The 57,434-nt window shown below is 71.9% G+C and carries 52 protein-coding genes and 1 pseudogene (2 of these 53 cut by a window edge); 37 read left to right on the forward strand and 16 right to left on the reverse strand.

The annotated features are described in order from the left end of the window. The 6 genes from GTY67_RS30965 to GTY67_RS30990 all read left to right on the forward strand — a co-directional run. Positions 1-230 carry the end of an LLM class flavin-dependent oxidoreductase gene (locus GTY67_RS30965; RefSeq protein ID WP_161281221.1) on the forward strand. The gene continues 844 nt to the left of window position 1, outside the view, so only the last 230 of its 1,074 coding nucleotides appear in the window; its start codon lies off the left edge, out of view; its stop codon occupies positions 228-230. 143 nt (positions 231-373) lie between these two features. After that, a complete protein-coding gene (locus tag GTY67_RS30970; protein WP_161281222.1) occupies positions 374-1,168 on the forward strand; it encodes a VOC family protein in 795 nt (264 codons plus the stop codon). Positions 1,169-1,282: 114 nt separating this feature from the next. Beyond that, complete coding sequence (locus GTY67_RS30975) at positions 1,283-1,537, forward strand: WhiB family transcriptional regulator (protein WP_093689715.1); 255 nt, start codon at positions 1,283-1,285, stop codon at positions 1,535-1,537. A 56-nt stretch (positions 1,538-1,593) separates the two neighbouring features. Then, on the forward strand, positions 1,594-1,923 hold the full coding sequence (locus GTY67_RS30980) for a hypothetical protein (protein WP_093689713.1): 330 nt from the start codon (positions 1,594-1,596) through the stop codon (positions 1,921-1,923). 21 nt (positions 1,924-1,944) lie between these two features. Beyond that, positions 1,945-2,256, forward strand: coding sequence for a hypothetical protein (locus GTY67_RS30985; protein ID WP_093689711.1), 312 nt, complete (start codon positions 1,945-1,947; stop codon positions 2,254-2,256). Further along, positions 2,253-3,179 (forward strand): hypothetical protein, encoded by a 927-nt coding sequence (locus GTY67_RS30990; RefSeq protein ID WP_161281223.1) that lies wholly within the window; start codon positions 2,253-2,255, stop codon positions 3,177-3,179. The genes GTY67_RS30985 and GTY67_RS30990 overlap by 4 nt, the downstream gene beginning before the upstream one ends. Positions 3,180-3,349: 170 nt before the next feature. Here GTY67_RS30990 and GTY67_RS30995 read toward each other — a convergent pair whose 3' ends face one another. The 5 genes from GTY67_RS30995 to GTY67_RS31015 form a co-directional block, all read right to left on the reverse strand. Beyond that, positions 3,350-4,324: an acyl-ACP desaturase gene (locus tag GTY67_RS30995; RefSeq protein ID WP_093689707.1), complete on the reverse strand. Its 975-nt coding sequence runs from the start codon at positions 4,322-4,324 to the stop codon at positions 3,350-3,352. Between the two features lie 170 nt (positions 4,325-4,494). Continuing rightward, positions 4,495-6,780, reverse strand: coding sequence for an excinuclease ABC subunit UvrA (locus GTY67_RS31000; RefSeq protein ID WP_161281224.1), 2,286 nt, complete (start codon positions 6,778-6,780; stop codon positions 4,495-4,497). Positions 6,781-6,847: 67 nt separating this feature from the next. Then, entirely contained in the window at positions 6,848-8,479 is a 1,632-nt protein-coding gene (locus GTY67_RS31005) for an ABC-F family ATP-binding cassette domain-containing protein (protein ID WP_161281225.1), read from the reverse strand. 253 nt (positions 8,480-8,732) lie between these two features. Beyond that, the gene (locus tag GTY67_RS31010; protein WP_161281226.1) at positions 8,733-9,149 is read right to left on the reverse strand and encodes an SsgA family sporulation/cell division regulator; all 417 of its coding nucleotides are present in this window, start codon (positions 9,147-9,149) and stop codon (positions 8,733-8,735) included. 216 nt (positions 9,150-9,365) lie between these two features. Further along, complete coding sequence (locus GTY67_RS31015; protein WP_161281227.1) at positions 9,366-9,668, reverse strand: YciI family protein; 303 nt, start codon at positions 9,666-9,668, stop codon at positions 9,366-9,368. A gap of 53 nt (positions 9,669-9,721) precedes the next feature. Between GTY67_RS31015 and GTY67_RS31020 the strand changes: the two genes are divergently transcribed. Together GTY67_RS31020 and GTY67_RS34710 are read left to right on the forward strand one after the other, a co-directional pair. Then, the gene (locus tag GTY67_RS31020) at positions 9,722-10,414 is read left to right on the forward strand and encodes an endonuclease V (protein ID WP_161281228.1); all 693 of its coding nucleotides are present in this window, start codon (positions 9,722-9,724) and stop codon (positions 10,412-10,414) included. Positions 10,415-10,492: 78 nt separating this feature from the next. After that, positions 10,493-10,636, forward strand: a complete 144-nt coding sequence (locus GTY67_RS34710; protein WP_202462405.1) for a hypothetical protein — start codon at positions 10,493-10,495, stop codon at positions 10,634-10,636. A gap of 9 nt (positions 10,637-10,645) precedes the next feature. On the opposite strand, the gene GTY67_RS31025 is transcribed toward GTY67_RS34710, so the two are convergent. Further along, on the reverse strand, positions 10,646-11,836 hold the full coding sequence (locus tag GTY67_RS31025; protein WP_161281229.1) for a saccharopine dehydrogenase NADP-binding domain-containing protein: 1,191 nt from the start codon (positions 11,834-11,836) through the stop codon (positions 10,646-10,648). A gap of 232 nt (positions 11,837-12,068) precedes the next feature. Between GTY67_RS31025 and GTY67_RS31030 the strand changes: the two genes are divergently transcribed. Genes GTY67_RS31030 through GTY67_RS31045 form a run of 4 tightly spaced genes read left to right on the forward strand, consistent with a single transcriptional unit; the run spans position 12,069 to position 17,828 of the window. Continuing rightward, positions 12,069-13,202, forward strand: a complete 1,134-nt coding sequence (locus GTY67_RS31030) for a CaiB/BaiF CoA-transferase family protein (RefSeq protein WP_161281230.1) — start codon at positions 12,069-12,071, stop codon at positions 13,200-13,202. Between the two features lie 8 nt (positions 13,203-13,210). After that, the gene (locus GTY67_RS31035) at positions 13,211-14,353 is read left to right on the forward strand and encodes an acyl-CoA dehydrogenase family protein (protein WP_161281231.1); all 1,143 of its coding nucleotides are present in this window, start codon (positions 13,211-13,213) and stop codon (positions 14,351-14,353) included. 45 nt (positions 14,354-14,398) lie between these two features. Next, a complete protein-coding gene (locus GTY67_RS31040; protein ID WP_093689689.1) occupies positions 14,399-15,613 on the forward strand; it encodes an acetyl-CoA C-acetyltransferase in 1,215 nt (404 codons plus the stop codon). Between the two features lie 40 nt (positions 15,614-15,653). Beyond that, positions 15,654-17,828, forward strand: coding sequence for a 3-hydroxyacyl-CoA dehydrogenase NAD-binding domain-containing protein (locus GTY67_RS31045; protein WP_161281232.1), 2,175 nt, complete (start codon positions 15,654-15,656; stop codon positions 17,826-17,828). A 30-nt stretch (positions 17,829-17,858) separates the two neighbouring features. On the opposite strand, the gene GTY67_RS31050 is transcribed toward GTY67_RS31045, so the two are convergent. Next, complete coding sequence (locus tag GTY67_RS31050) at positions 17,859-18,590, reverse strand: MerR family transcriptional regulator (protein WP_093689685.1); 732 nt, start codon at positions 18,588-18,590, stop codon at positions 17,859-17,861. 186 nt (positions 18,591-18,776) lie between these two features. Here GTY67_RS31050 and GTY67_RS31055 point away from each other — a divergent pair, with 186 nt between their 5' ends. Next, positions 18,777-19,652 carry an oxygenase MpaB family protein gene (locus tag GTY67_RS31055; RefSeq protein ID WP_161281233.1) on the forward strand — a complete coding sequence of 292 codons (876 nt, stop codon included), beginning with the start codon at positions 18,777-18,779 and terminating at the stop codon, positions 19,650-19,652. A gap of 43 nt (positions 19,653-19,695) precedes the next feature. On the opposite strand, the gene GTY67_RS31060 is transcribed toward GTY67_RS31055, so the two are convergent. After that, positions 19,696-21,228 carry a M1 family metallopeptidase gene (locus GTY67_RS31060; RefSeq protein WP_161281234.1) on the reverse strand — a complete coding sequence of 511 codons (1,533 nt, stop codon included), beginning with the start codon at positions 21,226-21,228 and terminating at the stop codon, positions 19,696-19,698. 304 nt (positions 21,229-21,532) lie between these two features. On the opposite strand from GTY67_RS31060, the gene GTY67_RS31065 reads away from it, so the two are divergent. Together GTY67_RS31065 and GTY67_RS31070 are read left to right on the forward strand one after the other, a co-directional pair. After that, the gene (locus GTY67_RS31065) at positions 21,533-22,921 is read left to right on the forward strand and encodes a M14 family metallocarboxypeptidase (protein WP_161281235.1); all 1,389 of its coding nucleotides are present in this window, start codon (positions 21,533-21,535) and stop codon (positions 22,919-22,921) included. Positions 22,922-22,994: 73 nt separating this feature from the next. Beyond that, on the forward strand, positions 22,995-24,740 hold the full coding sequence (locus tag GTY67_RS31070) for a BCCT family transporter (RefSeq protein ID WP_093689676.1): 1,746 nt from the start codon (positions 22,995-22,997) through the stop codon (positions 24,738-24,740). Between the two features lie 34 nt (positions 24,741-24,774). Here GTY67_RS31070 and GTY67_RS31075 read toward each other — a convergent pair whose 3' ends face one another. Further along, positions 24,775-25,707 (reverse strand): FAD-dependent oxidoreductase, encoded by a 933-nt coding sequence (locus GTY67_RS31075; protein ID WP_161281236.1) that lies wholly within the window; start codon positions 25,705-25,707, stop codon positions 24,775-24,777. 132 nt (positions 25,708-25,839) lie between these two features. On the opposite strand from GTY67_RS31075, the gene GTY67_RS31080 reads away from it, so the two are divergent. Then, positions 25,840-27,477, forward strand: coding sequence for an ABC-F family ATP-binding cassette domain-containing protein (locus tag GTY67_RS31080; RefSeq protein ID WP_161281237.1), 1,638 nt, complete (start codon positions 25,840-25,842; stop codon positions 27,475-27,477). 59 nt (positions 27,478-27,536) lie between these two features. Here GTY67_RS31080 and GTY67_RS31085 read toward each other — a convergent pair whose 3' ends face one another. Both GTY67_RS31085 and GTY67_RS31090 read right to left on the reverse strand, forming a co-directional pair. Then, a complete protein-coding gene (locus GTY67_RS31085) occupies positions 27,537-29,978 on the reverse strand; it encodes a Tex family protein (protein WP_161281238.1) in 2,442 nt (813 codons plus the stop codon). Positions 29,979-30,165: 187 nt separating this feature from the next. Continuing rightward, positions 30,166-31,032, reverse strand: a complete 867-nt coding sequence (locus GTY67_RS31090) for a hypothetical protein (protein WP_161281239.1) — start codon at positions 31,030-31,032, stop codon at positions 30,166-30,168. A 124-nt stretch (positions 31,033-31,156) separates the two neighbouring features. Between GTY67_RS31090 and GTY67_RS31095 the strand changes: the two genes are divergently transcribed. Together GTY67_RS31095 and GTY67_RS31100 are read left to right on the forward strand one after the other, a co-directional pair. Continuing rightward, entirely contained in the window at positions 31,157-32,128 is a 972-nt protein-coding gene (locus GTY67_RS31095) for a GlxA family transcriptional regulator (RefSeq protein WP_202462406.1), read from the forward strand. Positions 32,129-32,154: 26 nt separating this feature from the next. Beyond that, complete coding sequence (locus GTY67_RS31100; RefSeq protein ID WP_161281241.1) at positions 32,155-32,790, forward strand: DJ-1/PfpI family protein; 636 nt, start codon at positions 32,155-32,157, stop codon at positions 32,788-32,790. 18 nt (positions 32,791-32,808) lie between these two features. Here GTY67_RS31100 and GTY67_RS31105 read toward each other — a convergent pair whose 3' ends face one another. Then, complete coding sequence (locus tag GTY67_RS31105) at positions 32,809-33,573, reverse strand: enoyl-CoA hydratase-related protein (RefSeq protein ID WP_093689662.1); 765 nt, start codon at positions 33,571-33,573, stop codon at positions 32,809-32,811. Positions 33,574-33,654: 81 nt separating this feature from the next. Here GTY67_RS31105 and GTY67_RS31110 point away from each other — a divergent pair, with 81 nt between their 5' ends. Both GTY67_RS31110 and GTY67_RS31115 read left to right on the forward strand, forming a co-directional pair. Beyond that, positions 33,655-34,332 carry a DUF308 domain-containing protein gene (locus tag GTY67_RS31110; RefSeq protein WP_202462407.1) on the forward strand — a complete coding sequence of 226 codons (678 nt, stop codon included), beginning with the start codon at positions 33,655-33,657 and terminating at the stop codon, positions 34,330-34,332. 146 nt (positions 34,333-34,478) lie between these two features. Next, positions 34,479-34,934 carry an ATP-binding protein gene (locus GTY67_RS31115; protein WP_161281242.1) on the forward strand — a complete coding sequence of 152 codons (456 nt, stop codon included), beginning with the start codon at positions 34,479-34,481 and terminating at the stop codon, positions 34,932-34,934. A gap of 27 nt (positions 34,935-34,961) precedes the next feature. On the opposite strand, the gene idi is transcribed toward GTY67_RS31115, so the two are convergent. The 4 genes and pseudogenes from idi to galE all read right to left on the reverse strand — a co-directional run bounded on the left by idi (position 34,962) and on the right by galE (position 39,121). Then, positions 34,962-35,555, reverse strand: coding sequence for an isopentenyl-diphosphate Delta-isomerase (idi, locus tag GTY67_RS31120; protein WP_161281243.1), 594 nt, complete (start codon positions 35,553-35,555; stop codon positions 34,962-34,964). A 147-nt stretch (positions 35,556-35,702) separates the two neighbouring features. Beyond that, positions 35,703-36,779 (reverse strand): annotated as a pseudogene (locus tag GTY67_RS31125) (methyltransferase domain-containing protein). A gap of 266 nt (positions 36,780-37,045) precedes the next feature. Continuing rightward, positions 37,046-37,987, reverse strand: coding sequence for a cation diffusion facilitator family transporter (locus GTY67_RS31130; RefSeq protein WP_093689658.1), 942 nt, complete (start codon positions 37,985-37,987; stop codon positions 37,046-37,048). Positions 37,988-38,143: 156 nt separating this feature from the next. Beyond that, the gene (galE, locus tag GTY67_RS31135; RefSeq protein ID WP_093689656.1) at positions 38,144-39,121 is read right to left on the reverse strand and encodes a UDP-glucose 4-epimerase GalE; all 978 of its coding nucleotides are present in this window, start codon (positions 39,119-39,121) and stop codon (positions 38,144-38,146) included. 316 nt (positions 39,122-39,437) lie between these two features. Here galE and GTY67_RS31140 point away from each other — a divergent pair, with 316 nt between their 5' ends. From GTY67_RS31140 to GTY67_RS34715, 17 genes are all read left to right on the forward strand, one after another. Continuing rightward, positions 39,438-41,192 (forward strand): DUF5941 domain-containing protein, encoded by a 1,755-nt coding sequence (locus tag GTY67_RS31140; RefSeq protein WP_093689654.1) that lies wholly within the window; start codon positions 39,438-39,440, stop codon positions 41,190-41,192. Then, positions 41,189-41,926, forward strand: coding sequence for a phosphocholine cytidylyltransferase family protein (locus tag GTY67_RS31145; RefSeq protein ID WP_093689652.1), 738 nt, complete (start codon positions 41,189-41,191; stop codon positions 41,924-41,926). The genes GTY67_RS31140 and GTY67_RS31145 overlap by 4 nt, the downstream gene beginning before the upstream one ends. Further along, positions 41,914-42,975 carry an iron-containing alcohol dehydrogenase family protein gene (locus GTY67_RS31150; protein WP_093689650.1) on the forward strand — a complete coding sequence of 354 codons (1,062 nt, stop codon included), beginning with the start codon at positions 41,914-41,916 and terminating at the stop codon, positions 42,973-42,975. The genes GTY67_RS31145 and GTY67_RS31150 overlap by 13 nt, the downstream gene beginning before the upstream one ends. After that, on the forward strand, positions 42,953-43,732 hold the full coding sequence (locus tag GTY67_RS31155; protein WP_109162575.1) for a CDP-alcohol phosphatidyltransferase family protein: 780 nt from the start codon (positions 42,953-42,955) through the stop codon (positions 43,730-43,732). Before GTY67_RS31150 ends, GTY67_RS31155 begins: the two co-directional genes overlap by 23 nt. A gap of 8 nt (positions 43,733-43,740) precedes the next feature. Then, positions 43,741-44,613 carry a glycosyltransferase gene (locus tag GTY67_RS31160; protein WP_176727458.1) on the forward strand — a complete coding sequence of 291 codons (873 nt, stop codon included), beginning with the start codon at positions 43,741-43,743 and terminating at the stop codon, positions 44,611-44,613. A 101-nt stretch (positions 44,614-44,714) separates the two neighbouring features. After that, complete coding sequence (locus tag GTY67_RS31165) at positions 44,715-45,644, forward strand: ABC transporter permease (RefSeq protein ID WP_093689644.1); 930 nt, start codon at positions 44,715-44,717, stop codon at positions 45,642-45,644. Then, positions 45,637-46,422, forward strand: coding sequence for an ABC transporter ATP-binding protein (locus GTY67_RS31170; protein ID WP_161281244.1), 786 nt, complete (start codon positions 45,637-45,639; stop codon positions 46,420-46,422). Before GTY67_RS31165 ends, GTY67_RS31170 begins: the two co-directional genes overlap by 8 nt. Positions 46,423-46,854: 432 nt before the next feature. After that, complete coding sequence (gene hpnC, locus GTY67_RS31175; protein WP_161281245.1) at positions 46,855-47,766, forward strand: squalene synthase HpnC; 912 nt, start codon at positions 46,855-46,857, stop codon at positions 47,764-47,766. A 29-nt stretch (positions 47,767-47,795) separates the two neighbouring features. Further along, positions 47,796-48,716 carry a presqualene diphosphate synthase HpnD gene (gene hpnD / locus GTY67_RS31180; protein WP_176727453.1) on the forward strand — a complete coding sequence of 307 codons (921 nt, stop codon included), beginning with the start codon at positions 47,796-47,798 and terminating at the stop codon, positions 48,714-48,716. 118 nt (positions 48,717-48,834) lie between these two features. Beyond that, positions 48,835-50,220, forward strand: a complete 1,386-nt coding sequence (gene hpnE, locus GTY67_RS31185) for a hydroxysqualene dehydroxylase HpnE (RefSeq protein WP_161281246.1) — start codon at positions 48,835-48,837, stop codon at positions 50,218-50,220. After that, positions 50,217-51,320 carry a polyprenyl synthetase family protein gene (locus GTY67_RS31190; RefSeq protein ID WP_093689636.1) on the forward strand — a complete coding sequence of 368 codons (1,104 nt, stop codon included), beginning with the start codon at positions 50,217-50,219 and terminating at the stop codon, positions 51,318-51,320. Before hpnE ends, GTY67_RS31190 begins: the two co-directional genes overlap by 4 nt. Positions 51,321-51,428: 108 nt before the next feature. Beyond that, complete coding sequence (shc, locus tag GTY67_RS31195; protein WP_161281247.1) at positions 51,429-53,429, forward strand: squalene--hopene cyclase; 2,001 nt, start codon at positions 51,429-51,431, stop codon at positions 53,427-53,429. Then, positions 53,429-54,076, forward strand: coding sequence for a 1-hydroxy-2-methyl-2-butenyl 4-diphosphate reductase (locus GTY67_RS31200; RefSeq protein WP_093689632.1), 648 nt, complete (start codon positions 53,429-53,431; stop codon positions 54,074-54,076). Before shc ends, GTY67_RS31200 begins: the two co-directional genes overlap by 1 nt. Positions 54,077-54,081: 5 nt before the next feature. Further along, positions 54,082-55,101, forward strand: a complete 1,020-nt coding sequence (gene hpnH / locus GTY67_RS31205) for an adenosyl-hopene transferase HpnH (RefSeq protein WP_031123551.1) — start codon at positions 54,082-54,084, stop codon at positions 55,099-55,101. Positions 55,102-55,183: 82 nt separating this feature from the next. Continuing rightward, entirely contained in the window at positions 55,184-56,581 is a 1,398-nt protein-coding gene (locus tag GTY67_RS31210) for an aspartate aminotransferase family protein (RefSeq protein WP_161281248.1), read from the forward strand. Between the two features lie 59 nt (positions 56,582-56,640). Continuing rightward, positions 56,641-57,249, forward strand: a complete 609-nt coding sequence (locus GTY67_RS31215; RefSeq protein ID WP_161281249.1) for an XRE family transcriptional regulator — start codon at positions 56,641-56,643, stop codon at positions 57,247-57,249. A 43-nt stretch (positions 57,250-57,292) separates the two neighbouring features. Continuing rightward, positions 57,293-57,434, forward strand: the 5' portion of a protein-coding gene (locus GTY67_RS34715; RefSeq protein WP_176727452.1) for a DUF6126 family protein. It continues 35 nt past the right edge of the window; the window shows 142 of its 177 coding nt (coding positions 1-142); it begins with the start codon at positions 57,293-57,295; its stop codon lies beyond the right edge, outside the window.

A 57,434-nucleotide genomic window follows, 5' to 3' on the forward strand; every position in this document is an offset into this window, starting at 1 on the left:
CGGCCCGCGCCCGCGAGCTGGAGACCCACCCCAATCTGTGGCCCGGCATGAGCCTCTTCCGCCCGGGACCCGGCACCGCCGTCGTCGGCTCGGCGGCCCAGGTGACCGAGCGGCTGAAGGAGTACGAGGAGCTGGGCGTCGACACCTTCATCCTCTCCGGCAACCCGCTCCTGGAGGAGGCCTACCGCGTCGCCGAGAAGATCCTCCCGGCCCTGGGGGTACGCCGCTGACCTGGGCGGAGGCGGGGACGCGGCCCCGGTCGGCCCCGCGCGGACTGCGGTTGCCGGCGGCCGGTGCAAGACTCGACGGGACAGGGAAAAGTCCTCGCGCCACCGTGTGCGCGCGGCCACGGGATCCGCCGAAGGAGCACGTCATGCTCAACCCCACCTTCCCCGACGGAGCACCCAACTGGGTCGATCTCGGCACGCCCGACCTCGACGGGGCCGGCGCCTTCTACGGCGGCCTCTTCGGCTGGGAGGTGGTCCCCGGCGGCCCCGAGGTCGGGGGGTACGGGATGTTCACCCTGGACGGCAACACCGTCGGCGGTGTCATGACGGTCCCCGAGGAGCAGTCCGCCAGCGCCTGGTCCCTCTACTTCCGGACGCCCGACGCCGACGACACCGCCGAGCTGGTCACCCGGGCCGGCGGCCGCTCCGCCTTCGAGCCGATGGACGTCCTCGACCACGGCAGGATGGGCGGCTTCCTCGACCCGGCCGGAGCCTATTTCGGCGTCTGGCAGCCCCGGCAGAACCCCGGCCTCGGCGTCATCCAGCAGCCGGGCTCGCTCCTGTGGGCCGAGCTGTACACCCCGGACGTCCCGGCGGTGGCCAGGTTCTTCGGCGAGGTCTTCGGCTGGAAGACCGACGCGCTGAAGGTGGAGGGCACCGACTACGTCTACACCACGGTCCACCCCGCGGGCACCGGTCCGGAGCTGTCGTTCGGCGGGCTGGTCACCATGGGCGACGTCCCGGCCGAGGCCGCGCGCGGCCCGCACTGGATGCCGTACTTCGCGGTCGAGGACGTGGAGGCCACGGTGGCCGCAGCCAAGACGCTCGGCGGCGCGGAGGCGCTGCCGGCGATGGAGGTGCCCGGCGTCGGCACCATGGCCAACGTCACCGACCCCTTCGGCGCGGTGTTCGCGGTGATGAAGCCCCGGCCGAGGCAGTGACGGCGCGTACCCAGGGCGGAACCGGGGCAGATCCAGGCCGGGACCCGACCGCCGCGCCCGGTGATTGATGAATCGTTGATCAGTCGTTTATCGCGGCCGGGCACCGTATCTCCCATGCTGATCAATACGGTGACCGAGGACGCGCTCGACTGGCAGGAGACCGCGTTGTGCGCGCAGGCCGGACCCGAGTTCTTCTTCCCGGCCCCGGGCAGTTCGACGCGCGAGGCCAAGCAGCTCTGCGGAGCCTGCGAGGGGCGCGTGGCCTGCCTGGAGTACGCACTCGCCAACGACGAGCGGTTCGGCGTCTGGGGCGGGCTCTCCGAGAAGGAGCGCGAACGGCTGCGCCGGGAAGAGCGCAACCAGGGCTGAACCGCCCCTGACCGCCGCGCGGGAAAGAGCGCGACCACGGCCCAACCGCCCCGCCCGTGCCAGAACTCCGCTGTCCGCCACAGCTGCTGAGCCGCACCCTGCTGCACCGGCTGGTGGCCGGCCTTCCCGAGGAACTGGTCGCCGAGCTGGGGCGCGGCCTGCCGGAGCTGCTGCCCCGACTGCTCCGCGCCCTGCCGCCCTCCCGCCGCGCCGCCGTCCACGCGGCGGCCATTGCGGGCCGGGGCGAGGGCGCCGAAGTCACCGTCGACACCGCGCTGTTGGACGCCCTGCCCCGTGCCCATGTGGCCGAGGTCGCGCGCCGTCTGGCCGACCGCGCCCGCACCTGCGGCGCCGACCGCGCCACCGTCCTGCGCGCCGAGTCCTAACAGGGGGAGTTGGAGCGGACGGTGGCGGACGAGAAGCTGCCGCTGTACGCGCGCGGGGCGGCGCTCGGCCGGCTCGCCGCTCTCCCCGGCCGGGGAGCCGATGCCGTACGGGCCTCGGGGGACGCCCCGGACGTGGTCCTCGCGGAAGCGGCGCTGGCCGCCCTCGCGCACACCGACCGGCCCGCCGACACACTGCCCGACCTGCTGGCCCACGCCGGGGACGACCGGGCCCGCGTCGCGCTGTACGCGGCGGGAAGGGCCGCCGCCCACGCCCGCCCTTCCCGGCTCCGCGAGCTGCTCGCCGCCCGCACCGCCCCGGCACGGGCAAGGTGACCAGCCGCAAGCAGACGGTCCGGCTGGCCGCGACCCTGCTGCCCCTGCCCGACGCGGCGGCCCTCCTCGCCGACGCGTACGCAGAGCCCGGTCAGCACCCGGATGTGCGGGCGGCCTGCGTGGCCTCCGGTACGGGCCTGCTCGGCGACGAGCGGATGTGGCAGGTGATGGGTGACGCGGCGACGGGCGAGGGCGTGCTGCCCACCGCCGTACTTCGGACGCATCCGAACGAGCTGGACCCCGGCCACCGGCCGCGCTACGCCAAGCTGGTTCAGAAGGTGTGCGGTTCCGACGACGACGAACTGGTCGCCCTCGGACACCGCGCGCTCGTCCCCTGGCTGCCCTGGGCGCCCGGAGCGGCGACGGTCCTGGTCGAGGCGCTCACCGGCATGGACCGGCGCGGAACCTGGAGTTCCGCCGCCGACGCCCTCGCCACCGCCGCCCCGGCCACACCGCAGGCGGCGACGGCACTGAAGCGCGCGCTGGCACTGCTGGCGACCGGGGAGACGGCCGACGACGCCGGGGCCGAGCGGGACCGGCCACGCCGTCAGCGCCTCGTCCGGCTGACCGAGGCGCTGACGGCATGGCCCGAGGTGTACGACGCGCGGGGCAGGGCCGTGCTCGGCGAGGCCGGGCGGGTCCTCGCGGACCACGTGATCTCGTACCGCAGGCGGTGTCCCTGCACGCGGGGGCACTGGAGCCGGAGAGCGCGGACGCCGACGCGCTGCACGCAGCCCTGGCGGAGCTGGCCGCACTGCACACCGGCCGCCCCGCCCTCGCCGCCCGGACCGCGGGCACCGTCGGACAGCGCGTCGAGGAGGCCGGAGGAGCGGGTTCCGGCGCCCTGGACACCCTGCTGGTCGTCGTCGCGCGCCTGGCCGGGACCGGAGGCGCGGCCGAGGGCCGGTTCGCCGCCGAACTGACGGTCGCCTGCGGCCGACGCACCGCGTGGACCGGACCGTGGCGCACCCAGCTGCGGATGCTGCGCCAGCACCCCTGCGACGACGTACGCGACGTGGCGTACGCGGAGGTCACGGCGGTGGAGTGAGAGGCGCGGGGCGACGGGCGGCCGGGTTCGGACGCGGGGCGAACGTCAGGCGCGGCCGCGCGCGATCATCCGCGCCTTGCGGGCGGCGAGCTTCTCGTCGAACTTCGACGCCTCGCTGTCCAGCCCGCCCATGTACAGGCCGAGCTCCTCCTGCGCCTTCATGCCCTCCGGGCCGAGCCCGTCGATGTCCATGACCTTCAGATAGCGCAGCACCGGCTGGATCACGTCGTCGTGGTGGATGCGCATGTTGTAGATCTCGCCGATCGCCATCTGCGCGGCGGCCCGCTCGAAGCCGGGCATGCCGTGGCCGGGCATCCGGAAGTTGACGACGACGTCGCGCACGGCCTGCATGGTCAGGTCCGGGGCCAGCTCGAAGGCGGCGCCCAGGAGGTTGCGGTAGAAGACCATGTGCAGGTTCTCGTCGGTCGCGATCCGGGCCAGCATCCGGTCGCAGACCGGGTCGCCGGACTGGTGGCCGGTGTTGCGGTGCGAGACGCGGGTGGCCAGCTCCTGGAAGGCGACGTACGCGACGGAGTGCAGCATCGAGTGCCGGTTGTCCGACTCGAAGCCCTCCGCCATGTGCGCCATGCGGAACTGCTCCAGCTTGTCCGGGTCGACGGCGCGCGAGGTGAGCAGGTAGTCGCGCATCACGATGCCGTGGCGGCCCTCCTCGGCGGTCCAGCGGTGCACCCAGGTGCCCCAGGCGCCGTCGCGGCCGAAGAGGGAGGCGATCTCGTGGTGGTAGCTGGGGAGGTTGTCCTCGGTGAGGAGGTTCACCACGAGCGCGATCTTGCCGATGTCGGTGACCTTGGACTGGTCCGCCGCCCACGCCTCGCCGTCCTCGAAGATGCCGGGGAAGTTCCGGCCGTCGGAGAAGGGGACGTACTCGTGGGGCATCCAGTCCTTGGCGACCTTGAGATGGCGGTTGAGTTCCTTCTCCACCACCTCTTCCAGCGCGTACAGCAGTTGGGCGTCGGTCCACGCCTTCGAACTGCCGAGGTGGGGAGAGGTGATCGTCACGGGGAGCTCCTGGGGACGGGAGAATTACCTACGGCTTCGTAGGTTACGTGACCGTAGGTTAAGGCGACGGTAAGGGCAAAGCCAAGCCCGTCCCCGCGGGCACCCGATTACGTACCGTTATGCGTGCAGCTCACCCCGGACTTCGGCGTACGTCAACGGGTCTTCGCAGGTCAGCGGGGTTCCTCGGGCAGGCCGAGATCCCGGCGCAGATACCGGGCGGTAACCGAGGTGCGGTCCGCCAGCAGCTCCTGGGGTGTCCCCTCGAAGACCAGCTCGCCGCCCTTCTTCCCGCCGTCCGGGCCGAGGTCGATCACCCGGTCCGCCCGTTTCACCACCTCCAGGTTGTGCTCCACGCAGATCACCGTGTTCCCCGCGTCGACCAGCCGGTCCAGCAGATCCACCAGCGCCCCCGTGTCGGCCAGGTGCAGCCCGGTCGTCGGCTCGTCCAGGACGTAGACGCTGGAGGTGCGGTGCAGCTGGGTGGCGAGCTTGATCCGCTGGCGCTCACCGCCCGAGAGGGTGCTCAGCGGCTGCCCGAGCGTCAGGTAGGTGAGGCCGACCTCGTCCAGGGTCCGCAGCTTCCGCAGCAGTACGCGGTCCTCGAAGAGCCCGACCGCCTGCGCCGCCGTCATCTCCAGCACGTCCACGATGGACCGGCCGCCGACCCGGTGCTTCAGTACGTCGTCGTGGAACCGCCGGCCCTCGCACTCCTGGCAGGTCGTGGTCACCGGGTCCATGAACGCCAGATCGGTGGAGATCACCCCGCGGCCCGAGCAACCCGGGCAGGCGCCCGCCGAGTTGAAGCTGAACAGCCCCGCGTCGACGCCGTTCTCCCGGGCGAAGACCTTGCGGATGGTGTCCAGCGCACCGATGTACGAGGCCGGGGTGGAGCGGGAGGAGGCGGTGATCGCGCTCTGGTCGATGACCACCGCCTGCGGGTGGGCCGCCGTGAACACCTCCGAGACCAGCGTCGACTTGCCCGAACCGGCCACCCCCGTCACCACGGTCAGCACCCCGGTGGGGAACGACACGTCCAGCCCCTTGAGGTTGTGCAGATCGGCGCCCCGGACCGGGAGATGACCGGTGGGGGAGCGGAACTCACTCTTGACGGTGGTCCGTTGACGCAGGCAGCGTCCGGTGAGCGTGTCCGCCTCGCGCAGCCGGTCGAACGGCCCCTCGAAGACCACGTGACCGCCCTCCGACCCGGCACGCGGCCCCATGTCGACGATGTGGTCGGCGACCGCCATCACATCCGGGTCGTGCTCCACCACCAGCACCGTGTTGCCCTTGTCGCGCAGCCGCACCAGCAGATCACCGAGCCGCCCGACGTCCCGCGGGTGCAGCCCGATGCTCGGTTCGTCGAAGACGAAGGTCAGCCCGGTCAGCGAACTCCCCAGGTGGCGCACCATCTTGAGCCGCTGCCCCTCGCCGCCCGAGAGCGTGGTCGTCTCCCGGTCCAGGCTGAGATAGCCGAGCCCGATCCCCACGAGCCGTTCCAGCCGCTCACGGGCCGCCGCCGCGATCGGGCCGCCCACCGGATCGTCGATGCGCGCCAGTACGCCGACGAGATCGGCGACCTCCATCCGGCCGTAGTCGGCGGGGGAGAGCCCGTCGATCCGGGTGGCGAGCGCCGCCGCGTTCAGCCGCGCCCCGCCGCAGGAGGCGCAGACCTTCTCGACGGTGAACCGGTCGGCCGCCGCACGCCGCTTGTCCGACAGCGACGCCGTGTCGCGCTTGAGGTAGAGCCGCTCGAACCGCGCCACCACCCCCTCGAACTGCATAGCCGCCGAGCCTGTGCGCATATCGACCCGGACGGTGAACCCGGAGCCGTACAGCAGCAGTTGGCGTTCCTCATCGCCGTACTCGGACAGCGGCAGGTCGTTGTCGAACCGCCCCGACCCGCCGTACAGGCTCCACTCCCAGCTGCCCACCGAGAGGCCGGGCAGCAGCAGCGCCCCCTCGTTCAGCGACTTCGACCAGTCCACCGCCCGGTCCAGATCGAGGCGGACCGTACGCCCCACCCCGTCGCACTCCGGGCACATCCCCGTCGGGTCGTTGAAGGAGTACGCGGTCGCCCCGCCCGCGCTCGGGGTGCCGTACCGCGAGAACAGCACCCGGATCACCGACCAGATGTCCGTCGCCGTGCCCACGGTCGACCGGACGTTGCCGCCGAGCGGCCTCTGGTCGATGACGACGGCCACGGACAGGTCCTCCATGGACTCGGCCCGTGGCCGCTCGTACTTCGGCAGCCGGTTCCGCAGGAACGAGGTGAAGGTCTCGTTCAGCTGCCGCTGGGACTCCACGGCGATCGTGTCGAAGACGACCGACGACTTCCCCGAACCGGAGACCCCGGTGAAGACGGTGATCCGGCCCTTGGGCAGGGCGAGGGAGACATCGCGCAGATTGTTCTCGTGCGCTCCGGTGATGACGATGCGGCGCTCGGTGCTGTGATCCATACCGGCGACGCTAGGCCGGATACCCGACAGCTTCTGTCGCCTTTTCCGGAGGATCTTCGGCGGTCGCTCACCGCCCCGCCCGCACCTCCTCCGCCGAGGTGTCCCGCAGCTCCCCGTCCAGCCGCAGCCACCGGGTGATCCCGATCGACTCCAGGAACGGCACGTCGTGGCCGGCCACGATCAGCGCCCCCTCGTACGCGTCGAGGGCCTCGGTCAGCCGTCGTACGCTCGCCAGGTCGAGGCTGTTCGTCGGCTCGTCCAGCAACAGCAGCCGGGGCGCCGGGTCCGCCAGCAGCAGCGTCGCCAGCGTGGCCCGGAACCGCTCCCCGCCCGACAGCGTCCCGGCCGGGTGGTCGGCGGCGCCCCCCTTGAAGAGGAAGCGCGCCAGCCGGGCCCGGACGCCGTTGTCGGTGAGGCCGGGCGCCGACCGCTTCACGTTGTCCGCCACCGACAGCGCGTCGTCCAGCGTGTCCAGCCGCTGCGGGAGGAAGCCCAGCGGCACCAGCGTCGTCGCCTCGCCGGAGACCGGGACGAGCTCGCCCGCGATCGTCCGCAGCAACGCCGTCTTGCCCGCCCCGTTGCGCCCGGTCAGCGCGATCCGCTCGGGCCCGCGCACCGTGAACTCCCCGCGCAGCGGCGCCCCGTAGGGCGGCGCCAGGTCGCGCAGGAGCAGCACCTCACTCCCCGGATGCACCCGGGTCCTCGGCAACTCGATGCGGATCTCCTCGTCCTCGCGCACCGCCGACTCCGCCTCGTCGAGACGCTCTTGGGCCTCCGCCAGCCGCTCGGTGTGCAGGATGCGGTGCTTGCCGGCCGACTCCTGGGCGGACCGCTTGCGCTGGCCCATCACCACCTTCGGCTCCCGCTTGGTGTCCCACATCTTCTGCCCGTACCGCCTGCGCCGGGCCAACTTCATGTGGGCCTCGGCCAGTTCGCGCTTCTGCCGCTGGACATCCGACTCGGCGGCCCGCACCATGCGCTGCGCCGCCTCCTGTTCGACCGCGAGCGCCTCCTCGTACGCCGAGAGGTTCCCGCCGTACCAGGTGACCGATCCGTCCCGCAGATCCGCGATCCGGTCGACCCGCTCCAGCAGCTCCCGGTCGTGACTCACCACGAGGAGCGCCCCGCTCCAGGCGTCGACGGCGTCGTAGAGCCGCTTGCGGGCCACCGCGTCCAGGTTGTTCGTCGGTTCGTCCAGCAGCAGCACCCCGGGGCGGGCCAGCAGCAGGGCCGCGAGGCGCAGCAGCACACACTCGCCGCCGGACATCTCCCCGACGGTGCGGTCCAGGCCGATAGGGCCGAGGCCGAGCCCGTCGAGGGTGGCGCGGGCGCGCTGCTCCACGTCCCAGTCGTCGCCGATCACGGTGAAGAGCTCCTCGCGTACGTCACCGGCCGCGACGGCGTCGATCGCCGCCCGCCGGTCCGCGATGCCCAGCACCTGATCGACCCGCAGGGCGGTGTCCAGGGTGACGGTCTGCGGCAGATACCCGATGCCGCCACGGATCCTGATCTCGCCCTCCAGCGGGACGAGTTCACCGGCGATCAGACGCAACAGGGTGGATTTGCCGCATCCGTTGAGCCCGATGAGCCCGGTGCGGCCGGGGCCCACGGTGAGGTCGAAGCCGGAGAAGACCTCGGTGCCGTCGGGCCAGGAGAAGGAGAGGGAGGTACAGCTGATGTGGGTGTCGGACGTAGACATACGGATCTCCCGTGTACGTCGGGGAATGAGCGCGGGACGGCTGACGAGCTGAGATCGCACACGGGCGCCATCGGCCACGACGAGGCGTGGCGGCACTGCACGGTGCGGGGGACCTCAGATCAGCAACGTCCCTCTCCGATCCGACGACAACAGGAACATCACCAAGGTAGAACCGGGGCGCACGGCCCGGCAACACGTTTTCGCCCGGGAGCCCGTGCGGTCATTCCCGTTCAGGGGAGCGGCGGCCCGCCGCTCAGCAGGCGCCGCCCAGCAGATCGGTCAGACTCCGGTCCAGCTCCAGATAGCGGTACTCGTCGCCCACCGGCACCAGCTCCTGTGCCCGCTCCAGGAAGTGGCGCAGCTCAGCCGTGCGTACGTGGACCATGGCGATGCCCTCGGCGGCGTGGAACTCCAGCACCGTCCGCTCGTACCCGAACGGCCTGACCCGGACATCGCCCTCGCCCGTAGGGGTGTCGACGCCCGCAGTCAGCAGCTCGCGGGAGAACTCCCAGGACACCTCGGTCCCCTCCAGGGTCGCCGGGGCCGGGAACGCCATCCGCACGGCGAAGGGGTCCTTGCGGTCGTAACTCAGTGTGGCCGGCAGGGTTTCCATCCGCGGGGCGGACGCGACCATGCGGGCCTGCACGGACTGCTCGATAACGCTGGACAAGACCTGCTCCCTCTCGCGGCTGGGTGAACGGTTCCCGGCATTGGAGTAGACGACGGAACGCATCGATCCGTGCACCGGCGGGTGGCGTGAGCTGCGTCACCGCCCACGCCCCGCCCTCCTCCGCGCTCTCCTGCACCGCTGCCCTCCTGCCCGGTTCTCGGCGGCGCACCCTGGAGCGCGCGCGTTCCCGGTGGGAGGGAGCGTGGTCCGTCCAACCTACTGGCTGGGCAACTCCTGCTTGTACGGGGCGAGTTCCGGTGCCGTTCTGGTCGCGATGAACTCGGTGATCCGGTAGGCGCAGACCCCGTGCTCGGCGAAGGGGTCGGCCGCGGCGATCGCCTCGATCCGCTCCCGGTCCTCCCCGACGGCGAGGACCACCCCGCCGTCCCGGGGGTTCTTGCGGCCCGAGGCGATGAAGACGCCCGCCGCGTACTGCTCGTCCAGCCAGGCGATGTGCTCCCGCATCAGCGCGTCCGCGCGCTCGACCGGGGCCGTGTAGGTCAATTCGAGTACGAACATGATCGCCAGGCTACGGGACCGGGGGTGCCCCGGAACCGCCTAAGCTGCTGGTCATGACGACACCGCCCCCTCCCGCCCATGAGACCCCCGCAGACGAAGCCGAGGGCCGGGCGATCCAGGACCGCCTGCGCGGCCTGGTGGTGCTGGACGAGCCGGGCCCGGCGCCCGGGACCGGTCTGGTGACCGGCGTCGACGTGGCGTACGACGACGAGAAGGACGTCGTCGTCGCGGCGGCCGTCGTCCTGGACGCCGAGACGCTGGAGACCGTGGACGAGGCCACCGCGGTCGGCAAGATCACTTTCCCCTACGTCCCCGGGCTGCTGGCCTTCCGCGAGATCCCCACCGTGCTGGAGGCCCTGGAGTCGCTGACCGTCGACCCCGGCGTCGTCATCTGCGACGGGTACGGGCTCGCCCACCCGCGCCGCTTCGGCCTCGCCAGCCATCTGGGCGTGCTCACCGGGCTGCCCGTGATCGGCGTCGGCAAGAACCCCTTCACCTTCACCTACGAGGCCCCCGGCCCCCGGCGCGGCGACTCCTCCCCGCTGGTGGACGGTGACGAGGTGGTGGGCCGGGCGCTGCGCACCCAGGAGAACACCAACCCGGTCTTCGTCTCCGTCGGCCACCGGATCAGCCTCGACAACGCCTGCGCCCACACCCTGCGCCTGGCCCGCCGCTTCCGCCAGCCGGAGAGCACCCGCCGGGCGGACGCCCTGTGCCGGCAGACCCTGCGCGAAGCGACCGCCTGAGACGAGCCGCTGTCCGCAGGATTCGACTGAGTATCCGTACGGATGGCGTAAAGCGATCTTGCTGGGCAGGCTGAACGTATGAACACCTCTCGTACAGCCGTCCGCCCCATGCCCCTCGACCCCGCCCAGCGACGCATCGCCCTCGGTATGGCCCTCGGCGGGGTCGTCGGCCTCGTCTGGCTGGGCGCGATGCTCTACACGCTGGTCAGCTGGATCTTCTGACAGCCCTGTTCAGCGGACCGCCGCCACCCGGAAGCGCAGCCCCGCCGCCGTCAGCCGCTCCAGCAGGGCATCGCCCATCGCCGTCGCCGTGGTGACCTGGCCGGAGGTCTCCGGGAGCTTGTCCAGAGCGAGGCACAGGGCCGACTCGGCGAGGATCTTGGCCGTCTCGTCGTAGCCCGGATCGCCGCCGGACACCTCGGTGAAGACCCGCCGCCCGCCGCCCTCCCCGACGAACCGGACGCTGAACCAGCTCCGCTTGCGGCGCTCCGCGTCCGGCCCCTGCCCCGCCTCGTACCGCCCCATCAGCCAGTCGCGTACGGGCCCCACCTGCGCGGCGGCGACCAGCGCGCCCACGGCCGCCGGGCCGCCGAGCGCCATCGGCAGGGTCTTGACCGAGGCGAAGTGGCGGTAGCGGAAGTCGGGGCCGTACCGCTCCAGCGCCCGCGCCGAGCGGCCCACGACCGCCGGGTCCACGGTCGGCAGCGGCAGCGCCCAGGTGCCGGTGGCCCCGCTGAAGTGCGGGGAGCCCGTAGGCGTGCGGACCCGGCGGCCCACCTGGCGGGGCTCGTGCAGGCGGCGCTCCCGGGCGGCGAGCAGCATCTGCGGGCCTCGGCCCATCGCGGTGAGCGCCGAGGCGAACGTACCGCCGGAGAACACGGCGTTGCTGCGGACGAAGCCGTCGACGGTCAGCGGCACGCCCTCCGGCAGCTGCTTGACCGTGAAGTACGCCCCCAGGTCATGGGGTACGGAGTCGAAGCCGCAGGCGTGCACGATGCGGGCCCCCGTCTCCCGGGCCCGCGCGTCGTGGCGCACATACATCCGGTCGATGAACTCCGCCTCGCCGGTGAGGTCCAGGTAGTCCGTCCCGGCCTCGGCGCAGGCGGCGACGAGCTTCTCGCCGTACAGGATGTACGGCCCCACGGTGGTGGCCACCACCCGGGTGGAGGTGGCGAGTTCGCGCAGGGCGTCCTCGTCGTCGGCGTCGGTCTCCAGCAGCGGCAGCCCGGCGCAGCGCGGTTCGATCGCGGTGAGCCGTTCGCGGAGCCGTTCCAGCTTGGTGCGGCTGCGGCCGGCCAGCCCCCAGCGCAGTCCTTCGGGGGCGTGCGCCGCCAGGTACTCGGCGGTGAGCACCCCCACGAAGCCGGTGGCACCGAAAAGGACGACATCCAGGGGGCGTGCCGCCCCATTCTGCCTGTTCACGAGTACCTCCGGGGGCGCGGGGACGGGTGGAGACGTGGCAGGCAGGCTAGCGGAGGGGGGCGTGGGGTGTGCGGCCGGGCGGGGCGCGGACGTGGATCGCCCGGGAGGGATGCGAGAGGATCGGGGAGGAAGAACTAAGCGCTTGCTCGGCCCAGGGGGTTGTGGAGAGCGGGGCGCGTTCTTAGCATCATTGATGTTACATCGGTTGTGTCACACCCCTGGGGGCTCAAGGATGGCAAGGACCGGGCACGGCCCGCTGACAGGCGTCCGTGTCGTCGAGTTGGCGGGGATCGGCCCCGGGCCGTTCGCGGCGATGCTCCTGGCGGACCTCGGAGCCGATGTCGTACGCGTCGACCGGCCCGGCGGCCCCGGCCTCGGCATCGACCCCGCGTACGACATCACCAACCGCAACAAGCGCTCCGTCCTCGTCGACCTCAAGGCCGAAGGCGGCGCCGAGCGGGTCCTGGACCTGGCCGAACGCGCCGACATCCTGATCGAGGGGAACCGCCCCGGCGTCGCCGAACGGCTCGGCGTCGGGCCCGACGCCTGCCTCGCCCGCAACCCGAAGCTGGTCTACGGGCGGATGACGGGCTGGGGCCAGGACGGGCCGCTGGCGCAGCGGGCCGGGCACGACATCGCCTACCTCGCCCTCAGCGGCACCCTCTCCATGATCGGCAAGCCGGACGAGCCGCCCGTGGTCCCCGCCAACCTGGTCGGCGACTACGCGGGCGGCTCGCTCTACCTCGTCGTCGGGGTCCTCGCCGCCCTCCAGCACGCCCGCACCCCCGGCGGCGCCGGGCAGGTGGTGGACGCGGCGATCGTCGACGGCGCCGCCCACCTCGCCTCGATGATCCACGGCATGCTGGCCGCCGGGAGCTGGCAGGACCGGCGCGGCGCCAACCTGCTGGACGGCGGCTGCCCCTTCTACGGCACCTACGCCACCTCCGACGGCGGCCACATGGCGGTCGGCCCGCTGGAGGGGCAGTTCTACGCCGAGTTCATCGGCCTCCTCGGCCTGGCGGACGCCTTCCCCGACCGGTGGGAGCTGGCCCGCTGGGACGAGCTGCGCGCCGCCGTCACCGAACGCTTCCTCACCCGTACGCGGGCGGAGTGGACCGAGGTGTTCGACGGCACCGACGCCTGCGTCGCCCCCGTCCTCTCCCTCCGCGAGGCGCCGCACCACCCGCACCTCGCCGCCCGCTCCACCTACGTGGACCGCAGCGGCATCACCCAGCCCGCCCCCGCGCCGCGCTTCTCCGCCACGCCCGTCTCCGTACGCAGCGGGCCCGCACAGCCGGGCGCCGACACGGACGCGGTCGCTGACGACTGGGGCGTACCGGGGCTCCGGACCGACCCTCACGACTAGGAGACCCCGTGCAACGCCAGATCTTCACCGAGGAGCACGACGCGTTCCGCGAGACCGTCCGGGCCTTCCTGGCCAAGGAGGTGCTCCCGTACTACGAGCAGTGGGAGCAGGACGGCATCGTCTCGCGCGACGCCTGGCTGGCCGCCGGGCGCGCCGGGCTGCTCGGCCTCGCCGTCCCCGAGGAGTACGGGGGCGGCGGCTCCACCGACTTCCGCTACAGCGCCGTCCTCGCCGAGGAGTTCACCCGGGCCGGGGCGCCGGGCCTCGCGATCGGCCTGCACAACGACATCATCGGCCCCTACCTCACCGGCCTGGCCACCGAGGAGCAGAAGCGCCGCTGGCTGCCCGGCTTCTGCTCCGGCGAGACCATCACCGCCATCGCGATGACCGAGCCGGGCGCCGGCTCCGACCTCCAGGCGATCCGCACCACCGCCGAGGACAAGGGCGGCCACTGGCTGCTCAACGGCTCGAAGACCTTCATCTCCAACGGCATCCTCGCCGACCTGGTGATCGTCGTCGCCAAGACCACGCCGGACGGCGGGGCGAAGGGGCTCTCGCTGATCGTCGTGGAGCGGGGTGCCGAAGGGTTCGAGCGGGGCCGCAACCTCGACAAGATCGGCCAGAAGTCGCAGGACACCGCCGAGTTGTTCTTCAACGACGTCCGTGTCCCCAAGGAGAACCTCCTCGGTGAGCTGGACGGCGCGTTCATCCATCTGATGACCAACCTGGCCCAGGAGCGCATGGGCATAGCGGTCGCCGGGATCGCCGCCGCCGAACACCTGCTGGAGATCACCACGCGGTACGTCAAGGAGCGCGAGGCGTTCGGCCGTCCGCTCTCCAAGCTCCAGCACATCCGGTTCGAGATCGCGGAGATGGCCACCGAGTGCGCCGTCACCCGGACCTTCCTGGACCGGTGCATCGTCGACCACTCCGACGGGACGCTGGACGCCGTCCACGCCTCGATGGCCAAGTGGTGGGCCACCGAACTCCAAAAGCGCGTCGCCGACCGCTGCCTCCAACTCCACGGCGGCTACGGCTACATGAGCGAGTACAAGGTCGCCAAGGCGTTCACCGACGGCCGTATCCAGACCATCTACGGCGGCACCACCGAGATCATGAAGGAGATCATCGGCCGCTCGCTGCTCGCCTGACCACCTCGTCGCTCTCCTCTCAACCACCCTCGAAAGGCAGCTGTCTTGAGTACCGAAGCATTCGTCTACGACGCGATCCGCACCCCGCGCGGCCGCGGCAAGGCCAACGGCGCCCTGCACGGCACCAAGCCGATCGACCTGGTCGTCGGCCTCATCCACGAGATCCGGGGCCGCTTCCCGGACCTGGACCCTGCCGCCATCGACGACATCGTCCTCGGCGTGGTCAGCCCGCTCGGCGACCAGGGCTCCGACATCGCCCGGATCGCCGCCATCGCCGCCGGGCTCCCCGACTCCGTCGCCGGGGTCCAGGAGAACCGCTTCTGTGCCTCGGGCCTGGAAGCGGTCAACCTGGCCGCCGCGAAGGTCCGTTCGGGCTGGGAGGACCTCGTCCTCGCCGGTGGCGTCGAGTCGATGTCCCGGGTGCCGATGGGCTCCGACGGCGGGGCCTGGGCGATGGACCCGATGACCAGCTTCGAGACCGGCTTCGCCCCGCAGGGCATCGGCGCCGACCTCATCGCCACCATCGAGGGCTTCAGCCGCCGCGATGTCGACGAGTACGCCGCCCTCTCCCAGGAGCGCGCGGCGGCGGCCTGGAAGGACGGCCGCTTCGCCCGCTCCGTCGTCCCGGTCAAGGACCGCAACGGCCTGCTCGTCCTGGACCACGACGAGCACATGCGCCCCGGCACCACCGCCGACTCCCTCGCCGGCCTCAAGCCGTCCTTCGCCGCCATCGGTGACATGGGCGGCTTCGACGCGGTGGCGCTCCAGAAGTACCACTGGGTCGAGAAGATCGACCACGTCCACCACGCGGGCAATTCCTCGGGCATCGTCGACGGCGCCGCCCTCGTCGCCATCGGCTCCCAGGAGGTCGGCGAGCGCTACGGACTCACCCCCCGCGCCCGCATCGTCTCCGCGGCGGTCTCCGGCTCCGAGCCCACCATCATGCTCACCGGCCCCGCCCCCGCCACCCGCAAGGCGCTCGCCAAGGCCGGGCTCACCATCGACGACATCGACCTGGTCGAGATCAACGAGGCCTTCGCCGGGGTCGTCCTGCGCTTCGTCAAGGACATGGGCCTGAGCCTGGACAAGGTCAACGTCAACGGCGGCGCCATCGCGCTCGGCCACCCCCTCGGCGCGACCGGAGCGATGATCCTCGGCACCGTGATCGACGAACTGGAGCGCCGCGACCAGCGGTTCGGCCTGGTCACCCTCTGCGTCGGCGGCGGCATGGGCGTCGCGACGATCGTCGAACGCATCTGACCTGTTCCCGGCCCCACCTGCTTACGGAGAAAACACCGACATGACGACCGAGAGCACCACCATCCGCTGGGAACAGGACGAGACCGGCGTCGTCACCCTCGTCCTCGACGACCCGAACCAGTCCGCCAACACCATGAACCAGGCCTTCAAGGACTCCATCGCGGCCATCGCCGACCGCGCAGAGGCCGAGAAGGACTCCATCCGGGGCATCATCTACACCTCCGCCAAGAAGACCTTCTTCGCGGGCGGCGACCTCAAGGACATGATCAAGGTCGGTCCCGAGAACGCCCAGGCCGCCTTCGACACCGGCACCGCGATCAAGCGCTCGCTCCGCCGTATCGAGACCCTCGGCAAGCCCGTCGTCGCCGCCATCAACGGGGCGGCCCTCGGCGGCGGTTACGAGATCGCGCTCGCCTCCCACCACCGCGTCGCCCTCGACGCCCCCGGCTCCCGCATCGGCCTGCCCGAGGTCACCCTCGGCCTGCTCCCTGCGGGCGGCGGCGTCACCCGTACCGTACGGCTCATGGGCATCGCGGACGCGCTGCTCAAGGTGCTCCTCCAGGGCACCCAGTACACCCCGCAGCGCGCCCTGGAGAACGGCCTCGTCCACGAAGTCGCCGCCACCCGCGAGGAGATGATCGAGAAGGCCCGCGCCTTCATCGACGCCAACCCCGAGTCGCAGCAGCCGTGGGACGTCAAGGGCTACCGCATCCCCGGCGGCACCCCCTCCAACCCGAAGTTCGCGGCCAACCTCCCCGCGTTCCCCGCCAACTTGAAGAAGCAGCTCGCGGGCGCGCCCATGCCCGCGCCGCGCAACATCCTGGCGGCGGCCGTCGAGGGCTCCCAGGTCGACTTCGAGACCGCCCTGACCATCGAGGCCCGGTACTTCACCGAGCTGGTCACCGGCCAGGTCTCCAAGAACATGATCCAGGCGTTCTTCTTCGACCTCCAGGCCGTCAACTCCGGTGCCAACCGCCCCAAGGACATCCCCGAGCGCCCGCTCCGCAAGGTGGCCGTGCTCGGTGCCGGGATGATGGGCGCGGGCATCGCCTACTCCTGCGCCAAGGCCGGGATCGAGGTCGTCCTCAAGGACGTCTCCACCGAGGCGGCCGCCAAGGGCAAGGCGTACAGCGAGAAGCTGCTCGCCAAGGCGCTCTCCCGGGGCCGTACGACGGAGGCGAAGCGCGACGAACTGCTGGCCCGGATCACCCCCACCGGCGACGCGGCCGACCTCGCGGGCTGCGACGCGGTGATCGAGGCCGTCTTCGAGGACACCGCGCTCAAGCACAAGGTGTTCCAGGAGATCCAGGACGTCATCGAGCCCGACGCCCTGCTCTGCTCCAACACCTCCACCCTCCCCATCACGGTCCTCGCCGAGGGGGTGTCCCGCCCGGCCGACTTCATCGGCCTGCACTTCTTCTCGCCGGTCGACAAGATGCCGCTGGTCGAGATCATCAAGGGCGAGCGGACCGGCGACGAGGCGCTGGCCCGCGCCTTCGACCTCGTACGACGCATCAAGAAGACGCCGATCGTCGTCAACGACTCGCGCGGCTTCTTCACCTCGCGCGTCATCGGCCAGTTCATCAACGAGGGCGTCGCCATGGTCGGCGAGGGTGTGGAGCCCGCCTCGATCGAACAGGCCGCCGCCCAGTCCGGCTACCCGGCCAAGGTGCTCTCCCTGATGGACGAGCTGACCCTGACCCTGCCCCGCAAGATCCGCAACGAGACCAAGCGCGCGGTCGAGGAGGCCGGCGGCACCTGGCCCGGCCACCCCTCGGACGAGGTCATCGACCGGATGGTCGACGAGTTCGGGCGCCCCGGGCGCAGCGGGGGAGCGGGCTTCTACGACTACGACGACGAGGGCAAGCGCGCAGGCCTCTGGCCCGGCCTGCGCGAGCACTTCACCAAGGCCGACGCGAACGTGCCCTTCGAGGACATGAAGGAGCGGATGCTCTTCTCCGAGGCCCTGGACAGTGTCCGCTGCCTGGAGGAGAACGTCCTCATCTCCGTCGCCGACGCCAACATCGGCTCCATCATGGGCATCGGCTTCCCGCCGTGGACCGGCGGCGTGCTCCAGTACATCAACGGGTACGAGGGCGGCCTGCCCGGATTCGTCGCCCGCGCCCGGGAGTTGGCCGAGCGGTACGGCGACCGGTTCCTGCCGCCCGCGCTGCTCGTGGAGAAGGCGGAGAAGGGCGAGACCTTCCACGACTGAGCCTGATCCGGGCCGCGTTCACCGCCCATGTCACTCGGTGGTGAACGCGGCCCGCAGCTCCTCCTTCAGCGACCGCTGGAAGGCCGTCACCAGGGCCTGCACGACGATCGGTTGCATGTGCGCGGAGAGCGACTTCATGGCCGCCACATGCTCCGGATCGCCCTCACGCTCCCGGTAGGGGTTCCACACCTCGTCCCGGAAGAGCCGCGTCATCTCCTGGGCGGCGGAGCGGGTGTGCTCCAGCAGCACGGTCCGCGCCGCAAGGATCGTCTCGTGAGCGATCGGCACGTCCAGCAGCTCCACCCCGAGCCGAAGCAGCCCGAGATCCACCCGGTACGCCCCGCCGTCCCCCTCCGGCCGCACCAGCACCCCCATCGCCGCCAGCCGCTCCACATCCGGCTCCGCCAGCGCCCGCCCCGCCCGCTTCTCCAGCTCGGCCCGCGTCATGTCCTCCGCCGTGTCCGGCGCCCAGGACGCGACCAGCGCGCGGTGGATCGCCAGATCGTGCGCGCTCAGGTCGGGCGGCAGCTGCTCCAGATAGCGTTCGATGGCGGCGAGCGTCATGCCCTGGTGCTGGAGCTCCTCGATCAGCGCGAGCCGCGAGAGATGATCGGCCCCGTAGTGCCCGACCCGGCGCGGCCCGATGACCGGGGGCGGCAGCAGCCCCCGGGTGCTGTAGAACCGCACGGTACGCACGGTGACCCCGGCGCGCGCCGCCAGCTCGTCCACCGTGAGCGTGGGCTCGTCGGTCCCCGTCGCCATCTCTGCTCCCCGCCGTCGAACCCTCGTATCGGACAGTGCCGCTGTCTCACCACTACTGCGAAAGTCTCCGGCACCGGGGGCGTGCCGTCCACCCCGGTCCGCATGCACCCTCTTTCCGCTCGCATACTGGGGATACGGAGGACGGGCAGCACACCGCAGGCCCGCCAGGAGTGCCGGGAGCACCCGATGCGCAGCGCGAAGGACGTCGAGGAGCCCCTGCCGCCCCCGCCCGGCGGGGTCCTGTGGAGCCTGTCCGGGGACATCCGGGCGCTGCTCATGCTGCCCGCCGCCCTCACCCTCCAGGTCGCCCACCCGGCCGTCGGTGCGGGCGTCGACGAGCACTCCGTCTTCCGTACCGATCCCTGGGGGCGCGGCGAACGCTCCCTGCGCTCGCTCCAGCTCTGGGTGTACGGCGGGGCGGAGGCCGCCGAGGAGGGCCGCAGGCTGCGGAAGCTCCACCGTACGATCCAGGGCACCGACACCCGGGGCCGCGCCTACCACGCGCTGACGCCCGCCAATTACGCCTGGGTGCACGCCACCGGTTTTCCCGTCTACCGGCACGCCGCGCGTTATCTCGTCCGGCCGATGACGCCCGCCCAGGAACGTGCCCTGTACGCGGAGTGGCTCCAGGTCGGCCGGATCCTCGGCATCCACGACCGGGACATGCCCCAGACCATCGAGGAGTTCTGGCCGTACTGGGAGAAGATGCTCGCCGGGGAGATCGAGGCGACGGTCGTCGTGCGCGAACTCATCGACGTCGACCAGCCCGTGCCGCCACCGGACCGCTGGCCGTGGCCGGTGCGGATGGTCCTGCGGGCCCTGTGGCCGGTACTCCTGCCGCCGCTGGCCCGCGGCCGGCGGTTCGTCACCCTCGGGCTCATGCCGCCGGACGCCCGCGCGGCGATCGGCCTGCCGTGGACGGCGGCCCAGGAGAAGCGGCTGCGGCGGATCTGCGCCGTGCTGCGGGTGGTCGTTCCCGCGCTGCCGGAGCGGCTGCGGTACCTGCCGATGGCACGGGCGGCCCGCGCCGCGCACGCCGCCGGGGGCCGCCGGAACGGCTGAACTTCACCGCTCCGAGGCCCCCGATGAGACACATGCAAGCGCGTCAGCGGTGGTCGTGACCGCCGTGACCGTGGTCATGGACCGTGTTCGTCGCCGCGATCTTCTTCCAGGACGCCGGCCGCTCCGGCCGGGCCGCCGCCCGGGACGACACCGCGCCCTTGGCGACCCCCGCCGAGGACACCGCAGGCAGCGCCGGCCGCTTCGGCTGGTACAGCCAGGTGTCGAACAGCGTCGCCAGCGGCTTGCCCGAGACCCGCTCCGCGTACCGCAGGAAGTCGCCGACCGTCGCGTTGGAGTGCGCCTTCTCGGTCGGCCACCCCTTCAGCAGGGCGAAGAACGTCTCGTCGCCGACCTCGTTGCGCAGCGCCTGGAGCGCCAGCGCGCCCCGGTCGTAGACGGCGATGTCGAACTGCTTGTCCGGACCCGGGTCGCCCGGCTTCACCTTCCAGAACGGGTCGTTCGCCGGGTGCTGGGCGTAGACGTAGTCCGCCAGCTCCTGCGCGGTGCCCTCACCCTCCTTCTCCGACCAGAGCCACTGGCTGTAGCGGGCGAAGCCCTCGTTGATCCAGATGTCCTTCCAGCCGTCGACCGAGACGCTGTTGCCGTACCACTGGTGCGCGATCTCGTGGACGACGACCGAGACGTTGGCGCCGTTCGCGAACTGCCGCGGGCTGTAGAAGGGCCGGGTCTGGGTCTCCAGCGCGAAGCCGCTCGTCACATTGGGCACATAGCCGCCGAGCGCGTTGAACGGGTACGGGCCGAAGACCTCGGTCAGCCACTCCGCGACCTCGGCGGTCCGTTCGATGCTGGCCCGGGCGGCACCCGCGTGGGGACCGAGGTCCTTGCTGTACGCGTTCAGCACCGGCAGGCCGTCGGCCGTCTTGTCGGTCGTGATGTCGAACTTGCCGATCGCGAGCGTCGAGAGGTACGTGGCCTGCGGCTTGTCGGAGCGCCAGTTGAAGCGGGTCCAGCCGAGCTTCGAACTCTGCGACACCAGCACGCCGTTGCTGATGGCCTGCGTGCCGTCCGGCACGGAGACCGAGATGTCGTACGTGGCCTTGTCGAGGGGGTGGTCGTTGCTCGGGTACCACCAGACCGCCGACTCCGGCTCCTGTGCGGCGACGCCGCCGTCCGGGGTCCGGGCCCAGGCGGTCCAGCCGTTGACCTTCACCTCGGAGGGCTTCCCGGCGTACCGGACGACCACCGAGATGTCCTTGCCCTTCGCCAGCGGGTCCGCCGGAGTGATCTCCAGCTCCTGCTCGCCGCTCTTGGCGTAGGAGGCCTTCTTGCCGTTGACCCGCACCTCGGAGACGGCGAGCCCGAAGTCGAGGTTGAACCGGGTCAGCTCCTGCGTCGTGGTGGCGATGATCGTCGCCGTGCCCTCCAGCAGGTCGGTCGTCGGCTGGTACTTCAGCCGCAGGTCGTAGTGGGAGACGTCGTAGCCGCCGTTTCCGCTGGCCGGGTAGTAGGGGTCGCCGATACCCGGGGCACCCACGGTGCCGGTGGCGGCCGACGCCGGGATCGCCAGCAGGAGGGTGGCCGCCAGTGCGCTGGGGACGATGAATCTGCGGTGCACGCATACTCCAAGTCGTCGGGACGGTCGACCGGCCGGAGGGTGTCGCCGACCGGTCGTGAACCGGGCGGGGGATGGTTCCGACCGGTCAGGAAAAAGGCTAAGCAGCCCGCAGGGCAGGACGGTCGATTCCGGGCATCTCTGTCACATGATCGCCATGCCCTCGTCACGACCGGCAGTGATCGCCCCCTGTTGCACAGGAGTTCACCCGGGTAACGTCCGCGGCACCGACCGACCGGGCGGGCGCCGCGGTGCCCGCCGCCCGCGCCCGCCCGCACTCCGTCCGTACCCCGGGAGGCAGCCGCTGATGACCCCTCGCACCACCCGCGCGCTCCGCATGCTCAGCCCGCAGCCCTGGCTAGGGCCGGTCGCCCACCCCGGCCGCCCGCCGTCCGGTACGCGGCGCGGAGGCCCGGCGGTCCGGCGCCGGAGTGCGGTGGTGGCAGCGGTCCTGGGCGCGCTGGCCGTTCCGTTCGCCATGGCACCCGCCGAGGCCGCGCCGCATCCGCCGCGCACCGGGTTCGAGGCGAGCGACGGGGCGCGCTGGACCGGGCTGGGGGAGGAGCAGGCCTTCCTGGGGGCGGTGGACCGGGGGAGCGACCGGGCCGCCGTCGAACGGATCGGGACGACCGAGGAGGGTCGCCCCCTCCAGCTCGTACGCATCGGAGAGCAGCGCCCCGCCACCACCACGGTCCTGCTGATATGCAGTCAGCACGGCGACGAGCCCGCCGGGCGTGAGGCCTGTCTGACCACCTTGCGCGACCTGGCCTTCGCCGAGGACCGCGCCACCCGCGCCTTCCTCTCCCGTACGACCGTGCTGGTGCTGCCCACGGCCAACCCCGACGGGCGCGCCGCCGACACCCGGGGCAACGCCGACGGCGTCGACATCAACCGGGACCACATCGCCCTGGAGACCACGGAGGGCCGGGCCGTCGCGGCCGTCGTCCGCGACGAACGGCCCGATGTCATCTACGACTTGCACGAGTACGGTGCAACGCAGCCGTACTACGACAAGGACCTCTTCGTCCTGTGGCCCCGCAACCTGAACGTCGACAGCCGTGTCCACGACCTCTCGCGCACTCTCTCCGAGCGGTACGTGCGGCCCGCCGCGACCGGGGCCGGCTACAGCAGCGGCATCTACGGCATCTGGACCGACCCCGTCACCGGCGACCCCATCAAGCAGACGGCCGGGGACGGCCAGGAACGCATCCTGCGCAACACCTCCGGCCTCAAGCACGCCGTCGGCCTCCTCATCGAGTCGCGCATCGACGCCCTGAGCGAGGCGGAGAAGGACGACCCCGCCCTCAACCACCGGCGCAGGGTCCACTCCCAGCAGACCGCGCTCGGCGGCCTCTTCGACTTCACACAGGAGCAGCGCGCCCGCATCCGCGCCGCCACCGCGCTCTCGCGCCTGAGCGGGTACGCCGACCGCGGCCCCGTATACCTGGGCGGCGCCGACAACGATCCGGCCGGGCCCGGCGAGGTCCTCACCGACCCGCCGTGCGGCTACCGGCTGGAGGCCGCCCAGTACGCCGGGGTGAAGGACGGACTCGCCCTGCACGGCGTCCGGTCCCACCGGGACGGAGCTGGCGCATATGTGCCCCTGCGGCAGTCGGCCAGGAGCCTGATTCCGCTGCTCCTCGACCAGCGGGCGTCATATTCCATCACATCTGGTCAAGCTGATACGGCTTGTTGATCCTTCGGGATCGTAGGCAGGTGTGGTACTGCCTACGAAGAGTGTTTTTCGGACTCGGTGAAAGGTGCCATTTGTGTCCCAGGACGACCAGTCAGCCGGGGGCCGGGAGGAACTGTCGGTCACGGCCGACCTTCCCCCCGAACCGCTCAGCACCCGGGCCCCGACCACCGACCGGGTGGTGTTCGGCGTCACGGCGGTCCTCACCCTCGCCTTCGTCATCTGGGGCGCGACCGCCACCTCATCGCTGGAGACGGCGTCCGGCAAGCTGCTCGAAGGGCTGATCCACAACGGCGGCTGGGCCTTCATGCTCGCCGCGTCGGGCTTCGTGATCTTCGCCCTCTGGCTGGCCATCAGCCGCTACGGGAAGATCTGCCTCGGCCAGGAAGGGGAGCCGCCGGAGTTCCGGACCATCTCCTGGGTCGCGATGATGTTCAGCGCCGGTATGGGCATCGGGCTGATGTTCTGGGGCGTCAGTGAACCCCTGGCCCACTTCCGCACCCCGCCGCCCGGCACCGACCCCGCCGACGCGGCCGAGGCCATGCAGACGGCGATGGCCACCACCCTCTTCCACTGGACGCTGCACCCCTGGGCGATCTACGCGGTGGTCGGCCTCGCCATCGCCTACAGCGCCTACCGGATGCGCAGGCGGCAGACGATCAGCGCGGTCTTCGAGCCGCTGATCGGCAAGCGCCGCGCACGCGGAGGCATCGGACGCGTCATCGACATCCTGGCCATCTTCGCGACGCTCTTCGGCTCGGCGGCCTCCCTGGGCCTCGGCGCGCTCCAGATCGGCAGCGGGATCCAGGAGCTGGACTGGCTGGAGAAGGCCGGCACCGGCCTCCTGGTCGCCATCATCGCCGTGCTGACGGTCGGCTTCGTCGCCTCCGCGGTCTCCGGCGTGGAGAAGGGCATCCAGTGGCTCTCCAACATCAACATGGTGCTGGCCCTGCTGCTGGTCGTGTTCGTCTTCATCGCCGGTCCCACGATCTTCGTCCTCGACCTGGTGCCCACCTCGCTCGGCGCCTACATCAGTGATCTCGGACAGCTCGCCGGCCGCACCGAGGCGACCGGCGGCGGCGAGGTGGCCGACTGGCTCGGCGGCTGGACGGTCTTCTACTGGGCCTGGTGGATCTCCTGGACGCCCTTCGTCGGCATGTTCATCGCCCGCATCAGCCGCGGCCGCACCATCCGCCAGTTCGTCGGCGGCGTCATCCTGGTGCCCAGCACGGTCAGCCTGATCTGGTTCGCCGTCTTCGGCGGCACGGCCATGAAGCTGGACGAGGCGGGCAAGCTCACCGGCGCCGACACCCCCGAGGCGCAGCTCTTCGGCGTCCTCCAGGAGTTCCCGATCGCCACCGTGACGAGCATCCTGGTGATGATCCTCGTCGGCATCTTCTTCGTCTCCGGCGCCGACGCCGCCTCGATCGTCATGGGCACGCTCTCGCAGAAGGGCGTCCTGGAGCCCAGCAAGTGGGTCGTCATCTTCTGGGGTGTCGTGACCGGGGCCGTGGCCGCGATCATGCTGCTCATCGGTGACGGCAAGGAGAACGCGCTGGAAGGGCTCCAGAACCTCACCATCCTGGTCGCCGCGCCCTTCGTCGTCGTCATGATCGGCATGTGCGTGGCCCTGATGCGGGACCTGCGCAGGGACCCGCAGATCGTCCGCCAGGAGTTCGGCGTGGAGGCGGTCGAGTCCGCGGTGATCGAGGGGCACGCCAAGTACGACGGCGACTTCGAGATCCGGATCGGCCCCGGCACGACCGTCACCACGGACGAACGCCACAAGGACACCCCGATCGAGAAGGGCCCCCAGGACTGACCCCCGGGGACCCCTGCGCACATACGGCGGCGGCTCAGCCCACCAGGGCGGCCGCCGCCCGTGCGCAGCCCCAGGCCACGGTCACGCCCGCACCCCCGTGCCCGTAGTTGTGGACCAGCAGACCGCCGCCCGGCAAGGCCTCCGCCTCGATCCGCACCCCGGCCTCCCGCGCCGGCCGCAGCCCCACCCGGTGCCCCAGCACCCGGGCGCCCGCGATCTCCGGCCGGACCCGCGCACACCGCGCCACGATCTCCCGGGCCGTCCCCGGATCGGGCTCCCGCCGCTCGTCGTCCGCCTCGGCCGTGCCGCCCAGCACCAGACCGGCCGGCTGCGGGAAGAAGTACGTCGTCGCGGCGGACGCCGGATCGGCCTCGGTGAACCACTCCGCGATCCCCGGGTTCTCCACCACGACCAGCTGCCCCCGCACAGCCCGCACCCCCGCGTCCGGCACCAGCTCGCGCGCCCCCAGCCCCGTGCAGTTCACCACCACCGGGGCCGACGCCGCGGCCTCCTCGAACCCGGACACCGCCCGCCGCTCCACCGCGCCGCCCGCCGCCACCAGCCGCCCCTCCAGCCAGGCCAGGTGGACCGGCATGTCCAGCAGCGGCAGCACCACCCGCAGCCCCTCGGCCACCTCCACGGCACCCTTCAGCTCCGCCGCCCACGGCCCCAGCGCCGCGAACCGCTCACCGCCGTGCACCCCCGCCACCAGCCGTACGCCGGTGCCACCGGGCCCGGCCGCCAGCTCCTCGTACACCGCCAGTGTCTCCAGCGACCAGGCGCCGACCCGCTCCGCCGGTTCGATCCGGTACGGCCACCACAGCGCGCCCGCCACCGCCGAGGTCGTCGCCCCGGCCGGATCGCGCGACCAGACCCGCACCCGCAGCCCGCGCTCCGCCAGCGTCACGGCGGTGGTCAGGCCGATGACCCCACCGCCCACCACGATCACATCCGCCACCACGGTCACTCCCGTCCCCTCGGCACACGCGCGGCCCGATCCACGCCCGTCGCTGGACGGACGCTAACGGACCCCGGAAGCCAGCGACCAGGGGCGCGGGGCGAAGGGCACGGAGCACCGGCGACTAGGATCGGCACCCTGATGACTGCCACCCTCGTCGCCAAGGACCTCGCCGCCGGACACGGCGACCGCACACTCTTCGCCGGACTCGACCTCGTCGTCGCCCCCGGAGACGTGATCGGTCTCGTCGGAGTCAACGGCGCCGGTAAATCGTCCCTGCTCCGCCTGCTCGCCGGACTCGACCGCCCGGAGGAGGGCGAGCTGCGGCTCTCCCCGCCCACCGCCACCGTCGGCCACCTCCCGCAGGAGCCCGAGCGGCGCGAGGGCGAGACCGTGGCCGCGTTCCTGGCCCGCCGCACCGGCGTGGCCGACGCCCAGCGCGCCATGGACGAGGCGACGGAGGCCCTGGTCGCCGGGGCCCCGGGCGCGGACGACGCGTACTCCGAGACCCTGGAGCGGTGGCTCGCCCTCGGCGGTGCCGACCTGGAGGAGCGGGCCGCGCAGGTCGCGGCCGAGCTGGGCCTCACCGTGAGCCTGGACCTGCCCATGACCGCCCTCTCAGGCGGCCAGGCGGCACGCGCCGGGCTCGCCTCCCTCCTCCTCTCCCGCTACGACGTCTTCCTGCTGGACGAGCCCACCAACGACCTCGACCTCGACGGCCTGGAGCGCCTGGAGCGCTTCGTGGCGGGGCTGCGGGCCGGGACCGTCGTCATCAGCCACGACCGCGAGTTCCTGATGCGCACGGTCACCAAGGTGCTCGAACTCGACCTGGCCCAGCAGCAGATCAACCTCTACGGCGGTGGCTACGCGGCCTATCTGGAGGAGCGCGAGACCGCCCGTCGGCACGCCCGCGAGGGGTACGAGGAGTACGCCGACAAGAAGGCCGCCCTCGAAGCGCGCGGCCATATGCAGCGCTCCTGGATGGACAAGGGCGTCAAGAACGCCCGCCGCAAGGCCACCGACGGCGACAAGCTCGGCCGCAACGCCCGCAGCGAGGCCAGCGAGAAGCAGGCGGCGAAGGCGCGGCAGACCCAGCGCATGATCGAACGCCTCGACACCGTCGAGGAGCCGCGCAAGGAGTGGGAGCTGCGGATGGAGATCGCCACCGCCCCGCGCTCCGGCTCGGTCGTCGCGACCCTGCGCGAGGCCCAAGTGGTGCGCGGCGACTTCTCGTTCGGCCCCGCCTCGCTCCAGATCGACTGGGCCGACCGGGTCGCCATCACCGGAGCCAACGGCGCGGGCAAGTCCACCCTGCTCGCGGCCCTGTTGGAGCGGCTCCCGCTGGACTCCGGCCAGGCCGCGCTCGGTTCGGGCGTCGTGGTCGGCGAGGTCGACCAGGCCCGCAGGCTCTTCCTCGGCTCCCAGTCGCTGCTGGAGGCGTTCTGCGCCGCCGTCCCCGACACGGAACCGGCCGAAGTCCGCACACTGCTCGCCAAGTTCGGCCTGCGCGCCGACCATGTGATGCGCCCCGCCACCAGCCTCTCCCCGGGCGAACGCACCCGCGCCGCCCTCGCCCTGCTCCAGGGCCGGGGCGTCAACCTCCTGGTCCTCGACGAGCCGACGAACCACCTGGACCTGCCCGCCATCGAACAGCTGGAAGCGGCCCTGGAGAGCTACACGGGCACCCTGCTGCTGGTCACCCACGACCGGCGGATGCTGGAGGCGGTGCGCACCACGCGCCGTATCGAAGTGGCGGACGGCCAGGTCAAGGAAGTCTGAGCGGAGTTACGGGAAGGGGGGCGGGCCGCACACGGCGACCCGCCCCCAGTCTTTCCGGGTCAGCGCCCCCGGCCGCCACCCTGCTTCGGATCGGTCAGCCCGGCCCGCCGCAGCGCGTCGGCCATCGCGCTGTTCGCCGGGGCTGGAGCGCCCTGCCCCTGCCGGGAACCGCCACCGCCACCGCGCCGGTCCCGGCCGCCGCCCTGCCCGCCCTGCCCGCCCTGCCCGCCACCGGACCCCTGGCCGCCGCCCTGGCCCTGCCGCTGCCTCGGCGGACGGGCGCCGCCCCGCTCACCACGGCCCTGCCCGCCGCCCGCGCCCGGCTCGTCGTCCAGCCGCAGCGTCAGCGAGATCCGCTTGCGCTGCGCGTCGACGTCCATGACCTTGACCTTCACGATGTCCCCGGGCTTCACGACATCGCGCGGGTCCTTCACGAACGTCTTCGACAGCGCCGACACATGCACCAGACCGTCCTGGTGGACGCCGATGTCGACGAACGCGCCGAACGCCGCCACATTCGTCACGACGCCCTCCAGCACCATGCCGGGCTCCAGGTCGCCGAGCTTCTCGACGCCCTCCTTGAAGGTCGCCGTGCGGAACGCGGGACGCGGGTCGCGCCCCGGCTTCTCCAGCTCCTTCAGGATGTCCGTGACGGTCGGCAGACCGAACATGTCGTCCACGAAGTCCGCCGCGCGCAGCGACCGCAGCGCCTCCGCGTTGCCGATCAGCGAGGCGACCTCCCCGCCCGCCGCCTTGCTCATCCGCCGCACCACCGGGTACGCCTCCGGGTGCACGCTGGAGCCGTCCAGCGGATCGTCGCCGCCCCGGATCCGCAGGAATCCCGCGCACTGCTCGTACGCCTTCGGGCCGAGACGCGCCACGTCCTTGAGCGCCTTGCGGGAGCGGAAGGGTCCGTTGGTGTCGCGGTGCGCCACGATGTTCTCGGCGAGCCCCGAGCTGATCCCCGAGACCCGTGAAAGCAGCGGTGCGGATGCGGTGTTGACGTCCACGCCGACGCCGTTCACACAGTCCTCGACGACCGCGTCCAGCGAACGCGACAGCTTCACCTCGGACAGGTCGTGCTGGTACTGGCCGACGCCGATCGACTTCGGGTCGATCTTCACCAGCTCGGCCAGCGGGTCCTGGAGCCGCCGTGCGATCGAGACGGCGCCGCGCAACGACACGTCCATGTCGGGGAGTTCCTGCGAGGCGAAGGCGGAGGCGGAGTACACCGAGGCGCCCGCCTCCGAGACCATCACCTTGGTGAGCTTCAACTCCGGGTGCTTGTCGATCAGTTCACCGGCGAGCTTGTCCGTCTCGCGGGAGGCGGTGCCGTTGCCGATCGCGATCAGGTCGACCGCGTGCTCCTTCGCCAGGTGCGCCAGCTTGGCCAGCGCTTGGTCCCACTTGTTGGCGGGCACATGCGGGTGGATCACATCGGTGGCCACCACCTTGCCGGTCGCGTCGACGACCGCGACCTTCACCCCCGTACGGAAACCGGGGTCCAGGCCCAGCGTGGCGCGCGTCCCGGCCGGGGCGGCGAGCAGCAAGTCGCGCAGGTTCGAGGCGAAGACCCGTACCGCCTCGTCCTCCGCCGCCGTGCGCAGCCGCAGCCGCAGATCGATGCCCAGGTGCACCTGGATCCGGGTCCGCCACGCCCAACGCACCGTGTCGAGAAGCCACTTGTCGCCCGGGCGGCCCCGGTCGGCGATCCCGAAACGGCGGGCGACCATGTTCTCGTACGTGGAGGGGCCCGGCTTCTCGGCGGCCTCGGGCTCCTCCGGCTCCAGGACCAGGTCGAGTACGTTCTCCTTCTCGCCCCGCAGCATCGCCAGCACCCGGTGCGAGGGCAGCGCGGTGAACGGCTCCGCGAAGTCGAAGTAGTCGGCGAACTTGGCGCCCGCCTCCTCCTGGCCCTCCCGCACCTTCGCCGCCAGCCGCCCCCGGCTCCACATGCGCTCGCGCAGCTCACCGGTCAGGTCGGCGTCCTCGGAGAACCGCTCGGTGAGGATGGAGCGCGCGCCCTCCAGGGCCGCCGCCGCGTCCGCCACGCCCTTGTCGCCGTCCACGAACGCGGCAGCGGCGGCGAGCGGATCGGCCGACGGGTCGGCGAGCAGGCCGTCCGCCAGCGGTTCGAGCCCCGCCTCCCGGGCGATCTGCGCCTTCGTCCGCCGCTTCGGCTTGAACGGCAGGTAGATGTCCTCCAGGCGCGCCTTGGTCTCGGCACCCCGGATCGCGGCCTCCAGCGCGGCGTCCAGCTTGCCCTGTTCGCGGACGGAGTCGAGGATCGACGTCCGCCGCTCCTCCAGCTCCCGCAGATAGCGCAGCCGCTCCTCCAGCGTGCGCAGCTGCGCGTCGTCGAGCGATTCGGTCGCCTCCTTGCGGTAGCGCGCGATGAACGGCACGGTGGACCCGCCGTCGAGCAACTCGACGGCCGCCCTGACCTGTCGCTCACGTACGCCGAGCTCCTCGGCGATCCTGCCTTCGATGGACGTCGTCACGGTTTTCCCGACTCGCCTTCTCGTACTGGCTGTGCTGGCCGTGCTCGCGGTGCGATGAGCACGTTCTTACCTAGGCTTACCTAGGCCTGCATTCTGCCGGGTGGCCGGGGCCGATGTCGCGCGACCTCGGCGAACACGCCCGGAGCCCCCGCCACCGCGTGCGAGGGCTCCGGGTGTTGCAGCAGGGTCAGCGCCCGGTCGCCTCGGCCGGGAAAGCGCCGTTCGAGGCCGCCGTGAACAGGAAGCCGCGGCCCAGCTCGGTGAGCCGCTCCACGCCTTCCGCGCCCAGGTGTTCGTACGGGGCCCGGTCCATCCGGTCCGTCGCCTCCTCCACCTCCGCGCGCAGCGCCGTCCCCGCGTCGGTCAGCGCCAGCTCCTCGCCCGACTCCAGCAGCCCGCGCTCCCGCAGTCGGCCGGACGCCGCCTCCCAGTCGGTGCGGCGCCAGCCCCGGGAGGACAGGAGCCAGCGGATCGCCATGCCCTTGCCCGTGGCGGTGTGGCTGACGAGCGACTCCACCGGGTCCAGACCGGCGGCGAGCAGCGCCGCGAGGTGGGCGTCGCCACGGTGCTCGCGCAGCAGGGTCGCGGCGTGCCAGAACGCCAGGTGCGGCTCGTCGGGCACGGGCAGCTCCGCGTGCGCCGCGTACAGCGGGCGGGCGTGCGGGGTGCAGGCCTCGGTGGCGCGCAGCGCGAGCCGGGCCGCCTCCGCCATCTCGTCCGAGGCGATGATCTCCTCACCGAGCAGCCGCCGCAGCGTCGCGTCCGCCGCCCGCAGCCGTGCCCCGAGCACCTGCTCGGGCGAGGCCACGGACCAGACGGCGGGCACATGCTGGGCCACCAGGGCGGGGTTGAAGTTGTAGAAGGTCGCGGTGACGGTGCCCGCCCCCACGGCCCCGAACGCGGCGGCCCGGGTGGCGAAGTAGACGGCGCTCGGGTCCTCGACGCCGAGCTTGCCCAGCTCGGCGCCCAGGTCGGGGGAGAAGAAGAGGCACGAGTGCAGCGGGTTGACGGCGTTGTGGCAGCGGCGTTCCGCGCGGGCCGGAAGAGAACTCATACCCGCACGTTACCGACTGGTCGGTACGGCGGGAACCCTGGGGAGGGCCCAGGCGCGGGGAACGGCGCGATGGCAGAAAAGGTGGGGTATTCGTCGTTGTGGCCATCACCGCCCGCCGCCCAGGATGGCAGGTGTGATCCAGCGAACCGTGCTCGTCGTCCTCTTCGACGGCGTCCAGAGCCTCGACGCGACCGGCCCGATGGAGGTCTTCGCCGGGGCCTCCCGGGCGCCGGGCGCCTCCTACGACCTGCGGACCGCCTCCCTCGACGGCGGCCCCGTCCGGGCCACCAGCGGGCTGACCCTGATGCCCGACAGCAGCCTGGCGGAGGCACCCGTACCGCACACCCTGCTGGTCCCCGGCGGCTACGGCACCCGCTCCTCCCACCCGGAGCTGACGGCCTGGCTGCGGGCCCACGCGCCACGGGCCGAGCGGCTGGTCTCCGTATGCACCGGGGCCCTGCTGCTGGCCGAGGCGGGCCTCCTGGACGGCCACCGGGTAACCACCCACTGGAACTACTGCGAGCAGCTCGCCCGCGACTTCCCCGACGTCCACGTCGACCCCGACCCGATCTTCGTACGGGACGGGAAGCTGGCCACCTCGGCGGGCGTCACCGCAGGCATCGACCTGGCCCTCGCGCTCGTCGAGGAGGACCACGGGCGGGACCTCGCGCTGACCGTCGCCCGCCACCTCGTGGTCTTCCTGCGCCGCCCCGGCAACCAGGCCCAGTTCAGCGCGCAGCTCAGCGCCCAGACCGCACAGCGCGAACCACTGCGCGAGGTCCAGCACTGGATCACCCAGCACCCGGACGCCGACCTCGCCGTGGACTCCCTCGCGGCCCGCGCCCGGCTCTCGCCCCGGCACTTCGCCCGCGCGTTCCGGGCGGAGACGGGGACGACCCCGGGGCGGTACGTCGACCGCGTACGCCTGGAGCACGCCCGCAGGCTCCTGGAGGACACCTCCGAGCCGGTCGAACGGATCGCCCGCGCCAGCGGCTACGGCACGCCCGAAGCCATGCGCCGCGCCTTCGTGAAGGCACTCGCCACGGCACCCGCCGAGTACCGCCGCCGCTTCCGTACGCCGATGTCCACCACCTGACCCGCCCGTCCACCGAAAGGCAGACCGTGCAGATCGCCATCACCCTCTTCGACCGCTTCACCGCCCTGGACGCGGTGGGGCCCTACGAGATCCTCAGCCGCGCCCCGGGCGCCGAGGTCGTCTTCGTCGCCGAACGGACCGGCCCCGTGGCCAACGACAGCGGCAGCCTGGAACTCGTCGCCCACAAGACCCTCGCCGAGGTCCCGGCCCCCGACCTGGTGATCGTGCCGGGCGGACCGGGGCAGAGCGACCAGATGGAGAACGGGACGCTGCTCAGCTGGCTGCGCGCGGCCGACGCCTCCACCACCTGGACGACCTCCGTCTGCACCGGCTCCCTGCTCCTCGCGGCGGCCGGACTGCTTCAGGGCCGGCGGGCCACCTCGCACTGGCTGGCGCTGGAGACCCTGAAGGGGTTCGGCGCCGAGCCGACGATGGAGCGGGTGGTGTTCGACGGGAAGTACGTCACCGCCGCCGGGGTCTCCTCCGGCATCGACATGGGCCTCACCCTGCTCGGCCGGATCGCGGGCGACGACGCCGCGCGCTCGGTGCAGCTGCTCACCGAGTACGACCCTCAGCCGCCCTACGACTGCGGGTCCCCCGAGAAGGCCCCGGCCGCCCTGGTCGAGGAGTGGCGGGCCCGGAGCCGCCACGTCATGCGGTAGGCCCGTCGTCCAGGCACATCACCGGGTAGCGCCCGTCGTATACGTGAAGTGCGGCACACGCCGCTCCAGGAAGGCGGCGACCCCCTCCGCGGTGTCGCCGCTGCCCTGCGCCTGCCCGGCCCAGTACGCGTCCCGCTCCTGCCGCCCCGCCGCGAACTCCTTCGCCGCCGCCTGCGTCAGCTGGGAGCGCGAGGCCAGCACCCCGGCATACGCCGCCACCCGTTCGTCCAGTCCGCCGGCGGGGAGCACCTCGTCGACCAGACCGGTGCGCAGGGCCCTCTCCGTGTCGATCAGCTCGCCCGAGAACAGCAGGTGCTTCGCCGTTGCCGGGCCGACCAGGGCGACCAGCCGCCGGGTGGAGGAGGACGGGTAGACGATGCCGAGCTTGGCGGGGGTGACGCCGAACAGCGCGCCCTCCTGGGCGAACCGCAGATCGCAGGCGGCGGCGAGCTGGCTGCCGCCGCCCACGCAGTAGCCGCGCACGGCGGCGAGCGTCGGCCGGGGGAAGGCGGCGAGCGCCTCCTCGGCCGACACCGCCAGCGCCTGGGCGTCCCCGGCGCTCTCCCGCAGCGTGGAGATGTCGGCCCCGGCGCAGAAGGTCTCGCCGGCGCCCGTCAGCACCAGCACGCGGACCGCCGGGTCGGCGGCCAGCCGCTCCAGCAGCTCCGGCAGGCTCCGCCACATCGCGGCGGTCATGGCGTTGCGCTTGGCGGGGTGGCTGATCACGACGGTGGCGATCCCGCCGTCGACGGAGCAGAGCAGCTGGGGTTCCGTACGGTCCATGCGCCGGATGCTATCCGCAGGGTTCGAACCTATGATCAAGAAGGGGTCGCGCAGCGGACACGCACCGTGAAGGAGCTGTCGATGAACGGACCCACCGCCGAAGGCCGGAAGCACGGACGCGGCACCAAGGGCGGGAAGCACGGAACCACCGCCGAGGGCAGAAAGCTCACCCGAAGTTTCAGCTGGCTCGCCCTGCTCGGCACGCTGCTGGTGATCGCCGGGATCGTCGGCCTCATCTACACCGGCGTCGCCACCCTCACCTCGATGCTGCTCTTCGGCTGGCTGCTGCTGATCGGCGGTCTCGTCGGTCTGGCGCACGCGATCGAGTCACGCGGCACCAACTACTTCTGGCTCGGCGTCGTGGTCGCCGCCCTGAACCTGGCCGCCGGTGTCGTGGTGATCCGCCACCCGGAGGGCACCGCCGAGGCGCTGACCATGTTCGCCGCGCTGCTCTTCCTGACGGGCGGGGTGTTCCGGCTGGTCGGCAGCGTCGTCGTCCGGGGGCCGCAGATGGGGTGGACGCTGCTCCAGGGCGCCTTCGGGCTGCTGCTGGGCCTGCTGGTGCTGTTCGACTGGCCGCACAGCAGCCTGTACGTGCTCGGCGTCTTCTTCTCGCTGGCCCTGCTCTTCGACGGCCTCGGCCTCATCGCCATCGGGGTCGGCGGCAGGCGTATCGTCAGCATGGTCTCGGACCGGCTCGAAGAATCCGGCCCGGCTACGGACAGTCCGCCCCAGGCCCCGGGAGACGGGCGGAAGTAGTCCGCCACCTGGCGCCATCGCGCACCTTCGGTCAAATAGCGCCGATACACAGCTATTTCCGATCAGTGGCACGGTATGGACCAAGCCATTCCCAACACTCTTTACTCGACGGTCAGTGCAGTGCGAGTGAGAGCTGGTGCCGGACGATGGAGAGCCCCGGGAGTGCCCCTGCCGAACCCGTGTCGTACGAGGGGGTGTGGCGCTTCACCGCCCCCGCCGTCGACGTGTCCGTGCCCCAGGCCCGGCACGCCGTACGCGACCTCCTCGGCCGCCAGGGCGTGCCGATCGAGGACGACATCCTCCAGGGACTGCTGCTGATCGTCTCGGAGCTGGTCACCAACGCGGTCAAGCACGCGGCGCTGCTCTCGCCGGAACTGGCGGTCGAGGTGGCCATCGGCGCCGACTGGGTCAGGGTCTCCGTCGAGGACAGCCACCCCTACCGGCCCACCGCGCTGGAGACGGACTACGCGCAGACGGGCGGCCGCGGGCTCCTGCTGGTCAAGGAGATCACCGCCGAGGCCGGCGGGACCTGCGACGTGGAGCACACCGCGAGCGGCGGCAAGACCATCTGGGCGGCGCTGCCGTTGAAGACGCAGCTCTGACCGCCCCGTACGCGATCCGCGCGAGGGTCACCAGCCCGCGGACGGACCCGTCAGCTCGCGGATCGCCGGACGCGCCGCGTCCAGCACCGTCATGAACCACGCCGAGAACGGCGCCCGCGCATGCCGCTCCGCCAGCTCCGCCGCCGTCACGAAGGCCGTATCGCCGACCTCCTCCGGGTCCGGCTTCAGCGCCTCCTGCGCCATCCCCACGAACAGGTGGTTGAACTCCTGCTCCACCAGGCCCGAGGCCGGGTCCGGGTGGTTGTAGCGGACCGTGCCCGCCTCGGCGAGCAGCGAGGGCGCGATCCCCAGCTCCTCGTACGTACGCCGCGCGGCGGCCGCGAAGGGGGCCTCGCCCGGGTAGGGGTGGCCGCAGCAGGTGTTCGACCAGACACCGGGGGAGTGGTACTTGCCGAGCGCCCTGCGCTGGAGCAGCAGCCGTCCCTGCTCGTCGAAGAGGAAGACGGAGAACGCGCGGTGCAGCTGCCCGGGGGCCTGGTGGGCCGCCAGCTTCTCCGCGGTGCCGATGGTGGTGCCGTTCTCGTCGACCAGTTCGAGCATGATCGCTTCTGCGGTGCCGTTCGACGAGCTGTGCGTCGCGGTGGCTGGTGTGGTCGGCATACCCATCCTTGTCTGTGGTCCCCGGCCTCGTGCGCCGGACCCCTCGAGTCCGGTCAAGTCTGCCGTACAAAAGCCGCTTGTCCGCACTTCGGGTCCGGGCATGTCCGCCCCGCCGCGCTCCTCGCGCACGCCGGGGCGGACGGGTCGTCAGACCTCCAAGGCCGCCGGATTGCGGATCATGCCCACCGGAACCGGAGCGGAATCGTCCAGCACCAGCGCCGTCACCGCCTCGTCCGGCAACCTCGAAACCGGGCCGGATCGAGTGGCGGGACGCCGGTACCGAGCCGAAGCGCGGGGTAGTGACCGGGGTGCCCGGGCACCCCCACGAGCGCCTCGCCGCGCACCCGTGCGCCATCGAGGACCGCCCGCACCACGGCCTGCCCGGCCCCCTGCCGCCGGTGGGCGGGCGAGGCCGTCACCGGGGCCTCCGCGAGCGCCGGGGGGTCACCGGCCCGGCACCGGATCGGCCGGGCGCAGCACGTACGCGGCATAGCCGTACTCCGCGCCGTACTCCCGCCGTACCGCCAGCTCCTCACGGGTGGCCGCGAGCGCCCACTCCATGCCGGGGACCGTCGGATCGGCGCTCTCCACCCGTTCGGCGAGCGGGACGTAGTACGTGTCCCAGTCGCTGTCGGGGTGGAGCAGGACCGCCGAGACCGCGCAGCCGGCGGCGACGGCCGCCGCGGTGGTCTCCGGCAGGGTGCGCAGGGAGCCGTTGCGCTCCCAGAAGGCGCGCGCCCCGGCCGAGGGCGCTTCGGTGGTCCAGACGCACTCGGAGACCATCATCGCGCCGCCCGGGGCGAGCAGCCGCTGCCAGTCGCGTACGGCGGTGGCGAAGCCGATGCGGTACGCCGACCCCTCGGCCCAGACCAGGTCGAAGGAGCCCGCCGGGAAGTCGGGGCCGGTGAGGTCGCCCATGTCGGCCCGGACCGTACGGACACGGTCGCCCAGGCCGCGCGCCTGAGCCGCCTCGTCCAGCTCGTCCAGGAACGGCCGGTGCAGGTCGACCGCGGTCACCTCGGCGCCCGCCTCGGCGGCGAGCAGCAGCGAGGCCCGGCCCGGACCGCAGCCCAGGTCGAGGGCGCGCGGACGGTCGGGGAGAGGGCCGGCCAGGGCGAGCAGCCGGCGCGTGGTGGCGTCGGAGCCGGGGCTCTGCCGGGGGAGACGGTGGTGCAGGGCGAAGAACGCCTCGGTGCGCGAGGCGTCGTCGATGTGGTCGGTCAACGTGGGAACCCTTGGGTGCGAGGGCTCCGGCCTGATCCGGGAAGAGGTGGACCCAGGGCGTGTCCGGCGGATCAGGGCCGGACACGCCCTGGCCGGAGACCCGGGAGATGAGGAAGGAGTGATTGCTGCGCCGGGAAGGTGTCGTCGCGACCGTCATCAACCTCAGCTCCTCTCGAAAAGGGCCCCGGTCCACCCGGGGCCGTCCACCGCGAGACTCGAACGTCTCGGCGAAACGCACCCGAGGGCCTGTCGTCACCGCACCCGGCTCAGTGGCACAGATGCGCCTCGTGCTCCGCGTGGCCGCTCGGCTCGAGCTGGAAGGTGCAGTGCTCCACGTCGAAGTGGTCCCCGAGGCAGCCCTGCAACTCGTGCAGCACCTTCTCGTGCCCTATCGAGTCCAGCATCTCCTGGCGCACCACCACATGGGCGGAGAGCACCGGCATCCCCGAGGTGATCGTCCAGGCGTGCAGGTCGTGGACGCCCAGGACACCGGGCAGCGCCGTGATGTGGGCCCGTACCTCCGCCATGTCCACGCCCTTGGGGGCCGCCTCCAGCAGCACGTTCAGGGTCTCCCGCAGCAGCTTCACCGTCCGGGGGACGATCATCAGGCCGATCACCAGCGAGGCGATCGGGTCGGCGGCCTGCCAGCCGGTCCCCATGATGATGGCCGCCGAGACGATCACCGCGACCGAGCCCAGGGTGTCCGCCAGCACTTCCAGATAGGCGCCGCGCACATTCAGGCTCTCCTTCTGCCCACGCATCAGCAGAGAGAGGGAGACGATGTTGGCCACCAGGCCGACCGCGGCGAACATGATGGCGAGGCCGCCCTTGGTCTCCGCCGGGGTGATGAACCGGTCGACCGCCTCGAAGATCAGGAAGCCGCCGACGCCCAGCAGCAGCAGACAGTTGGCCAGCGCCGCCAGGATCTCGGCGCGGGCGAAGCCGAAGGTGCGGTTCGGCCCGGCCGGCCGGTTGGCGAAGTGGATGGCCAGCAGCGCCATCCCGAGCCCCAGGGCGTCGGTGGCCATATGGGCGGCGTCCGCGATCAGGGCCAGCGAGTCGGAGAGCACCCCGCCGACGATCTCCATGACCATCACGCTCAGCGTGATGCCCAGGGCCACCCGGAGCCTGCCCCGGTACGCGGCGGCCGCCGTGCCGGTCGGAGGCGGCCCGCCGTGCGTATGCCCGTGATCGTGGCCAGCCCCCATGCGAAACGCCTCCAGCTCCGTGCGACAGCGCCCGGCGAAACCGCCCGACCACGCCAGTGAACTACGGGTGGGGGGTATCGGGCAACACGGCACTGAACACCGTTGTCATATGCTCTGACCTGCGGAAACGTTCCGCAGGTCAGAGCGCTGACGTGATCAGGTACGGACCTCCGGACGGCGCAGACGCCACCCCTCCCAGGCCGACTCCACCATCGACCTCACGTCCCGGCGGGCCGTCCACCCCAGCGCCTCGACCATCCGCGCGTCCGACGCCACCGCCTTCGCCGCGTCGCCCGGACGGCGCCCCTCCACCACCGGCTCCACCGCGTACCCCGTGACATCGAGGATCACGTCGATCAGCTCCCGTACCGAGACGCCCTCGCCCCGGCCGACGTTCAGCGTCAGATCGCCGCCCTCCAGCACCGCCAGCTTCCGGGCGGCGGCGAGGTGGGCCTCGGCCAGGTCCGCGACATGGATGTAGTCACGGATGCAGGTGCCGTCGGGCGTCGGGTAGTCGTCACCGAAGATCCGGGGCGCCTCACCGCGCGTCAGCCGGTCGAAGACCATCGGGACGATGTTGAAGATCCCGGTGTCCGCCAGCTCGGGCTCGCCCGCCCCCGCCACGTTGAAGTACCGCAGACAGGCGGTGGAGATCCCGTGCGCCTTCCCCGTCGCCCGCACCAGCCACTCCCCGGCGAGCTTGGTCTCGCCGTACGGGTTGATCGGCAGGCACGGCGTCTCCTCGGTGATGAGCTCCACATCCGGTACGCCGTAGACGGCCGCCGACGACGAGAAGACGAAGCGCCGCACACCCGCCGCGACCACGGCCTCCAGCAGCACGCCCAGCCCGGCGATGTTCTCCCGGTAGTACAGCAGGGGCTTCTCCACGGACTCGCCGACCTGCTTCTTCGCCGCGAGATGCACCACACCGCTCACCGCGTGGTCGGCCAGCACCCGGTCCAGCAGAGCCCGGTCCGAGGCCGAGCCCTTCACCAGCGTGACGGCCTCCGGCAGCCGGTCGGCGACGCCCGTGGAGCCGTCGTCGACCACCACGACCCGCTCACCCGCCGCGACCATGGCCCGCGCCACGTGTGCCCCGATGTATCCCGCCCCGCCTGTGATCAGCCATGTCATGACGGCCACCCTAAGCGTCGCGTCCACCCGGTCCGACCGGCGGTTTGTGGGCCGGGGCACCGATCGATGATGATGATCGCGAACGGAACCGGCGCGAGCAGGTCCACCCGAACGGCGCACAAACGGGTGGTGAACTCGGCCTTCCGTTCATCCGATAGCCTCAGCCGACACGCCGCCGGCCCGCCTTGTGGCCGTGCTGCCGTGTGTCGTCCTCGTCAGTGCCAAGGAGTGAGTTCGTCTGTCGACCGCCATTCTCACCGGTACGCCGGTACCCGGGTCGTCGCTCGCGGACGATCTGAGGTCCCTGGGCTTCGACGTGCTCAGCGCCGTCGACGCCGGTGACGCCGCAGCACTCCTCGCCGCCGTCCCGGCCGGCCGCCGGGTCGCCCTCGTCGACCCGCGCTTCGTGGGCCATGTCCACGCGCTGCGGCTCGGCCTGACCGACCCGCGCTTCGCCGCCGCCACCGTCCCCGGTGCCCTCACCGCGCAGCCCGAGGCCCGCGGGGCCCTGCTCCGCGCGCTGCACCGCACCACGGCCGCCGTCGGCGCGGGCGCCCCCGTCGTCGACCCGGAGACCGACCCGGCACCCGAGGACCGCACCGTCCCCGGCCGCATCGCCGTCGCGCTGGAGGCCGAGGGCACCGCTGTACAGCGCCCCGCCCTCGGCTCGCTCGTCGCGACCGTGCCCACCGACGCCGGGCAGGAGGCCGCCGCCGCGGCCGAGGTCGCCGCCGTCGACGACGAGGCGGTACGGCTGCGCAGCGCGGTCAAGGCCCACGACGGGTTCTTCACCACGTTCTGCATCAGCCCCTACTCCCGCTACATCGCCCGCTGGTGCGCCCGCCGCAACCTCACCCCGAACCAGGTCACCACCGCGTCCCTGATCACCGCGCTCATCGCGGCGGGCAGCGCGGCCACCGGCACCCGGGGCGGCTACATCGCCGCCGGGATCCTGCTCCTGGTCTCCTTCGTGCTGGACTGCACCGACGGGCAGCTCGCCCGCTACTCGCTCCAGTACTCGACGATGGGCGCCTGGCTGGACGCCACCTTCGACCGGGCCAAGGAGTACGCGTACTACGCGGGCCTCGCCATCGGTGCCGTACGCGGCGGCGACGACGTATGGGTCCTGGCGCTCGGTGCGATGGTCCTCCAGGCCTGCCGCCATGTCGTGGACTTCTCGTTCAACGAGGCCAACCACGACGCGGTCGCCAACACCAGCCCCACCGCCGCCCTCTCCGGCAAGCTGGACAGCGTCGGCTGGACGGTCTGGGCGCGCCGGATGATCGTGCTGCCGATCGGCGAGCGCTGGGCCATGATCGCGGTGCTCACCGCGTTCACCACCCCCCGTATCGTCTTCTACGCCCTGCTCGTCGGCTGCGCGCTGGCCGCCTGCTACACCACCGCCGGCCGCCTCCTGCGCTCGCTGACCCGCAAGGCCAGCCGCACCGACCGGGCCGCCCAGGCCCTGGCGGACCTCGCCGACTCCGGCCCGCTCGCCCAGGGTGTCGCGGCGGTCGCACCGGGACTGCGGGGCGCGTTCACGGCCCCGGCCGTCGCCCTGCTCGGCACCCTCGTGATGGTCGGCGCCGCGCTCCTCCTCCCGTACGGCAGCTGGCTCACCGTCGCAGCGGCGGCCGTGTACGTGGTCCTCTCCGGCCTCGCCGTCGCCCGCCCGCTCAAGGGCGCCCTCGACTGGCTGGTGCCGCCGTTCTTCCGGGCCGCGGAGTACGTCACGATCCTCGTGCTGGCCGCCCGCAGCGACGTACCGCACGCCGTTCCGGCGGCCTTCGGGCTGGTTTCGGCCGTCGCCTACCATCACTACGACACGGTGTACCGCATCCGCGGAGGCACCGGCGCGCCGCCCCAGTGGCTGGTGCGGACGATCGGTGGACACGAGGGCCGCACCGCGCTGGTGGCCGTCCTCGCCGCCGTACTCACCCACGCCTCAGGTTTCACCACGGCCCTCACCGCCCTCGCGGTGGCCGTGGCTCTGGTGGTGCTCGTGGAGTCCATCCGCTTCTGGGTGTCCTCCTCGGCCCCCGCCGTACACGACGAAGGAGAACTCGCATGATCGGCCTCGTACTGGCAGCCGGTGCAGGACGACGTCTGCGCCCCTACACGGACACGCTCCCCAAGGCGCTCGTCCCTGTCGACGGCGACAAGACGGTCCTCGACCTCACGCTGGCCAACTTCGCAGAGGTCGGACTCACCGAGGTCGCGATCGTCGTCGGCTACCGCAAGGAGGCCGTCTACGCGCGCAAGGCCGAGCTGGAGGCGACGTACGGCCTCACGCTCACGCTCATCGACAACGACAAGGCTGAGGAGTGGAACAACGCCTACTCCCTGTGGTGCGCCCGTGACGTCATCAAGCGCGGCGTGATCCTCGCCAACGGCGACACCGTCCACCCGGTCTCCGTCGAGAAGACCCTCCTGGACGCCCGCGGCAAGGGTCAGAAGATCATCCTCGCCCTGGACACCGAGAAGAGCCTCGCCGACGAGGAGATGAAGGTCATCACCGAGGAGGGCAAGGGCGTCCAGCGCATCACCAAGCTGATGGACCCGGCCACCGCGACCGGTGAGTACATCGGCGTCACCCTCATCGAGGCCGAGGCCGCCGAGGAGCTCGCCGACGCGCTGAAGACCACCTTCGAGCGCGACCCCGACCTCTACTACGAGGACGGCTACCAGGAGCTCGTCAACCGCGGCTTCACCGTCGACGTCGCCCCCATCGGCACCGTCACCTGGGTCGAGATCGACAACCACGACGACCTGAAGAAGGGCCGGGAGATCGCGTGCCAGTACTGACCCGGCTCATTCCGTCCCCGGTCGTCGTCGACATCCGGCGCGGCGCCATGGACGATCTGGCGGGTCTCCTGGCCGATCAGCGGATCTCCTCCTCGGGCAAGCTCGCCATCGCGATCAGCGACGGCTCCGGGCGTGCCCTGCGGGAGAGGCTGGCCCCGGTCCTGCCGGGTGCCGACTGGTACGCCGTCGCCGACGGCACGATCGACTCCGCGGTGAAGCTCGCCGACGGCATCAAGGGCAACCGGTACGACGCGGTGGTGGGCCTCGGCGGCGGCAAGATCATCGACGTGGCGAAGTACGCCGCGGCGCGGGTCGGGCTGCCCATGGTCGCCGTCGCGACGAACCTCTCGCACGACGGCCTGTGCTCGCCGGTCGCCACCCTGGACAACGACAACGGGCGCGGCTCCTACGGTGTCCCCACTCCGATCGCCGTGGTCATCGACCTCGACGTGATCCGTGAGGCGCCCGCCCGCTACGTCCGCTCCGGCATCGGCGACGCGATCTCGAACATCTCCTGCGTCGCCGACTGGGAGCTGGCCCACGAGGTCAACGGCGAGGAGATCGACGGCCTCGCGGCCGCGATGGCCCGCCAGGCCGGCGAGGCCGTGCTGCGCCACCCCGGCGGGGTCGGCGACGACGCCTTCCTCAAGGTGCTGGCCGAGGGGCTCGTGCTCACCGGCATCTCGATGTCGGTCGCGGGCGACTCCCGTCCGGCGTCCGGTGCCTGCCACGAGATCAACCACGCCTTCGACCTGCTCTACCCCCAGCGCGCGGCCAGCCACGGCGAGCAGGTCGGCCTCGGCGCCTGCTTCGCCATGCATCTGCGCGGTGCCCGCCAGGAGTCCCTCCTGATGGCATCGATACTGCGCCGCCACGGTCTGCCGGTCCTGCCGCAGGAGATCGGGTTCAGCGTCGACGAGTTCGTGAAGGCCGTCGACTACGCGCCGCAGACGCGCCCGGGACGCTTCACGGTCCTGGAGCACCTCAACCTGTCCACCGACCAGATCAGGGACGCGTACGCCGACTATGCCTCGACCATCAGTAGCTGAACTCCGTCCGGTCGTGCACCCCCCGGGGGTGAAGGACCGGCGCAGCGGCGAGCACTGGGCCGGCCGCATGTACATGCGTGAGGTCTCCCTGCGCGTGGACCGCTACCTGGTGAACACCCGGGTCACCCCGAACCAGGTCACGTACGTGATGACGCTGGCCGGAGCCCTGGCCGCCCCGGCCCTGCTGGTGCCGGGCATCTGGGGCGCGGTGCTCGGTGTGGTGATGGTCCAGCTCTACCTGCTCTTCGACTGCGTGGACGGCGAGCTGGCCCGCTGGAAGAAGCAGTACTCGCTCAGCGGCGTCTACCTGGACCGGGTCGCCGCCTATCTGTGCGACGCGGCGGTGCTCGTCGGCCTCGGCCTGCGTGCCGCCGACATCTGGGGCGAGGGCCGGACCGACTGGCTCTGGGCGTTCCTCGGGACCCTCGCCGCACTCGGCGCGATCCTGATCAAGGCCGAGACGGACCTGGTCGGCGTGGCCCGCCACCAGGGCGGGCTGCCGCCGGTCAAGGAGGCGGCGTCCGAGCCGCGCTCCTCCGGCATGGCGCTGGCCCGCCGGGCCGCCGGGGCGCTCAAGTTCCACCGGCTGATCCTCGGCATCGAGGCCTCGCTGCTGATCCTCCTGGTGGCGATCCTCGACACCATCGGCGGCGACCTCTTCTACACCCGCCTCGCCACCGCCGTCCTGGCCGGCATCGCGCTGCTGCAGACCCTGCTGCACCTGGTGTCCGTCCTGGCGTCCAGCAGGCTGAAGTGACCTCTGCCATGAAACTGGGCGCGGTGATCATCACCATGGGCAACCGCCCCGACGAGCTCCGCGCCCTCCTCGACTCGGTCACCGCGCAGGACGGTGACCGGATCGAGGTCGTGGTGGTCGGCAACGGGGCCCCGGTCCCGGACGTCCCGGCCGGGGTGCGGACCGTAGAGCTGCCCGAGAACCTGGGCATCCCCGGCGGCCGCAACGTCGGCATCGAGGCGTTCGGCCCCTCCGGCGCCGACGTGGACGCCCTGCTCTTCCTCGACGACGACGGGCTGCTCCCCAACCGGGACACCGCCGAGCTCTGCCGCCAGGCCTTCGAGGCGGACCCGAAGCTCGGCATCGTCACCTTCCGGATCGCCGACCCGGACACGGGCGCCACCCAGCGCCGCCACGTGCCCCGGCTCCGGGCGGCCGACCCGCTGCGCTCCTCACGCGTGACGACCTTCCTCGGCGGCGCCAACGCCGTACGGACGAAGGTCCTCGCCGAGGTCGGCGGGCTGCCGGAGGAGTTCTTCTACGCCCACGAGGAGACGGACCTGGCCTGGCGGGCGCTGGACGCGGGCTGGATGATCGACTACCGCGCGGACATGGTGCTGAACCATCCCACCACCGCCCCCTCCCGCCACGCGGTCTACCACCGCATGGTGGCGCGCAACCGGGTCTGGCTGGCCCGGCGCAACCTGCCCGCCCCGCTGGTCCCCCTCTATGTGGGGATCTGGCTGCTGCTGACGCTGGTCAGACGCCCCTCGCCGCCCGCGCTGAAGGCATGGTTCGGCGGTTTCCGGGAAGGCTGGTCGACGCCCTGCGGACCCCGGCGCCCGATGAAGTGGCGTACGGTGTGGCGGCTGACGAGGCTGGGCCGACCTCCGGTCATCTGAGAGGCTTTCCTCTGAGAGCATGAGGCGTATTTTCTTTCCGGGACCTGTCCGCCTGAGCCGCGCCCGCGACTGGCTGCGCGTGAAGACGAGAGTTTCAACTTGTGAGTGACACGACCCACGACGGCGGGGTAGCCCTCGGGACCCCACCGTCCGCCGACGAGGGCCTCGGCGCGGCCCAGCTGGCCGCCAAGTACGGCCTGACCGTGAGCGGCGCCCGGCCGGGGCTGTTCGCATACATGAGACAGCTCTGGGGACGGCGCCACTTCATCCTGGCCTTCTCCCGGGCGAAGCTGACCGCCCAGTACAGCCAGGCCAAGCTGGGCCAGCTGTGGCAGGTGGTCACCCCTCTCCTGAACGCCGCTGTCTATTACCTGATCTTCGGACTGATCCTGGGCACCAGGAGGGGCATTCCGGACGACGTCTTCGTCCCGTTCCTGGTCACCGGCGTCTTCGTCTTCACCTTCACGCAGAGCTCCGTGATGGCGGGCGTCAAGTCGATCTCCGGCAACCTCGGACTGGTCCGGGCCCTGCACTTCCCCCGGGCCTCGCTGCCCATCTCCTTCTCGCTCCAGCAGCTCCAGCAGCTGATGTTCTCGATGATCGTGCTGGTCGCCGTCACCGTGATCTTCGGCAGCTATCCGTCGCTGTCGTGGCTGCTGGTCATCCCGGCGCTGCTCCTCCAGTTCGTCTTCAACACCGGTCTGGCCCTCGTCATGGCCCGGCTCGGCTCCAAGACCCCCGACCTCGCGCAGCTGATGCCGTTCGTCATGCGGACCTGGATGTACGCCTCGGGCGTCATGTTCTCCATCCCCGTGATGCTCAAGGACAAGCCCGCGTGGATCGCCGACGTGCTCCAGTACAACCCGGCGGCCATCTACATGGACCTGGTCCGCTTCGCCCTGATCGACGGGTACGGCTCCGAGAACCTGCCGGACCACGTCTGGGCCGTCGGCCTCGCCTGGGCCCTGCTGCTGGGGGTCGTGGGATTCGTGTACTTCTGGAAGGCAGAGGAACGGTACGGCCGTGGCTGAGGACAACGCACGGGGACGCATCCCCACGGTGATCGCCGACGACGTCCACATCGTCTACCGGGTCAACGGCACCGGCGGCGGCCGGGGCAGCGCCACCGCGGCGCTCAGCCGCATGCTGCGCCGCGGCAAGGGCGAGCCGCGCGGGGTCAGGAAGGTGCACGCCGTGCGCGGCGTCTCCTTCACCGCCTACCGCGGCGAGGCCATCGGCCTCATCGGCACCAACGGCTCGGGCAAGTCGACGCTGCTGCGGGCCATCGCCGGCCTGCTGCCGACCGAGTCCGGCCATGTCTACACCGACGGCCAGCCCTCGCTGCTCGGCGTCAACGCGGCGCTGATGAGCGACCTCACCGGCGAGCGCAACGTGGTGCTGGGCGGCCTGGCCATGGGCATGACCCGGGACGAGGTCCGCGAGCGCTACCGCGAGATCGTGGACTTCTCCGGCATCAACGAGAAGGGCGACTTCATCACCCTGCCGATGCGGACGTACTCCTCCGGCATGGCGGCCCGTCTGCGCTTCTCCATCGCCGCCGCCAAGAACCACGACGTCCTCATGATCGACGAGGCGCTGGCCACCGGTGACCGCAAGTTCCGGGTCCGCTCCGAGGAGCGGATCCGCGAGCTCCGCAAGGAGGCGGGCACCGTCTTCCTGGTCAGCCACAACAACAAGTCGATCCGGGACACCTGCGACCGGGCGCTCTGGCTGGAGAAGGGCGAGCTCCTGATGGACGGCCCCACCGAGGAAGTCCTCAAGGCCTACGAACGCGAGACGGGCAAGTAGCTTCCCAGTCACCCGTGGCCTCCGCCGGAGCGGTTCCGGCGGGGGCCACTGCGGTGTACGGGCGCGGTGGCCGAGGCGGTGGAGGCCACCCGCAGTACGCCTCAGGGGGTGATCTCCTCCCGGCGGATGACGTCAATCCACCGGCGTACGAGGAAGGTTGACAGGCGGTACGGTCCCCGCCCCGCGGGCGCTCCACCCCGCCGCACCCCTGTGAGCTGTACAACGTAAGCTGTAGCGGTGCTGATTCATGGCAAGTGGGGCGATACGCCCCCGGCGCTCCGCCCGCTGTGCCGCAGTGCACTCGGAAGAACGAGCGGCGTGTCCGAAAAGGGTTGTTTTGGGTCAGCAGTGTAGAACGGGAGATGTGACGGCAATGACGGAAAATCTCCAGCTCCGACGTGGTTCCGCCGTCCCCGCCCCGGGCGGTCCGCAGTGACCTCCACCCCGCAGGCGCGCACCGGTGACGCCACGCTCGGCAAGGCCGCGGACGAGAACTTCCCCGTGGCCCCCTTCTTCCTGCCCCGCGCCTGGCGCGACGACCTGATGGCGGTCTACGGCTACGCCCGGCTCGTCGACGACATCGGCGACGGCGACCTCGCCCCCGGCGGCGCCGACGCCCGCCACCTGGGCCTGGAGCCGGACCAGAGCGACGACCGGCTCGCGATGCTGGACGCCTTCGAGAGGGACCTGCACCGGGTCTTCGCCACCACCGGCCAGGAGCCGCACCACCCCCTGCTGCGCGCCCTGCGCCCCACCGTCCGGCGCCGCGCGCTCACCCCCGAACCCTTCCTCGGGCTGATCGAGGCCAACCGCCAGGACCAGAAGGTCCGCCGCTACGCCACCTACGCGGAGCTCGCCGCCTACTGCGAGCTCTCCGCCAACCCGGTCGGCCGCCTGGTCCTCGCCCTGACCGGCACCACGAGCCCGGAGCGCGTCCGCCGTTCCGACGCGGTCTGCACCGCGCTCCAGATCGTCGAACACCTCCAGGACGTGGCCGAGGACCTGGCCCGCGACCGGATCTATCTGCCCGCCGAGGACATGGACCGCTTCCGGGTCACCGAGGCCGACCTGGCCGTGCCGTCCGCCGGAGCCTCGGTCCGCGCCCTGATCGCGTACGAATCCGAACGCGCGAGCGAGCTGCTGAATGAAGGCACCCCCCTCGTGGGTAGCGTCAACGGCAGACTCAAGCTCCTCCTCGCCGGATTCGTCGGCGGCGGGCGCTCCGCCCTCACGGCGATCTCGGCCGCCGGATTCGACGTACTGCCCGGACCGCCCAAGCCCACCAAGCCCAGCATGCTGCGCGAAGTCGCAGTCGTCCTGCGAAGAGCGCGTAGAGAGGGGTGAGCCCGACCGTGGAGGGACAGACGACGTACATGTCGCCGCCGGTACAGGCCGCATACAGTTACTGCGAGGCCGTCACCGGACAGCAGGCCCGGAACTTCGCCTACGGCATCAGGCTGCTGCCGTACGAGAAGCGGCAGGCCATGTCGGCGCTGTACGCCTTCTCCCGCCGGGTCGACGACATCGGCGACGGCGAACTGGACCCGGGCACCAAGCGGACCCGGCTGGAGAGCACCCGCGAGCTGCTGGACCGGATCCGGCACGGCAAGGTCGAGGAGGACGACACCGACCCGGTGGCCGTCGCCCTGTCCGACGCCGCCCGCCGCTTCCCGCTGCCGCTGGACGGCCTCGACGAGCTGATCGACGGCGTCCTGATGGACGTCCGCGGCGCCACGTACGAGACCTGGGACGACCTGAAGACGTACTGCCGCTGCGTCGCCGGTGCCATCGGCCGCCTCAGCCTCGGCGTCTTCGGCACGGAACCGGGCGCACCCGGCGCCGAGCGGGCCTCCGAGTACGCCGACACCCTCGGCCTCGCCCTCCAGCTCACCAACATCCTGCGCGACGTCCGCGAGGACGCCGCCAACGGGCGCACCTACCTCCCCGCCGACGACCTGGCCAAATTCGGCTGCTCGGCGGGCTTCCACCGGTCCACCCCGCCGCCCGGCTCCGACTTCGCGGGCCTCGTCCACTTCGAGGTGCGCCGGGCCCGCGCCCTGTTCGCCGAGGGGTACCGCCTGCTGCCGATGCTGGACCGCCGCAGCGGCGCCTGCGTCGCCGCCATGGCCGGGATCTACCGCCGCCTCCTGGACCGCATCGAACGCGACCCGGAGGCCGTGCTGCGCGGCCGCGTCTCGCTGCCCGGCCACGAGAAGGCGTACGTCGCGGTGCGCGGCCTCTCCGGCCTGGACGCCCGCCATGTCTCCCGGCTGACCTCCAGGGGGCGTGCCTGATGCGTTCCGGCAGGCCCGGCGCCCGGGCAACCCTCCGGTGGCCCGACGCGTCCACGACTGCGACGATTCCTTCCGGGGCGACCCGGCGAACGGTGACGGCCCGGCGAGAGGGGCAGGCATGAGCGACGAGACCCAGCCCCCCGTCGCCGTCGTCGTCGGCGGCGGACTCGCCGGCATCACGGCCGCCCTCCGCCTCGCCGACGCCGGACTCGACGTGACCCTGCTGGAAGGGCGGCCCCGCCTCGGCGGCCTCGCCTTCTCCTTCCAGCGCGGCGACCTCACCGTCGACAACGGCCAGCACGTCTACCTGCGCTGCTGCACCGGCTACCGCTGGTTCCTCGACCGCATCGAGGCCGCCCACCTCGCCCCCCTCCAGGACCGCCTGGACGTCCCCGTCCTGGACGTCGGCCGCGCCGCCGGACCCCGCCTGGGACGGCTGCGCCGCACCGGCCTGCCCGTACCGCTGCACCTCGCCGGCGGCCTCGCCGCCTACCCGCACCTCTCCCTCGCCGAGAAGGCGAACGTCGGCCGCGCCGCCCTGGCGCTCGGCCGCCTCGACCCCGCCGACCCGGCCCTGGACCGCATCGACTTCGCCACCTGGCTGAAGCAGCACGGCCAGTCCGAGCGCACCATCGAGGCCCTCTGGGACCTCGTCGGCGTCGCCACCCTCAACGCCACCGCGTCCCACGCCTCCATGGCCCTGGCCGCCAAGGTCTTCAAGACCGGCCTGCTCTCCGAGCCCGGCGCCGCCGACATCGGCTGGGCCACCGTCCCGCTCGGCGAACTGCACGACACCCTCGCCCGCAAGGCCCTGGACACCGCGGGCGTCCGCACCGAGCTGCGCGCCAAGGTGGGGTCCCTGACCCGCACCGAGGACGGCCGCTGGAGCGTCGAGACGGCGGGGGAGCACCTCACCGCCGACACCGTCGTCCTCGCCGTACCCCAGCACGAGACCCACGACCTGCTGCCCGCAGGGGCGCTGGACGAGCCGGACCTGCTCCTCGACATCGACAACGCGCCCATCCTCAACGTGCACGTCGTCTACGACCGCAAGGTGCTGCGCCGCCCGTTCTTCGCCGCGATCGGCTCCCCGGTCCAGTGGGTCTTCGACCGTACGCACTCCTCGGGGCTCAAGGGACCCGGGCAGTATCTGGCGGTCTCCCAGTCCGCCGCCCAGGACGAGATCGACCTCCCCGTCGCCGAGCTGCGCGAGCGCTACCTCCCCGAGCTGGAGCGGCTCCTGCCCGCCGCGCGCGGCGCAGGCATCCGGGACTTCTTCGTCACCCGGGAGCGCACCGCCACCTTCGCGCCCGCCCCGGGCGTCGGCGCCCTGCGCCCCGGCCCCCGTACGCGGGCGCCCGGACTGCACCTCTCGGGCGCCTGGACCGCCACCGGCTGGCCCGCGACGATGGAGGGTGCCGTGCGCAGCGGCTCCCAGGCCGCCGACGCGGCCCTCCACGACCTCGGCCGCCCCCATGGACATCCGCTGCAGGAGGCGGCATGAGCAGTACCACCGGAACAAGAGGAGAGTCAGTGACCCCGGCGAATCCGGCTTCCGACACCGTGGACCAGACCACGGACGTCACCGCGCTTCTGGAGCGCGGACGAGCCCTGTCAGCGCCGGTGCTGCGGGCTGCCGTGGACCGGCTGGCGCCGCCCATGGACACCGTCGCGGCCTACCACTTCGGCTGGATCGACGCCGAAGGACGGCCCTCGGACGGCGACGGCGGCAAGGCCGTGCGCCCCGCCCTCGCCCTGCTGTCGGCCGAAGCGGCCGGTGCCCCCGCCGAGGCGGGCGTCCCCGGCGCCGTGGCCGTCGAACTCGTGCACAACTTCTCGCTGCTGCACGACGACCTCATGGACGGCGACGAGCAGCGCCGCCACCGCGACACCGTATGGAAGGTGCACGGCCCCGCCCAGGCCATCCTGGTCGGCGACGCGCTCTTCGCCCTCGCCTACGACGTCCTGCTGGAGCTCGGCACGGTCGAGGCGGGCCGCGCGGCCCGCCGGCTGACCTCCGCCACCCGCAAGCTCATCGACGGCCAGGCGCAGGACATCTCCTACGAGCACCGCGAGCGGGTCACCGTCGAGGAGTGCCTGGAGATGGAGGGCAACAAGACCGGCGCCCTGCTGGCCTGCGCCGTCTCCATCGGCGCGGTCCTCGGCGGCGCGGACGACCGCACCGCCGACACCCTGGAGGCGTACGGCTACCACCTGGGCCTCGCCTTCCAGGCCGTCGACGACCTGCTCGGCATCTGGGGCGACCCCGAGGCCACCGGCAAGCAGACCTGGAGCGACCTGCGCCAGCGCAAGAAGTCCCTCCCGGTCGTCGCCGCGCTCGCCGCGGGCGGACCGGCCTCCGAGCGGCTGGGCGAACTGCTCGCCGCCGACGCCAAGAGCAGCGACTTCGACAGCTTCTCCGAAGAGGAGTTCGCCGCCCGCGCGGCGCTCATCGAGGAGGCGGGCGGCCGCGAGTGGACCGCACAGGAAGCCCGTCGTCAGCACGCGGTCGCCATCGAGGCGCTGCACGGTGTCGACATGCCGCATCAGGTACGGGCGCAGCTCACCGCGCTCGCGGACTTCGTGGTGGTGCGGAAGCGGTGATCAGCACCCGCATATGACTCGCAGTCGCCGGCCGGCGCCCTGATACGGGGCGTCGGCCGACGGAGACCCCAGCACAGCAGAGAAACCACTGCACGTAAGGGGAAGCTCATGACAGCGACGACCGACGGATCGACCGGGGCCGCGAACCTCTCCGCGAGCCCGGCAGGACATCCGGCCGACACGACCACCGCCGCGGACGACGTGCTCGCCGCCGCGCGGCGGGCCGCGGAACGCTCCGTGGCCCACCTCCTCGGCAGACAGGACGAGCAGGGCTGGTGGAAGGGCGACCTGGCCACCAACGTCACGATGGACGCCGAGGACCTGCTCCTGCGCCAGTTCCTCGGCATCCAGGACCCGGAGACCACCCGGGCGGCCGCCCTCTTCATCCGGGGCGAACAGCTCGGTGACGGCACCTGGAACACCTTCTACGAGGGGCCGAGCGACCTCTCCGCCACCATCGAGGCCTATGTGGCCCTGCGGCTGGCGGGGGACCGCCCCGACGAGCCGCACATGGCACGCGCCTCCGCCTGGGTCAGGGAGCAGGGCGGCATCGCGGCCGCCCGGGTCTTCACCCGGATCTGGCTCGCCCTGTTCGGCTGGTGGAAGTGGGACGACCTCCCCGAACTCCCGCCCGAGCTGATGTTCTTCCCGAAGTGGGTCCCGCTCAACATCTACGACTTCGGCTGCTGGGCCCGCCAGACCATCGTCCCCCTCACCATCGTCTCCGCGAAGCGCCCCGTGCGGCCCGCGCCCTTCGCCCTGGACGAGCTGCACACCGACCCCGCCGAGCCCAGTCCGCCCAGGAAGCTTGCTCCGGCGGCCAGTTGGGACGGCCTCTTCCAGCGGCTGGACAAGGGACTTCACCTCTACCACAAGGTCGCCCCGCGCCCGCTGCGCCGGATCGCGATGAACGTGGCCGCCCGGTGGATCGTCGAACGCCAGGAGAACGACGGCTGCTGGGGCGGCATCCAGCCCCCGGCCGTCTACTCCATCATCGCCCTGCACCTGCTCGGCTACGACCTCGACCACCCGGTGATGAAGGCGGGCCTGGCCTCGCTGGACCGGTTCGCCGTCCACCGCGAGGACGGCGCCCGGATGGTCGAGGCCTGCCAGTCGCCCGTCTGGGACACCTGCCTGGCCACCATCGCCCTGGTCGACGGCGGACTCAGACCCGACCACCCCGCGCTGGTGAAGGCCGCCGACTGGATGCTGGCCGAGGAGATCACCCGGCCCGGCGACTGGTCCGTACGCAAACCCGAACTGGCCCCGGGCGGCTGGGCGTTCGAGTTCCACAACGACAACTACCCGGACATCGACGACACCGCCGAAGTCGTCCTGGCGCTGCGCCGGGTACGCCACCCCGACCCCGCCCGGCTGGAAGCCGCCATCGAACGCGGGGTGCGCTGGAACCTCGGGATGCAGTCCCGCAACGGCGCCTGGGGCGCGTTCGACGCCGACAACACCAGCCCCTTCCCCAACCGCCTGCCGTTCTGCGACTTCGGCGAGGTCATCGACCCGCCCTCGGCCGATGTCACCGGCCATGTCGTGGAGATGCTCGCCGTCGAAGGGCTCGGCAGCCACCCCCGTACCCGACGGGGCATCGAGTGGCTGCTCGCCGAACAGGAGGCGTGCGGCGCCTGGTTCGGCCGCTGGGGCGTCAACTACGTGTACGGGACGGGGTCGGTGGTGCCCGCGCTGGTCGCCGCCGGACTGCCCGCCGCGCACCCCTCGATCCGCCGGGCGGTGACCTGGCTGGAGTCCGTGCAGAACGACGACGGCGGCTGGGGCGAGGACCTGCGCTCGTACCAGGAGGAGAAGTGGATCGGGCACGGCGAGTCCACCGCCTCCCAGACCGCCTGGGCCCTGCTCGCCCTGCTCGCCGCGGGCCGCCGCGACAGCCGGGCCGTCGCCCGCGGGGTCACCTGGCTGACCGAGGCCCAGCAGGCCGACGGCTCCTGGGACGAGCCGTACTTCACCGGCACCGGCTTCCCCTGGGACTTCTCGATCAACTACCACCTCTACCGCCAGGTCTTCCCCCTCACGGCACTCGGGCGCTACGTGTACGGCGACCCGTTCGCCGACCGTACGGGCGCCGCCAAGGGGGCCTGATGGCCGGCCCACCGCAGTCCGCGACGCCCCGGGCGCCGCTGCTGGTCGCCTGCGCGCTGGGCATCGAGCAGCTGGCCCTGCGCAGCGGCAAGCGGGCCGGGGGCCCGGTGCGGGTCCTGCGGACCGGTATGGGCCCCCGGGCGGCGGAGGCGGCCGTCGCGGCGGCCCTCGCCCCCGATGGCGTACCGGACGCCGCCGTCATCGCCTCCGGCTTCTGCGCCGGCCTCGCCCCCGGGATGCACCCCGGGGACCTGGTCGTCGCCGAGGAGACCCGGGACGCGGACGGCGCCACCCCCTGCACCGGCACCGGGCTGCTGGTCGCCGCCCTGGCCCGGGCCGCCCCCGGCTCAGCCGTCCACACCGGCCCCCTGACCGGCTCCGACCACGTCGTACGCGGCCCCGAGCGGGCCGCGCTGCGGGCCACCGGGGCCATCGCGGTGGACATGGAGTCCGCCGCGACACTGCGTACCGCCCTGTGCCACGGACCGCGCCCGGTTGCGGCCGTCCGGGTGGTCGTGGACGCTCCAGAGCATGAGCTCGTCCGTATCGGCACGGTACGCGGTGGAATATCGGCCTTCCGTGTTCTCCGTGCCGTCCTTCCCGCTTTCTACGAATGGCACCGATCTTTACTGCTCCCCAGGAGGTGAGCCAGATGGCCATGCCGCTCCGTCAGTCCATCAAGGTCGCGACGTATCTCTTCGAACAGAAGCTCCGCAAGCGTGAGAAGTTCCCGCTGATCGTCGAACTGGAGCCGTTGTTCGCCTGCAACCTCGCCTGCGAGGGGTGCGGGAAGATCCAGCACCCTGCCGGTGTCCTGAAGCAGCGCATGCCGGTCGCCCAGGCAGTGGGCGCGGTCCTCGAATCCGGTGCCCCCATGGTCTCCATCGCCGGCGGCGAGCCGCTGATGCATCCGCAGATCGACGAGATCGTGCGCCAGCTCGTCGCGAAGAAGAAGTACGTCTTCCTCTGCACCAACGCGATGCTCATGCGCAAGAAGCTGGACAAGTTCACCCCCTCGCCCTACTTCGCCTTCGCCGTGCACATCGACGGACTGCGGGAGCGGCACGACGAGTCGGTCGCCAAGGAGGGCGTCTTCGACGAGGCCGTCGCCGCGATGAAGGAGGCCAAGGCGCGCGGCTTCCGCGTCACCACCAACTCCACCTTCTTCAACACCGACACCCCGCAGACCATCATCGAGGTCCTCAACTACCTCAACGACGACCTCAAGGTCGACGAGATGATGATCTCTCCCGCCTATGCCTACGAGAAGGCGCCCGACCAGGAGCACTTCCTCGGCGTCGACCAGACCCGCGAACTCTTCAAGAAGGCCTTCGCGGGCGGCAACCGGGCCCGCTGGCGGCTCAACCACTCGCCGCTCTTCCTGGACTTCCTGGAAGGCAAGGCGGACTTCCCGTGCACCGCGTGGGCGATCCCCAACTACTCGCTCTTCGGCTGGCAGCGCCCCTGCTACCTGATGAGCGACGGCTACGTACCCACGTACCGTCAGCTCATCGAGGAGACCGACTGGGAGAAGTACGGCCGGGGCAAGGACCCGCGCTGCGCCAACTGCATGGCGCACTGCGGCTACGAACCCACAGCGGTGCTAGCCACCATGGGGTCGCTGAAGGAATCCCTGCGCGCGGCCCGGGAGACCATCAGCAGCAACCGGTGACGTCGTGACGGGTGAGGGGGCCGGTCACCCGGCCTCCTCACGGCACGTACCGACCCACGGAACGCAAGGAGAAGAGCGGGCGATGACGGACGGCGGGCCCAAGGGCTTCGACCTGGGACGGCTCCTGGCGGAGCGCGGGGCCGAGCGGTACGAGCTGCACGCGCGCCACCTCAACCACCAGCTGCCGCGCATGCTGCACACCATCGGCTTCGACAAGGTCTACGAGCGGGCCGAGGGCGCGTACTTCTGGGACGCGGAGGGCAACGACTACCTCGACATGCTCGCCGGGTTCGGTGTGATGGGCATCGGCCGGCACCACCCGGTCGTCCGCCAGGCCCTGCACGACGTCCTCGACGCCCAGCTCGCCGACCTCACCCGCTTCGACTGCCAGCCGCTGCCCGGCCTCCTCGCCGAGAAGCTGCTCGGCCACAGCCCGCACCTGGACCGCGTCTTCTTCGGGAACAGCGGTACGGAGGCGGTCGAGACGGCGCTGAAGTTCGCCCGGTACGCCACCGGCAAGCCCCGCGTCCTCTACTGCGCCCACGCCTTCCACGGGCTGACCACCGGCTCCCTCTCCGTCAACGGCGAGAGCGGCTTCCGCGACGGCTTCGCCCCGCTGCTGCCCGACACCCCGATCGCCCTTGGCGACCTGGACGCGCTCCGCCGGGAGCTGAAGCGCGGCGACGTCGCGGCCCTCGTCGTGGAGCCGATCCAGGGCAAGGGCGTGCACGCCGCGCCGCCCGGCTTCCTGCGCGAGGCACAGGAGCTGCTGCACCGGCACAAGGCGCTCCTGATCGCCGACGAGGTGCAGACGGGGCTCGGCAGGACCGGCGACTTCTACGCGTACCAGCACGAGGACGGCGTCGAACCCGATCTCGTCTGCGTGGCCAAGGCCCTCTCCGGCGGCTATGTGCCGGTCGGCGCGACGCTCGGCAAGGAGTGGATCTTCCGCAAGGTCTACTCCTCGATGGACCGGGTCCTCGTCCACTCCGCCAGCTTCGGCTCCAACGCCCAGGCCATGGCGGCGGGGCTGGCGGTGCTCTCCGTCATGGAGGACGAGGAGACCGTCGCCAATGCCCGGCGCACCGGTGATCTGCTGCGGGAACGCCTGTCGGCCCTGGTGGACCGCTACGAGCTGCTGCACGAGGTGCGCGGGCGCGGGCTGATGATCGGCATCGAGTTCGGCCGCCCCGTCTCGCTGAAGCTCCGCAGCCGCTGGACCATGCTCCAGGCGGCCCGCAAGGGACTCTTCGCCCAGATGGTCGTGGTGCCCCTGCTCCAGAAGCACCGCATCCTCACCCAGGTCTCCGGCGACCACCTGGAAGTGATCAAGCTGATCCCGCCGCTGATCATCGGGGAGGCGGAGGTGGACCGCTTCGTGGCGGCGTTCACGGAGGTCATGGACGACGCGCACAGCGGCGGCGGGCTGATGTGGGACTTCGGCCGGACCCTGGTCAAGCAGGCCGTGGCCAACCGCTGAGTTTTTGCCTCCCGGGCAAGATATTTGCCCGGGAGGAAAGTTCCTGGCCCAATGGAGGTATGAACCCTCCGGACGAAGGGGCGGCCGACGAGCTCCCCGGCGTCGCACCCCGCCTGCGCGACCTGCGCCGCGGCCGCGGCCTCACCCTGGAGACCGCCGCCCAGCGGGCCGGACTCTCCCCGGCCCACCTCTCCCGGCTGGAGACCGGCCGCCGACAGCCCTCGCTGCCGATGCTGCTGGGCCTGGCCCGCATCTACGGTACGACGGTCTCCGAGCTCCTCGGTGAGAAGCCGCCCGAGCGGGAGTCGATCATCCGGGGCGGCGCCTTCGAGGGCGCCGAGGCCGACGGCTGGATGTACCGCAGGGCGGGCGGTTCCGGCCGCGCCATGCAGGCGCTGCGGGTCAGGGTCCCCTACGGCGCCCAGGGCGATCTGGTCCGCGTGCACCCCGGTGAGGAGTGGCTGTACGTCCTCGGCGGGCGGCTGCGGGTCGCGCTGGGGGAGACCGTGCACGATCTGGACCCGGGCGACAGCGCCCACTTCGACTCGCTCACCCCGCACCGGATCGCGGCCCTGGACCGGGGCGGGGCGGAGCTGCTCTTCGTCCACTCCCTGCTCCAGAGCCCCTCGGCCGAGCTCTGCCTCGGCAACGCGCTCCACGCGCGCTGACCCCTTCGTCCCACCGGCCGCGAGGCCGGCAGAGAGGACCGTCATGTCCGATTCCGAGCACTACGACCCGCTGAGCCCGAGGCACCCGAAGTCCACCAAGGACTCGCAGGAGCGCCGGATGCCGCGCGGTCTGGTCATCCGGCTCTTCGCCTACCTGGTGGTCGGCCACGTGATCGCGGCCTTCC

Source organism: Streptomyces sp. SID8374, assembly GCF_009865135.1.
Classification (GTDB): domain Bacteria; phylum Actinomycetota; class Actinomycetes; order Streptomycetales; family Streptomycetaceae; genus Streptomyces.

Coding starts and splice junctions, on each gene's coding strand:
- GTY67_RS31020 (WP_161281228.1), top strand. CDS start 9,722: ATGACGACACCGCCCCCTCCCGCCCATGAGACCCCCGCAGACGAAGCC.
- GTY67_RS31115 (WP_161281242.1), top strand. CDS start 34,479: ATGGAGAGCCCCGGGAGTGCCCCTGCCGAACCCGTGTCGTACGAGGGG.
- GTY67_RS34710 (WP_202462405.1), top strand. CDS start 10,493: ATGAACACCTCTCGTACAGCCGTCCGCCCCATGCCCCTCGACCCCGCC.
- GTY67_RS31090 (WP_161281239.1), bottom strand. CDS start 31,032: ATGAGTTCTCTTCCGGCCCGCGCGGAACGCCGCTGCCACAACGCCGTC.
- idi (WP_161281243.1), bottom strand. CDS start 35,555: ATGCCGACCACACCAGCCACCGCGACGCACAGCTCGTCGAACGGCACC.
- galE (WP_093689656.1), bottom strand. CDS start 39,121: ATGACATGGCTGATCACAGGCGGGGCGGGATACATCGGGGCACACGTG.
- GTY67_RS31160 (WP_176727458.1), top strand. CDS start 43,741: ATGAAACTGGGCGCGGTGATCATCACCATGGGCAACCGCCCCGACGAG.
- GTY67_RS31110 (WP_202462407.1), top strand. CDS start 33,655: ATGAACGGACCCACCGCCGAAGGCCGGAAGCACGGACGCGGCACCAAG.
- shc (WP_161281247.1), top strand. CDS start 51,429: ATGACAGCGACGACCGACGGATCGACCGGGGCCGCGAACCTCTCCGCG.
- GTY67_RS31190 (WP_093689636.1), top strand. CDS start 50,217: ATGAGCAGTACCACCGGAACAAGAGGAGAGTCAGTGACCCCGGCGAAT.
- GTY67_RS31210 (WP_161281248.1), top strand. CDS start 55,184: ATGACGGACGGCGGGCCCAAGGGCTTCGACCTGGGACGGCTCCTGGCG.
- GTY67_RS31130 (WP_093689658.1), bottom strand. CDS start 37,987: ATGGGGGCTGGCCACGATCACGGGCATACGCACGGCGGGCCGCCTCCG.
- GTY67_RS31005 (WP_161281225.1), bottom strand. CDS start 8,479: ATGTCTACGTCCGACACCCACATCAGCTGTACCTCCCTCTCCTTCTCC.
- GTY67_RS31200 (WP_093689632.1), top strand. CDS start 53,429: ATGGCCGGCCCACCGCAGTCCGCGACGCCCCGGGCGCCGCTGCTGGTC.
- GTY67_RS31015 (WP_161281227.1), bottom strand. CDS start 9,668: ATGTTCGTACTCGAATTGACCTACACGGCCCCGGTCGAGCGCGCGGAC.
- GTY67_RS31095 (WP_202462406.1), top strand. CDS start 31,157: ATGGCAGGTGTGATCCAGCGAACCGTGCTCGTCGTCCTCTTCGACGGC.
- GTY67_RS31080 (WP_161281237.1), top strand. CDS start 25,840: ATGACTGCCACCCTCGTCGCCAAGGACCTCGCCGCCGGACACGGCGAC.
- hpnD (WP_176727453.1), top strand. CDS start 47,796: ATGTCGCCGCCGGTACAGGCCGCATACAGTTACTGCGAGGCCGTCACC.
- GTY67_RS31030 (WP_161281230.1), top strand. CDS start 12,069: ATGGCAAGGACCGGGCACGGCCCGCTGACAGGCGTCCGTGTCGTCGAG.
- hpnH (WP_031123551.1), top strand. CDS start 54,082: ATGGCCATGCCGCTCCGTCAGTCCATCAAGGTCGCGACGTATCTCTTC.
- GTY67_RS31055 (WP_161281233.1), top strand. CDS start 18,777: ATGCGCAGCGCGAAGGACGTCGAGGAGCCCCTGCCGCCCCCGCCCGGC.
- GTY67_RS31045 (WP_161281232.1), top strand. CDS start 15,654: ATGACGACCGAGAGCACCACCATCCGCTGGGAACAGGACGAGACCGGC.
- GTY67_RS31000 (WP_161281224.1), bottom strand. CDS start 6,780: ATGGATCACAGCACCGAGCGCCGCATCGTCATCACCGGAGCGCACGAG.
- GTY67_RS31155 (WP_109162575.1), top strand. CDS start 42,953: ATGCCTCGACCATCAGTAGCTGAACTCCGTCCGGTCGTGCACCCCCCG.
- GTY67_RS30970 (WP_161281222.1), top strand. CDS start 374: ATGCTCAACCCCACCTTCCCCGACGGAGCACCCAACTGGGTCGATCTC.
- GTY67_RS31065 (WP_161281235.1), top strand. CDS start 21,533: ATGACCCCTCGCACCACCCGCGCGCTCCGCATGCTCAGCCCGCAGCCC.
- hpnE (WP_161281246.1), top strand. CDS start 48,835: ATGAGCGACGAGACCCAGCCCCCCGTCGCCGTCGTCGTCGGCGGCGGA.
- GTY67_RS31215 (WP_161281249.1), top strand. CDS start 56,641: ATGAACCCTCCGGACGAAGGGGCGGCCGACGAGCTCCCCGGCGTCGCA.
- GTY67_RS31145 (WP_093689652.1), top strand. CDS start 41,189: ATGATCGGCCTCGTACTGGCAGCCGGTGCAGGACGACGTCTGCGCCCC.
- GTY67_RS31105 (WP_093689662.1), bottom strand. CDS start 33,573: ATGGACCGTACGGAACCCCAGCTGCTCTGCTCCGTCGACGGCGGGATC.
- GTY67_RS31050 (WP_093689685.1), bottom strand. CDS start 18,590: ATGGCGACGGGGACCGACGAGCCCACGCTCACGGTGGACGAGCTGGCG.
- GTY67_RS30975 (WP_093689715.1), top strand. CDS start 1,283: ATGCTGATCAATACGGTGACCGAGGACGCGCTCGACTGGCAGGAGACC.